Source organism: Arachidicoccus rhizosphaerae (assembly GCF_900107765.1).
Lineage (GTDB): Bacteria > Bacteroidota > Bacteroidia > Chitinophagales > Chitinophagaceae > Arachidicoccus > Arachidicoccus rhizosphaerae.
This window is the reverse complement of record NZ_FNQY01000031.1, coordinates 1-44,842: the sequence shown is the minus strand read 5'-3', so window position 1 is coordinate 44,842 and position 44,842 is coordinate 1. Positions and strand designations below refer to the sequence as shown.

General features: G+C 43.6%; 52 protein-coding genes and 1 tRNA gene. 25 read left to right on the top strand and 28 right to left on the bottom strand.

The window, feature by feature from the left end:
• From BLU80_RS19600 to BLU80_RS17535, 16 genes are all read left to right on the top strand, one after another.
• The coding region (locus BLU80_RS19600; protein WP_170831281.1) for a hypothetical protein at positions 1–561 on the top strand (561 nt) is incomplete at its 5' end.
• A 33-nt stretch (positions 562–594) separates the two neighbouring features.
• Positions 595–891, top strand: a complete 297-nt coding sequence (locus tag BLU80_RS17610) for a hypothetical protein (RefSeq protein ID WP_091401073.1) — start codon at positions 595–597, stop codon at positions 889–891.
• 42 nt (positions 892–933) lie between these two features.
• Complete coding sequence (locus tag BLU80_RS17605; protein ID WP_091401070.1) at positions 934–1,518, top strand: hypothetical protein; 585 nt, start codon at positions 934–936, stop codon at positions 1,516–1,518.
• A 120-nt stretch (positions 1,519–1,638) separates the two neighbouring features.
• Positions 1,639–3,297: a DEAD/DEAH box helicase gene (locus BLU80_RS17600; RefSeq protein ID WP_091401068.1), complete on the top strand. Its 1,659-nt coding sequence runs from the start codon at positions 1,639–1,641 to the stop codon at positions 3,295–3,297.
• Positions 3,298–3,354: 57 nt separating this feature from the next.
• Entirely contained in the window at positions 3,355–5,619 is a 2,265-nt protein-coding gene (locus BLU80_RS17595; RefSeq protein ID WP_091401066.1) for a VapE domain-containing protein, read from the top strand.
• Positions 5,603–6,055, top strand: coding sequence for a VRR-NUC domain-containing protein (locus BLU80_RS17590; protein ID WP_091401064.1), 453 nt, complete (start codon positions 5,603–5,605; stop codon positions 6,053–6,055). The genes BLU80_RS17595 and BLU80_RS17590 overlap by 17 nt, the downstream gene beginning before the upstream one ends.
• A 14-nt stretch (positions 6,056–6,069) precedes the next feature.
• The gene (locus tag BLU80_RS17585; protein ID WP_091401062.1) at positions 6,070–6,660 is read left to right on the top strand and encodes a helix-turn-helix domain-containing protein; all 591 of its coding nucleotides are present in this window, start codon (positions 6,070–6,072) and stop codon (positions 6,658–6,660) included.
• Between the two features lie 27 nt (positions 6,661–6,687).
• Entirely contained in the window at positions 6,688–7,023 is a 336-nt protein-coding gene (locus BLU80_RS17580) for a hypothetical protein (protein ID WP_091401061.1), read from the top strand.
• 11 nt (positions 7,024–7,034) lie between these two features.
• A complete protein-coding gene (locus BLU80_RS17575) occupies positions 7,035–7,484 on the top strand; it encodes a PcfK-like family protein (RefSeq protein WP_091401059.1) in 450 nt (149 codons plus the stop codon).
• Positions 7,485–7,501: 17 nt separating this feature from the next.
• Positions 7,502–8,830, top strand: coding sequence for a PcfJ domain-containing protein (locus BLU80_RS17570; RefSeq protein ID WP_091401057.1), 1,329 nt, complete (start codon positions 7,502–7,504; stop codon positions 8,828–8,830).
• 4 nt (positions 8,831–8,834) lie between these two features.
• Positions 8,835–9,500, top strand: coding sequence for a hypothetical protein (locus BLU80_RS17565; protein ID WP_091401055.1), 666 nt, complete (start codon positions 8,835–8,837; stop codon positions 9,498–9,500).
• 29 nt (positions 9,501–9,529) lie between these two features.
• Positions 9,530–9,775 (top strand): hypothetical protein, encoded by a 246-nt coding sequence (locus BLU80_RS17560; RefSeq protein ID WP_091401053.1) that lies wholly within the window; start codon positions 9,530–9,532, stop codon positions 9,773–9,775.
• Positions 9,776–9,831: 56 nt separating this feature from the next.
• Positions 9,832–10,062, top strand: a complete 231-nt coding sequence (locus tag BLU80_RS17555; RefSeq protein ID WP_091401051.1) for an Acb2/Tad1 domain-containing protein — start codon at positions 9,832–9,834, stop codon at positions 10,060–10,062.
• A gap of 327 nt (positions 10,063–10,389) precedes the next feature.
• Positions 10,390–10,701 (top strand): hypothetical protein, encoded by a 312-nt coding sequence (locus tag BLU80_RS17545; protein WP_091401047.1) that lies wholly within the window; start codon positions 10,390–10,392, stop codon positions 10,699–10,701.
• Positions 10,702–10,725: 24 nt separating this feature from the next.
• A complete protein-coding gene (locus tag BLU80_RS17540; RefSeq protein ID WP_091401045.1) occupies positions 10,726–11,118 on the top strand; it encodes a hypothetical protein in 393 nt (130 codons plus the stop codon).
• A gap of 226 nt (positions 11,119–11,344) precedes the next feature.
• Positions 11,345–11,620, top strand: a complete 276-nt coding sequence (locus BLU80_RS17535; RefSeq protein WP_091401043.1) for a hypothetical protein — start codon at positions 11,345–11,347, stop codon at positions 11,618–11,620.
• 56 nt (positions 11,621–11,676) lie between these two features.
• Here BLU80_RS17535 and BLU80_RS17530 read toward each other — a convergent pair whose 3' ends face one another.
• The 26 genes from BLU80_RS17530 to BLU80_RS17405 all read right to left on the bottom strand — a co-directional run bounded on the left by BLU80_RS17530 (position 11,677) and on the right by BLU80_RS17405 (position 34,182).
• Positions 11,677–12,198: a hypothetical protein gene (locus tag BLU80_RS17530; RefSeq protein WP_091401041.1), complete on the bottom strand. Its 522-nt coding sequence runs from the start codon at positions 12,196–12,198 to the stop codon at positions 11,677–11,679.
• Positions 12,199–12,201: 3 nt separating this feature from the next.
• Positions 12,202–12,909 carry a hypothetical protein gene (locus tag BLU80_RS17525; RefSeq protein ID WP_091401039.1) on the bottom strand — a complete coding sequence of 236 codons (708 nt, stop codon included), beginning with the start codon at positions 12,907–12,909 and terminating at the stop codon, positions 12,202–12,204.
• Positions 12,909–13,232 (bottom strand): hypothetical protein, encoded by a 324-nt coding sequence (locus tag BLU80_RS17520; protein WP_091401037.1) that lies wholly within the window; start codon positions 13,230–13,232, stop codon positions 12,909–12,911. The genes BLU80_RS17525 and BLU80_RS17520 overlap by 1 nt, the downstream gene beginning before the upstream one ends.
• A gap of 10 nt (positions 13,233–13,242) precedes the next feature.
• A complete protein-coding gene (locus BLU80_RS17515; RefSeq protein WP_139188195.1) occupies positions 13,243–15,147 on the bottom strand; it encodes a hypothetical protein in 1,905 nt (634 codons plus the stop codon).
• Between the two features lie 47 nt (positions 15,148–15,194).
• A complete protein-coding gene (locus tag BLU80_RS17510; RefSeq protein ID WP_091401034.1) occupies positions 15,195–17,090 on the bottom strand; it encodes a hypothetical protein in 1,896 nt (631 codons plus the stop codon).
• Positions 17,087–22,147: a coiled-coil domain-containing protein gene (locus tag BLU80_RS17505; protein WP_091401033.1), complete on the bottom strand. Its 5,061-nt coding sequence runs from the start codon at positions 22,145–22,147 to the stop codon at positions 17,087–17,089. Before BLU80_RS17505 ends, BLU80_RS17510 begins: the two co-directional genes overlap by 4 nt.
• Before the next feature lie 11 nt (positions 22,148–22,158).
• Positions 22,159–22,452, bottom strand: coding sequence for a hypothetical protein (locus tag BLU80_RS17500; RefSeq protein WP_091401031.1), 294 nt, complete (start codon positions 22,450–22,452; stop codon positions 22,159–22,161).
• 20 nt (positions 22,453–22,472) lie between these two features.
• A complete protein-coding gene (locus tag BLU80_RS17495) occupies positions 22,473–22,865 on the bottom strand; it encodes a hypothetical protein (RefSeq protein ID WP_091401029.1) in 393 nt (130 codons plus the stop codon).
• 109 nt (positions 22,866–22,974) lie between these two features.
• Positions 22,975–23,430, bottom strand: a complete 456-nt coding sequence (locus BLU80_RS17490) for a hypothetical protein (protein WP_091401028.1) — start codon at positions 23,428–23,430, stop codon at positions 22,975–22,977.
• Between the two features lie 42 nt (positions 23,431–23,472).
• Positions 23,473–23,769 carry a hypothetical protein gene (locus tag BLU80_RS17485; RefSeq protein ID WP_091401026.1) on the bottom strand — a complete coding sequence of 99 codons (297 nt, stop codon included), beginning with the start codon at positions 23,767–23,769 and terminating at the stop codon, positions 23,473–23,475.
• Between the two features lie 10 nt (positions 23,770–23,779).
• Positions 23,780–25,456, bottom strand: coding sequence for a phage head spike fiber domain-containing protein (locus tag BLU80_RS17480; protein WP_091401024.1), 1,677 nt, complete (start codon positions 25,454–25,456; stop codon positions 23,780–23,782).
• Between the two features lie 29 nt (positions 25,457–25,485).
• Positions 25,486–25,920 (bottom strand): hypothetical protein, encoded by a 435-nt coding sequence (locus BLU80_RS17475; protein ID WP_091401022.1) that lies wholly within the window; start codon positions 25,918–25,920, stop codon positions 25,486–25,488.
• Positions 25,921–25,935: 15 nt separating this feature from the next.
• Positions 25,936–26,346 carry a hypothetical protein gene (locus tag BLU80_RS17470; RefSeq protein ID WP_139188194.1) on the bottom strand — a complete coding sequence of 137 codons (411 nt, stop codon included), beginning with the start codon at positions 26,344–26,346 and terminating at the stop codon, positions 25,936–25,938.
• Between the two features lie 3 nt (positions 26,347–26,349).
• Positions 26,350–26,682 (bottom strand): phage head completion protein, encoded by a 333-nt coding sequence (locus tag BLU80_RS17465; RefSeq protein WP_091401018.1) that lies wholly within the window; start codon positions 26,680–26,682, stop codon positions 26,350–26,352.
• The gene (locus BLU80_RS17460; protein ID WP_091401017.1) at positions 26,679–27,179 is read right to left on the bottom strand and encodes a phage gp6-like head-tail connector protein; all 501 of its coding nucleotides are present in this window, start codon (positions 27,177–27,179) and stop codon (positions 26,679–26,681) included. The genes BLU80_RS17465 and BLU80_RS17460 overlap by 4 nt, the downstream gene beginning before the upstream one ends.
• A gap of 21 nt (positions 27,180–27,200) precedes the next feature.
• Complete coding sequence (locus BLU80_RS17455) at positions 27,201–27,386, bottom strand: hypothetical protein (RefSeq protein ID WP_091401015.1); 186 nt, start codon at positions 27,384–27,386, stop codon at positions 27,201–27,203.
• Entirely contained in the window at positions 27,370–27,636 is a 267-nt protein-coding gene (locus BLU80_RS17450) for a hypothetical protein (protein WP_091401014.1), read from the bottom strand. The genes BLU80_RS17455 and BLU80_RS17450 overlap by 17 nt, the downstream gene beginning before the upstream one ends.
• A 69-nt stretch (positions 27,637–27,705) precedes the next feature.
• On the bottom strand, positions 27,706–29,004 hold the full coding sequence (locus BLU80_RS17445) for a phage major capsid protein (RefSeq protein WP_091401012.1): 1,299 nt from the start codon (positions 29,002–29,004) through the stop codon (positions 27,706–27,708).
• A gap of 3 nt (positions 29,005–29,007) precedes the next feature.
• On the bottom strand, positions 29,008–29,700 hold the full coding sequence (locus BLU80_RS17440; protein WP_091401011.1) for an HK97 family phage prohead protease: 693 nt from the start codon (positions 29,698–29,700) through the stop codon (positions 29,008–29,010).
• Positions 29,697–31,220, bottom strand: coding sequence for a phage portal protein (locus tag BLU80_RS17435; RefSeq protein WP_091401009.1), 1,524 nt, complete (start codon positions 31,218–31,220; stop codon positions 29,697–29,699). Before BLU80_RS17435 ends, BLU80_RS17440 begins: the two co-directional genes overlap by 4 nt.
• Positions 31,221–31,419: 199 nt before the next feature.
• Positions 31,420–31,668, bottom strand: a complete 249-nt coding sequence (locus tag BLU80_RS17430) for a MerR family transcriptional regulator (RefSeq protein WP_091401008.1) — start codon at positions 31,666–31,668, stop codon at positions 31,420–31,422.
• 2 nt (positions 31,669–31,670) lie between these two features.
• A complete protein-coding gene (locus BLU80_RS17425) occupies positions 31,671–31,862 on the bottom strand; it encodes a hypothetical protein (protein WP_091401006.1) in 192 nt (63 codons plus the stop codon).
• A gap of 8 nt (positions 31,863–31,870) precedes the next feature.
• Entirely contained in the window at positions 31,871–32,137 is a 267-nt protein-coding gene (locus BLU80_RS17420) for a hypothetical protein (RefSeq protein WP_091401004.1), read from the bottom strand.
• A gap of 5 nt (positions 32,138–32,142) precedes the next feature.
• Complete coding sequence (locus BLU80_RS17415; protein WP_091401003.1) at positions 32,143–32,382, bottom strand: hypothetical protein; 240 nt, start codon at positions 32,380–32,382, stop codon at positions 32,143–32,145.
• 100 nt (positions 32,383–32,482) lie between these two features.
• Positions 32,483–33,754 carry a PBSX family phage terminase large subunit gene (locus BLU80_RS17410; protein ID WP_091401001.1) on the bottom strand — a complete coding sequence of 424 codons (1,272 nt, stop codon included), beginning with the start codon at positions 33,752–33,754 and terminating at the stop codon, positions 32,483–32,485.
• A complete protein-coding gene (locus BLU80_RS17405) occupies positions 33,754–34,182 on the bottom strand; it encodes a terminase small subunit (protein WP_091400999.1) in 429 nt (142 codons plus the stop codon). The genes BLU80_RS17410 and BLU80_RS17405 overlap by 1 nt, the downstream gene beginning before the upstream one ends.
• A 564-nt stretch (positions 34,183–34,746) precedes the next feature.
• Here BLU80_RS17405 and BLU80_RS17400 point away from each other — a divergent pair.
• From BLU80_RS17400 to BLU80_RS17385, 4 genes are all read left to right on the top strand, one after another.
• Complete coding sequence (locus BLU80_RS17400) at positions 34,747–35,091, top strand: hypothetical protein (protein ID WP_091400997.1); 345 nt, start codon at positions 34,747–34,749, stop codon at positions 35,089–35,091.
• Positions 35,091–35,540: a hypothetical protein gene (locus BLU80_RS17395; RefSeq protein WP_091400996.1), complete on the top strand. Its 450-nt coding sequence runs from the start codon at positions 35,091–35,093 to the stop codon at positions 35,538–35,540. Before BLU80_RS17400 ends, BLU80_RS17395 begins: the two co-directional genes overlap by 1 nt.
• Positions 35,541–35,725: 185 nt before the next feature.
• On the top strand, positions 35,726–35,920 hold the full coding sequence (locus BLU80_RS17390; protein ID WP_091400994.1) for a hypothetical protein: 195 nt from the start codon (positions 35,726–35,728) through the stop codon (positions 35,918–35,920).
• Positions 35,921–35,949: 29 nt separating this feature from the next.
• Positions 35,950–36,159: a helix-turn-helix transcriptional regulator gene (locus tag BLU80_RS17385; RefSeq protein WP_091400992.1), complete on the top strand. Its 210-nt coding sequence runs from the start codon at positions 35,950–35,952 to the stop codon at positions 36,157–36,159.
• A 148-nt stretch (positions 36,160–36,307) separates the two neighbouring features.
• Here the strand turns inward: BLU80_RS17385 and BLU80_RS17380 are convergent, their stop codons facing one another.
• Both BLU80_RS17380 and BLU80_RS17375 read right to left on the bottom strand, forming a co-directional pair.
• Positions 36,308–37,360: a tyrosine-type recombinase/integrase gene (locus BLU80_RS17380; protein ID WP_091400991.1), complete on the bottom strand. Its 1,053-nt coding sequence runs from the start codon at positions 37,358–37,360 to the stop codon at positions 36,308–36,310.
• 116 nt (positions 37,361–37,476) lie between these two features.
• Positions 37,477–37,551 (bottom strand) — tRNA-Arg (locus BLU80_RS17375).
• Positions 37,552–37,673: 122 nt separating this feature from the next.
• On the opposite strand from BLU80_RS17375, the gene BLU80_RS17370 reads away from it, so the two are divergent.
• The 5 genes from BLU80_RS17370 (at position 37,674) to BLU80_RS17350 (ending at position 44,653) form a co-directional block, all read left to right on the top strand.
• On the top strand, positions 37,674–38,330 hold the full coding sequence (locus tag BLU80_RS17370; protein ID WP_091400989.1) for a tetratricopeptide repeat protein: 657 nt from the start codon (positions 37,674–37,676) through the stop codon (positions 38,328–38,330).
• Between the two features lie 325 nt (positions 38,331–38,655).
• Positions 38,656–40,545 carry a CocE/NonD family hydrolase gene (locus BLU80_RS17365; protein WP_091400988.1) on the top strand — a complete coding sequence of 630 codons (1,890 nt, stop codon included), beginning with the start codon at positions 38,656–38,658 and terminating at the stop codon, positions 40,543–40,545.
• Between the two features lie 139 nt (positions 40,546–40,684).
• Entirely contained in the window at positions 40,685–42,181 is a 1,497-nt protein-coding gene (locus tag BLU80_RS17360) for an Ig-like domain-containing domain (protein ID WP_091400986.1), read from the top strand.
• Positions 42,182–42,232: 51 nt separating this feature from the next.
• Positions 42,233–42,847 carry a recombination mediator RecR gene (gene recR / locus BLU80_RS17355; protein ID WP_091400984.1) on the top strand — a complete coding sequence of 205 codons (615 nt, stop codon included), beginning with the start codon at positions 42,233–42,235 and terminating at the stop codon, positions 42,845–42,847.
• 597 nt (positions 42,848–43,444) lie between these two features.
• The gene (locus BLU80_RS17350; protein ID WP_091394804.1) at positions 43,445–44,653 is read left to right on the top strand and encodes a hypothetical protein; all 1,209 of its coding nucleotides are present in this window, start codon (positions 43,445–43,447) and stop codon (positions 44,651–44,653) included.
• The last annotated feature ends 189 nt before the right edge of the window (positions 44,654–44,842 follow it).

Genomic DNA, 44,842 nt, shown 5'->3' with positions numbered 1-44,842 from the left:
TCTCTTACCAGCATCCCTGAGGGCTTCAATCCAACAGTGGGCGGTTCCCTCGACCTGAGGCCAAATTGTATAAAGCCCGAAGGTTGGAAAAAGTCTGAGCATGAAAATATGCCAGTGAATATCCCTGAACCATTCATTAAATGGGGCAAAGGCAAAGGTGATTACATCTATTGTGACGGCAGGTTCTCAGAGGTTATCAGTAAAAAGGGCAATATCTGGGAGTTAAAAGACCTGGGCAAAAACAACAGGTACTATTTAGTATCTGATGGCAAAGGAAAGTACGCTCACGGGGAGACTATCAAAGAAGCAAGAGAGGATCTGGTATTTAAAATCTCTAACCGTGACAAGTCGGAGTACAAGGGGTTGGATGTGGATAAAAAATTCCCTTACGAAAAGTGCATAGAAATGTATCGGGTGATCACCGGGGCCTGTTCTGCTGGTACTAAGAATTTCATTGTCTCTAGAAAGATCCAGCCGCAAGCGTTTACGATCCGGTGCATGGTAAAGCTTACCAAGGGGGAGTATGGCGCAAACGCATTTAAAGCATTTTTTAATTTATAAACCGGCCTGAGCTAAGGCGCAAATTGTCAAACAATGGAAATAGTAATCAAAGGAAAACAGGGAGAGGGTAAAAGTCTAATGCTGCAACGAATGAGCTTAGATCTTAAGGGAGAAGGTTGCACACACGTTATAAGCAGCCCACCGCCTGGCACTAAGCTAAATAAGTTTATAATGGCAAGTACCGGCCGTTTGCCTTATACAACAAAAAAAGTAGGGTGCTTAGTAATTGACGGGATACCGAAAGGAAATCTGAGATTATGCAGAAAAGCAGTTAAGGCAGCGCATAAGGCAGGCCGTCAATTTTCAACAATCTACGTAATTCAAAAATAAAACTTTATCAACCGCACCCGGCAACGGTATCCGGGCTTTAAAATGTCACAATTCTTATATGGTAGCATCTGCCTTGAAGATGTATTCGGAAACTTAATTCAACGTGGTCAGGACGGCAGCGCATGGATAAACCTGTCTGCGCTCCCTCACCCGTTCGTAACCGGCCAGAAAAACGGCAAGCACTACGTGCCCGTTAACCTCTGGATTAATGACCAGGTAGACCAGTACGGCAACTCTGCCAGTATCAGTATCGGCCAATCCAAGGAAGAAAGAGAGCAGCAGATTAAGCGGACCTACATCGGCAATATGAAACAGAATACACCGACACAGCAGTACGCTCCCCAGTCTGCCCCAGTTGCAACAACTCCCTTTGGTCAGCCGCCAGTACAGGCAGCCCCACAAGGTTATGCAGCCCCCCAGAATCCACAGGCCGCACAGCAGTATTACCCACAGCAGCCAGCGCAGGCAGCACCGGCGCCAGGAGGGTTTAGCCCGGCAACTCAGGCAGCCCCCGCGGCTCAGTACGCCCCGCAAGGTTATGCGCCTCAGGGAAGCCTGGCCACGGGACCGGCGGCCCCAGGTTACGGGCCAGCGGCGCCAGCAGTAAATGATGATCTCCCGTTCTAGCCTAAACGAGTTGGTAACCCAGTTAGCCGCTCTGGTTAAAAGCGGCACTTTTTGAAAACACCACACGACACAGCGCACAACAAACGCATAGCACAGAGAATAAAGAAAAGGAGTTTAGAAATGATTACACTTTACGATTATCAAGAGAAACTGAATAACGAGGCCGCTACAAAGTTTGCGTCCGGCATCAAAAAACTGTTAGCTCAGGCCCCAACCGGCTCAGGCAAGACCGTTATGTTTTCCTCTGTCTGCAATCGGTGGCTAACCAAGAACACATCCAGCATTTTAATATTAGTACATCGTATCGAGTTGCTGAGACAGACACGCAGGACTTTATACGACCTGTATAAAATTAAGGCTCAGCCGATCATCTCAGGTATGAAGCACATACCGCCCGCACAGGTTTATGTAGGCATGATCGAGAGCACATACAAAAAAGTAGATAAGATTCCCACTAGCCTGGGATTGGTTATAATAGACGAGGCGCACCTTGCAAATTTTTTTAAAGTTCATAAGCCACTGGAAGCGCTGCCCAATCCTCCGTATATTTTAGGCTTTACTGCAACTCCGTATAGTGCCAACAAGAAAAAGCCTTTAAAGGATTATTATCAGGATATCATCACAACTGTCCAGATTGAGGAGTTGATCCGCAGAGGCAAGCTCTGCCAGAACATCACCAGGGCACCGGAAGAAACCGTAAACAGGGCGGAGCTGGCCACGAAAGGCGGTGATTTTGACGAGGGCTTAATGGGTATCAAGTTCAGCGCTCCAAAGTACGTTAACAATACCGTTAAGGCTTACGAAAAGTACGCACCGGGTACGAAAGCGATCGTATTTAATTGTACCGTAGATCATTCCATACAGGTTAACAACGCTTTCAGGCTGGCAGGTTATGAAGCCAAACATGTTGACGGCGATATGAGCACCACCGAGCGCACCAATATCCTGAAATGGTTTGAGAGTACACCCGGAGCGATCCTGAACAATGTTGGTATTGCCACCACCGGGACGGATATTCCAAGCATTCAGACGGTAATAATGAACCGTTCCACGAAAAGTAATATCACCTGGTTACAGTGCACAGGCAGGGGCGGTCGGTTACACGCCAGCAAAGCAATCTTTACCATTATTGACATGGGCGGCAATGCAGCCGTTTTAGGTGACTGGTCAGATGATAGGGATTGGGAGAATATCTTTCATAATCCGCCTAAGAAAAAGGACAAACAGGGCGCTGCCCCTTGCAAGTCATGCCCCAGCTGTGACGCAATCCTAGCAGCCACTGCCAGGAGCTGCAAATACTGTGGCTTCGAATTTCCAAGCAGAGAACAGGAGATTGAAGAGGAGCTAGGGGATTTTGTAGTGGTCACAAAAGGACTGGATATTGAAACCCTCATGCAGGAAAACAGCGAGCGTAAGGAATATTACACCTTCTTTGACATTGGCCGCCAGCTGGCCGCTGCTGCTAAGCAGACCGTACCTAAAATGACCGAGGAAATTGCAGCGTATATCCTCAGCCAGTACGAAGAGAAAGGCAAGGTTTGGTGCGAACAGGTAGGCAAGAACTGGAACCGCTGGCATCAGGACCGGGCAAAAGAAACGCTGTGGAAGGAATTGCAAGACCGTTTTAAAAAGTGGAAGCCGGAAGGGCAGGAGGTGCAAGCATTTACAGCTCCTTTGCCAGCTCCGCCACCACCGCCGCCCGTTATCCTGCCTGAGCCTGCCAAGCCGCAGCCATGGCAGCCAAGTATCCAGCCGTTACAGGCACTGAGAGCACTTTAAACCAAGCACAAGAAAGCGCAGCACCACAACACACAATATTAACACGAGACCCAAATAATGCAGACCCCAAATATATCAATTTACTCACTGGCAAAAGAAGTGGCAGAAAAAGAGACCATTCCTCTGGATATGTTCCTGGATAAGGTGCAGGACGGCTACTGGCAGGATATTGTGTCGCCCATCAGAGTGCTTCCCACGAAAGAGCAGCGGGCAGACCTGAAAAAGAGAACAGCGCCGGCGGTTACTATATCCGGGCAGTTTGAACGCCGGGCTTCAAATGCTCTGGTAAAGCACAGCGGATTTATAGCTATTGACATTGACGGGCTGGAAGGTCCGGGCGAGCTGAACGCCGTCCGTGCCATGGTTGAGAAAGATCCGCACGTTTATGCCTCCTTTGCCTCTATTTCCGGCCGTGGCCTCTGTCTGCTGTTCAAGATAACACCCGGCAAGCACAAGGAGAGTTTTATGGGTATCAGCGATTATATGTACAACACGTACAACGTTATCGTGGATGCCAGTGGCAGCGATGTAAGCCGCCTCCGCTTCGTCTCCTTTGACCCGGCGCTATTCCGCAATGAAACGGCCCTCAAATGGACTAAGTACCCTAAAACCCGGGAACCTAAGAAGCTGGACAAAGTCATCTATGCTCATAACGATTTTGAGGAGATTTTAAAGGAGATCGACCGCAGAGGCATAAGCCTGTGTGACGGATACGAAGAATGGCTCCGGATAGGCTTTGCTTTCGCTGATCAGTTCGGCGAGGGTGGCCGCAACTATTTCCGCCATGTGAGCCAGTATAGTTACAAGTTCAATGAAAGGACCTGTGAAAAGCAGTATGACAACTGTTTAAAAGCGCACGGTGCAGGCAGAAAAGCAACGATCGCCACTTTTTACTACTACTGCAAACAGGCAGGAATTGAGGTCTACAGCCAAAGGACAAAGACAATTGCTTACTCAGCATCCCAGGGTAAGAAAGGCGGATTAAACGCCCAGCAGGTAGCTAAGAACCTGGCACAGTTTGAAGGCATCCAGGGAGACGATGTACAGCAGATTGCACAATCCGTTATGGATAACAATATCCAGCTGAATGAGGACGGGCCTATTGAGCAACTGGAATTGTGGCTGAGGCAGAATTATGACCTGAGGCGCAATGAGATCACCAGGATGGTGGAGGATGGCGGTTTCAAGATTGAGGAAAAGGAGTTGAATAGCATTTGGATTAAAGCAAACAAAGTACTTGGCAAGACCAGTTTTGATACTTTGAAGCGTTTAATAGGGTCTGATTTTGTTGCCGATTACAACCCATTTAAAGAGTTCGTTACTCAGAATATTGAAAGAGGCAAAGACGGCGGCCATATAAAAAAACTACTCAGCAGTATTGAGACACCGGACCCGGAATACCTGCAATACTTCGGTACAAAGTGGATCGTGTCTATCATATCGGCAATATTTGACCAGCCTAGCGACCTGGATTTAATATTAGTGGGTGGCGAGCACGGAACAGGAAAAACATATTGGTTTAACCACTTATTACCTGAAGGGCTTACCAGCTATTTTGCGCAAAGCAATTTGGATGAAGCTAAGGACGGTGAAATCCTAATGACTAAAAAGTTAATTATCCTGGATGATGAAATGGGCGGTAAAAGTAAAAAGGATAGTAAGAGGTTTAAGACATTAACAAGTCAGAGGATATTTAGCATCCGTGAACCATACGGCATGGTGCATAGGGATTTACGACGCTTAGCCGTTTTGTGTGGCTCTTCAAATGAGGACGACGTTATTGATGACCCAACAGGAAACAGGCGTAAGATACCAATTCTATTAACAGGAATTAATCACAATATATTCAATGATGTAGATAAGACAGATGTATTTATGGAAGCGTATCACCTGTGGAAATCCGGTTTTGACTGGAAAGTACTCAGCAAGGAGGATAAAGCATACCTAAATAAACATATCGCCCAATTTGAAGCGGTTTCGAATGAAAGGGAGCTAATACAACTCATGTTTGAGAACGGGCCAGTAGAAATGCCAGCAAGCGAGATTGAATCAAAAATAAGAGGAAGGTTTGGGGTTACTAGGCTCACTGTTAAACGAATCGGTATGGAGTTAAAGCGACTAGGATTTGAACAGCGTGTAGTATGGAAAGCAGGGGCCGCTCAGCGCGTCTGGATGGTACAGGAAATCTCAATACTAAGTTCAACAACATCCACCGAACCGCCCCCTTTCCCTCCCTACGAACCGGCGAAGCCCAAACAGCCCGTACAGCAACAAATATTTTTTAACCCAGATAATAATAGCAGAAATGAATACTATCAATAATCCCTCAACTGCATGGTGGCCAGTTCCAAACTCAAATAAGGGGCCGAAGCCCACAGCCAGCGGACAGTTCTCCCCGGCCAGTAATCTGATTGGCAACGAGCAAACAGAATCCCGTCTCCAAGCCGACATTACACAGTGGTTCTGGAACACCTATCCGGAACATAGAGGAATGCTGTTTCATGTGAATAATAAAGCCCGCAACGCAATTGAGGGTAACAAGTTTAAAGCCATGGGCGTGGTAAAGGGGGTGTCTGACCTGGTGCTAGTGCTGCCACAGGGTCGCATTCTGTTTATCGAACTCAAAACGCCCACTGGCTCGCAGGAGGCAGCGCAAAAAGAGTGGCAGGCCAAAGTGCAGGAGAGGGGACATAATTACATCATTATTCGTTCACTGGAAGAGTTCAAGGCGCTGATTGCACCTGTACTCACTAAATAATCAGGAGGTAAACCATGGAACTAATATACATCATCGGTAAGCGTAAAGGCACGCCAAGGAACGTGTTCTCAGAAGCTGAGATGCAGATCCGGAAAATGGGGTGGGTGGCCATCAACCCGCTGGAAGAAATTCTGAAGTTTAATGAGGTGGATGAGGAAGGTCTTAACAGTGCGGAGGAAGAATCCCGTTTCCTTATCCCCTTTTTCAACAAGTGCAGCGGGGTCTATCTGCTGCCTGGATGGGAGAGCTGCCAGAGCGCTCGTAAAGAGGTTGCCGCCGCCGACGAGGCCAGCAAGAGAATCATGTACCAGCCTCAGCAGGTAAGCATTGATGACATCATTCGTGCAGCTGAGGAAGTGACGGGGATGTCTTTTGACAAGATCCGGGCGAGAACCAGAAAAGGTACGATCGTGGAGATCCGCCGAGCTATCTTTTACCTGGCGTGGAAATACCAGAGCACAACTTTTGTTGCGCTGGCTCAGATGTTCGGGATGGATCATACCTCTGTTATCCACAACAGAAATACCGCCAAGAGACTGCTCAGCGCAGGGGATGAAAGAACTACGGAAGTAATTACTCAAATTAAAGAACGGCTGATAGCGTAAGCTGGAGGCGCAAAAACCCACAATACAATGAAGTCAATAAAACAAATCAAAAAGCTAATGGCGGGGCTGGCTTCTGAAATGGCAGAATGCCCCCCCCGGAAACGTAAAAATCAGATCCGTAAAGAACTGGCTTACCTGAAAGACGTTTTGCTCTTACTTGAAGTAAAGCCTAAAAAATCATATCTGATAGCTGAAGAGCGGCGCATTTCAGGCAAGATCGGGCAGATAGAACGCAATTATTGGACTTGGATAGAGAGCATTAAGTCCGAGTACACCCCACGGGGGAAGCGGGAATACGAGAAAGAAAGAGGCGTTCCGGCGCTTATGCAACACTTGAAGAATTTACGATTTATAATTGATTAAAACACAATACAATGAAAGCAACAGTGGAATTTAAACAGGTTATTTTCAATTACCTGAAGGAAAAAGCAAACAGCGATCCGGCATTCGCAGTAGCCTTCGCTAAGGAGGGTAAGAACATGGATGACTGTGTTAATTACATCCTGAATACAGTCAAAGCCAGCGGATACAACGGTTTTGATGATGCAGAGATCTACGGAATGGCCATACATTATTATGATGAGGATGATATTAAGCCCGGGAAGCCGGTTAGCGGCACTGTAGTCATTAATCATCATTTGGAGGGTAAAACTAAGGACAAGACAGCGCCAAAAGCCCCGGTAAAAGTCAAGCTCACCCAGGCCGAGATCGAATCCGCTAAAGAGAAGGCTATGCAGGACGTCTACCAAAAACAACTGGACAGCCTTAAAAAGAAGCGCAGCAAGTCAGTGGCCGAGCAGCCAATACAGCAATCCCTATTCTAAACCATCAATCGCACACAATGAAAGCAAGAACAAAACTGGAACTAGAGGTGGTAAGGCTTAGCAATATGCTGCCTGAAATCACTGCAAAGCAGGAACAGTGGGCGGAGCAAAACTGCCTCAGGCACGTAGGGTATGCCAACAAAACAAGCTGCTTCTGTTTGGATTGCGGTGAGACATTCGGACTGGAACTGATCAGCCGCCGGCGAGCAACCTGTCCCCATTGCGATCAAAAGCTCAAAGTCTTTTACAATAGAAAAACAACCCTTAAACAGGTTGAATATTACGCTATTGCCTATCTGTTTAGCGGGTTTCAGGTGGTGGCTAATTTTGAGATTATCTCCAGTCATAAAAAAGGACAACCTGCTTATATCTCTCACACTAGAATCCTGGAATATTGGATTGACGATACAGGCAAGACGACCAAGATCGGCAGGTTGCATAATACCTCCTTTTTCTGTGACAGCTGGATAGGTGACTGGGAGATCCGAAAAGACGTGAGTCGTGGCTACGCGTATAATAAGTATCGCATCTATCCCTGCAAGTATCATCCGGACTCCTGCATCAAACCTGAATACAGGAAAATAGGCATTACGCATGAGCTGGGTGGCTTGGATATGGAGGAAGCAATCCGGATTATAGGCAGCGAGCCTAAGGCAGAGACGTTGATCAAAGCTAAACAGTGGTGGCTGCTGTCTCATTGCGAGGAATCGATGGGGCGTATTTACAGATACTGGCCATCAATAAAAATTTGCCTCCGGAATAAATACACGGTGAAAGACGCAAGGACATGGTTTGATTATCTGACCTTACTGGACGGCTTTGGGAAGGACCTGCGAAATCCTAAGTATGTCTGCCCTAAAGACCTGAAAAGGGTGCATGATCAGTTGGTAGCTAAAAGGAGCCGTATTAACGAAGCGGAAAGAGCCAGAATCAATGCAATGAGAGAGGCCGATCGGATAAGAGCGGATCAGGAGGCGGCCAAGGCATTTATGGAAAGAATCCAGCCTTTTATTGGATTCGCTGTGGGTGATGAAGAGATCACGGTCAAAGTGCTGGAGACGATACCCGAATTTGAGCAGGAGGCTAAAGTCCTGCATCACTGCGTATTTACCAACAGCTATTTTACCAAACAGAATTCACTCATCATGAGCGCCCGTATAGAAGGCGAACCGGTAGAGACAATTGAACTCAGCCTGAGGTCATTCGAAATATTGCAGGCCCGTGGCAAGTTCAACCGTGCCACAGAGTATCACGACCGGATCCTGAAGCTCGTTAAAAAAGGCCTGCCTAGGCTTAAGAAAATAATTGATAACTCAGCGGAGAGATCCGCACTCAAAACAGCGTAATAAAATGGCAAAGATCAAAACAGAAAAGTACGTACTCGATGGTCAAGAAATAACCGTTGCATTCAATTGTAACTCACAAGGTGTATTCAGTACTAATCTATCATATCTAATGGCCGAAAAATTAGGATTAGACAGTCGATTAACCGCCAACTCATTACAAGAATTGGAAGATATAATCAGCAAAGCTTTTTCTGATTACCTAAAAGCAAATACGTCAATGAAACTAAAAATAGGGATTTCATTCGGTGTGAGCGGGGAATTTGCAAAACATCCAGAGGGAGAATTTATAAAAGAAACATTACCGTACGGAAACAAGTTTGAAATAGGCGGATTCTATGATCATAAAAGGGCGCATTTTGCATTTGGTTTTAGGGTGTTGATAGAAGAAACTATTGACGGCAGGGTTTACCTGCACGAAGCTTTACCTACTAATGAATATGATTATCCGGATAGGGATTGGCAAAAGGAATGTGACGGCTATATCACACATAAAAGCACGTCAGAAAACAGTGGGGAACAAATAATTGAGTTCAGCCAGGAAGCATTAAATACACTTACTCAGATAAAGGAACAAATTCAAAAAGCCTCTGTTTTTATGATCAACCTTTTAAGTCAGGAAGATATTTCAGGCGCATTGACAATGGGTGCAACTAAATTATTAGCAAATTAATCACCCGGCGAAAGCTACAAAGCAATAAAATGGCAAATCAGAAAAAAATACTCCCTGATGGATCCGTAGAAGGCGAAACTTTTTCAGGGAAAGGATATACGCATGGTTATCCGCCGAAAAAATCAGGAGACACTTATCGTGATTGGTACAACAGATGTCAGGAATATAAAGAAAATGGATTCCATCTAGGCGACTTATCATGGGATGATTGGGACTCATACTGTTTAGGATTTTATGGTAATGAAGAGTATAGACAGCACGAATTAATGAATTAATCACCGGCAAAAGCCACAAATAAAATTAACCGTTGCCTAACGTACAATAGGCATTTATGAATATGGAACAATCATTTGGACAAAAACAAGTTGGTTTGAGTTTTAACCCTTCCAATGACAATGCAGTTGATTTGATCAAGCAAACTTTTGCTGATGCAATAGATCAGATCAACAACGTACGTAATGCCAGCGACAGCCCGGACGTAAAAAGAATGTGTTCAGTAGCTATTACGGAAGCCCAGACCGCTCAAATGTGGGCTGTAAAGGCAATTACCTGGAAAGATTAATCACCCGGGGGCTTCGGCCCCCACAAAACCAAATAAATGAAAAAACTACTCATAATTGCAATGATCGTATTGATTGCATCATGCAGTAAAAAACGAACGTACCGTATTGAGGTAACGTACATTAACGACACGAAGGACACTATTGCAGTTCCGTCCTCATCATTCCCAAAATTAAATAATAGTAATCACGGTTGGAATGGGGATAAGGTAATACCAGAGCTGTATATCAATAATGACTACAATGATGTAATTGCAGCCAACGTCTATAAATACAAGATAATAAGCAGTAATTAATAAACCGCACTGGCAACGATAACCAGCAATAGAATGAGTACAACACGTAAAGAATTCAATGACCAGATAGCCGACAACAACAAGCGAATTGCGGATCTGCAGGCAGAAAATCTGGAACTTCTCAAAGCCGCTTTAATGACCTCTGATGAAACACAGTGGTATACTGAAATGGAGGAGCATTACAAGGAATATCCCAATAATGACCGGAGGAGGACGGCAATTAACAAAAAGCGCATGGTAGGCAGGGTCAACTGGGTGGAAAATTTCAGAGATGAGGACACCGGCAAACTGATACCAGTAGACAGGAGCCGTATTGTAAAGATTAACGGCGAATGGGATTTATAGTAAATAACCAATAAAAAGCAGCAAATGAATCAAATGACAGCACAACAAATACTCAAAAAACACTTAGGGAGCCCACAACTAGGCCCCGTAACCTTCACTAAGGTAGAAGCCGCCATGTTTGAATATGCCGACCTAGAGCATTTAGCAGGCATTACAGCTGGCCAAGCAGATGCGGAAACATGGAAACGCCTAGCCGATGCCAAAGAAGCTAAAATCAGGGAGCTAGAACAGCGACTGGAAGATATAAAGGAGGGCGGTAAGATGAATAAGCTAATTATATTCCTATCGACAATAGTTATCATGGCCAAACTGTTCTTTGGCCATGCTAGCGAAATAAACAAAATTGGGTGCTGCATTTGTCTTTTGATACTATGCTGCACGTCAATGATTATTAATGAAATAAAGAATAACAGATGATATTTTCAACAATAGGCGTTCTTTGTACTGCATCCTTTTTAGTTATTGTAGTGTGGTGTATTATTACGGGCAGGAAAAGAGATTAAGCCAGACATGGGGATTTCTATAACGGAAAAACCCTTCGTAATTGAGGGGCTTTTTAATATAAATCAGGCTGTTACCAATTGGCAAAAAAAATATTTGTCTATTCTCATAAAACTGGCTTTATTTGCTAAAATAATTGGTAATGGCTGAATTTATGACAGAAGATGATGTTAATTGGATTTTTGAGCAGGCGTTCTCTACTAGAAAATTGGTAACGTTAGGAAACAAGCATTTTACAGCAGCAGAATTTAAGATGCATTATTTAAACGGGAATAGGAATATTAAGCAAAGCGATATTAAGTTTACAGATCCTTTTGAGCTAGTGAGACTCGGAAAAGAGAAGTTGTACGATTTAATGTCCCGGCAATTACTATTTGAACAAAAAATTGATGGCTACATGAAAGGGCATATCAGGTAATCTAGAGGGTGTCGGTAATCACGACATCCCCTCTAATTAAGGCGAATTCGCCACAATTAAAATACCCTTTCCCCCGCCTTATAAATCGACAAAATATTCCGCAGTTCGCTGTCAGGGATTTTTGCCGTTTTAGAACCGTATACCCACGATTTTTCATAAGCGACCGCCCAATCCTGCGCATCGTTGATATCCATGTCCGCAATTACATTGCAGTGGCCGCCCACGTATAAACCCCTGCTGAGAATCCGGTCAATAAGAAAGGCAAAGGAGCCGGACACGTCTTTAAAGGCTAGAAAACGCCTTTCTTTGCCGGTCATATTCTCTTTCTTTACGGCGGTTCCTATGATATACTGATTGAGAGAATCAGGCCAGCGGTTATTGTCCGCCTGGGCTCCGATATAATTATTATTAACGCCATATTTTCCGTTACCGCTCTCAATCCGGAAAATACAATAAGCTGCTATTTTAACCTGTCTGGATACGTCAAATGCCTTTAATGCTGCAATGGCGACTCCCATTTCAATGCTCGTCTTATGGTAGTCCACTACTGGGAGTTCCGGGTAATAATTCTTTGTCATTTACTACTTTTTAAAAATGTTTATAATACTCGGCCACTTCCATAAAACCAGCCCGACCGCTGCAAGAGTTAACGGAATCCACCAAAAAGCCGCCAATAGGCCCCAAAATGACGGCTTACTGTCTTTCTGCGTAATTGCATGGCTTTGCTCCTTACGGGTCGAATCAACGGACAAACGCCCGGAATCAACAGAGTTTTTTAATATCTTGGTTATGACCTGCTGCCCGGCTGAATCAATCTTGCCCGTGGTCGTCTTTTTCCACTTCTTAGAGCTCATGGTTATAGAGGAGAAGTTTGGAAAAGACTTTTTGCCCTGTGGGGTCTCAATCTCTGCCACCGCCTTGCCCTCCTTGCCTGTGTAAATGGTCATGCCGTATTTAGGATTTTTAGGGTTTGAGTATTTCAGAGTGTCTAGCGTAGAAGTTGAATCTAAATTCAAATCTACTGGCACGTTGAAATTATTTACCGCTGGCGCTTTGATTGTAATAGTCGTCTCTGAATATTCCTCTACTACCTTGCTTTGCTGCTTGACTTCGCTTTTTGTGGCCGTAGAATCCTTTACAACGGAATCCTGTTTGTTATAAACGGAATCCACCTTTACTGCTATGTCAGCTGATTTCGTTACTTCCGCCATCTTATGCGTTTTGCAGCCATCCACCAATAAGGCGAAAGAAAAGACCATTACCAAGGCTGCTACTTTAATTGTTTTCATTACTGTTCAATTTTAATTTTGCCATTTACTTTTTTCACGTTAAGCAGGTCTAGTACCGACCTGTATTTATCATCCTTTAATGCCAGGATTGTGCTGTCTTTGTTTTTTATCACACCCTCGTAATAGGAAGCCATGCTGCGCTTATCCTGTGCGCAAGAACTATCCTTTGCTGTGATAGTGGCATCCCTTTGCTTCACCGTTCTTTCAAGTGAAGCGGTGTAGTTAGCGTTACTCTTCAGCAGCGCACCAAAAACGGTAGAGATGCCCGTAATGAGTATGCCCCATATCCAACGCTCTTTGTTTATATTTCTGGTCTCTGCCATTGGTTTGGTTTTAAATTGAGTTTTCTACAGCAGTACACTGAATGTTTGTATTAGGCGTTTTCCAGGTTGTATTAATAGCCCCAAATTGCACCTGCGAAATGCTGGCACTGTTTACCGTGGAGCCATCAGGTATGGCCATATAATAAGTACCTCCATATCCTTTATGATCGGACGCAATACCTATGTTGTAGCTACCATTGAGGTGAGCCGTTCCGCCGGATGGCGTGGTGAAATTGAATGTTATTGTAAGGGTCAGGGTTGGCATCGTAACCAAGCCGTTAAACAGTGAATCAATTTCAGTATCGTTATAAGTCAATGGGGCGCTTATTTCAACTGCCGCCTGATTACTGGCGGAATTTGAAGCTGACACTACTATTGGGTAGCATTTTGCTGTAAGCGGCACATACTTACAAGTCTGCGACCCATTGACATAATTTTGTCCGTTAACATCTGCATCTTTAGCCACCGCCCATGCCAGAAACGCCGTTTTATTATTAAGGTCCGTCTGAGCATCATCGATGGCATACTGAGTGCCTGTATTATCCGGAGTTAACCCAAAGGTTAAGCCGGTCCGGTCAATGCTGGTAATAAACGCAGGAAACTCAATTGTTGCCATATCATCCCCGATAGTCTTGATAGTGGACTGCGTAAGGTTATAAGCACCCTCCGGAACGTTATAAGTTCCTGATGTACCTAAAGAATTTGCCCCTGTACAATTGTTCTTAGCAAAGGTGAAATCCCAATCTTGGCTTTTGAGCAATGACCCTGAGGCTGTAAAGGCTAAGGATGCGCTTTGGCCGTAAATGCCATTAGCGCATTTAGGCCGGATCACTACCGTATAGCTCTCCAGCTGCACCAGACCTGTTAAGGTAAAGTCGTGATCGGTAGTGCTCACCCATGAACCCCCGTTTACCTGGTATTCAAAGCTTGCTGCTGTTCCTGAACTGACAAAATGAATATCAGCGGTATCAACACCCTGCGTATAGGTGGTGGAGGTGATGGCAGAGTTGCAGGTATCAACCAGTGTAAAAGACTTGCTCATAGAAACGCCAAATACGTTATTAGAGCACAGCGGAGTGATTTTTACTGTAACTGCCCCACTGAGGTTAGGGATAACGATAGAGGTAGCCGCTACGGTTCCGCTCTGGTCACCCGCTTCCCATTTAAACATGGTGGCTGAACTGGTGGCCACCCAGCTGGCAAGCAGGGTTGATCCGTCTAATTGCTGAACAGTCAGGCTCGTAACCGCTGAATAACAGATGCCCGCCATAACGAAATCGTAAGAGGTCCCGTTGCCGTTATCTGGAGTGATAAGGATATTATTGCGGATAGAGTTAATCCCGGTTAATGATATGGTGGTACTCGTGGTGGTTTGCAAAGCGCCGCCGTTGACCCTATAAGCCCACTGTGTTGCATCTCCCACCGGCTCAAAGGTGATAGTCCCTGTACTGTCTCCTGTCTGGGTAAACTGCACATTGCGGACAAAATTGGTATTCTGGACCGTTCCGGACTTATAGAGATCTCCTGACCCCTGGCAGTTCATGGTGAACTGCTGCATATCGTTGTAAGTAGTACTTTTAGATATGCTCTCAATAAGCAGGTCGCCGGAATAGATAACGCCCGGGTTGCCGCTGTCCTCGCATTTGAAGCTCAGCACCTGTCTTTGTAGCTTCAGATCCTCTAATTCAGACTGCGTGAACTGTGTAGGATCGATAGAGACCAGACCATCAACGGTTATTTTATAGCTGTTCCACCCGTAGAAGTAGGTGCGCATAGTGCTCCCTTCCGGTTTGGAGGCTTCGTTGATATCCCCGTCTAACTCAATATTTACGTTCCTGGCAACACAGATAGGAGCGTACACCCCATTTCTGAGTACGCTCATCATGAATCCTTTGCCTTTAAGTGTCTTTGCCATTTCTTTAGCGCTCTTTCCGGAGCTGGTTAACCCACTGACGTGGCTTGTTAGTATGTAGGGTATGTTTCGTAAGTGTCGTAACTGGATGTCGCCTCCAGCTCTAACTGATCCGGTAAAAAGTCCTTATTCAGTTCAATTGCCGTTATCTTCTGTTGGCAGTTCCGGAGGTCGTACTCGTTATTTAACTGAATGTATCGCCCCTGGTCATTGATGGCCAGGATGTCAGAAAATTGAATCTGATTATCCAAGACAGTAAACTCAATCTTTCTTGCCGCCTTTCTGCTCGTGGCCATGTACGCCCTCAGTAGCTGATGCAGTGCCGTTCGAGGGGTGGAATCGCCTGATTTGAAGAGGTAGGGGAATAGCATTTCCGCTCCGTAAATAGTGCCGTCATAAGTAATTGCATATTTTGTATAAATCCCCCCGCTAATCCCATCATCTGGCGCATTCCCAATGGTAGTATTATCCACGCTCAGAAGTTGGGTATAATCCCTTACTTGGGTTAAATAATCTTTGATGCCTGTTTGCTCTTTTCCGGATCTATCCACTGAAAATATCGCCCCGTAATATTCCGCAGTGATTGTCTTCGGGTAGGTGATGGCATACATGATATAATTACTGTATATCTTTTGCTGCCAGGATACCGTAATAGTGCCGTCCGCGGGAACCTCTTTTATTTTCAGTGAAACTACCTGCTCGCCGTCTTTTGATTCCAAAGAGAGTGGGATGAATTTGCCGTCAAGGTCGGAGGAGAAATCCTTATCAAACTTCAAATCTCTTGCGGCGCCATTGGTGTCTACCATGGTGACATTCATGCGTAAATAAGCTATGTCGGCGTTTGAGATCTTATCAGCCTTATAGTCAAAGTATTTTAAGGTGATATCCAGCGAATAAGCAACGCCGGCACTTACAACTGCTGTTTGAGTAATGGTAGTCCAGAATACCCCGTTTTTAGGGCTTGTATAAGTCTTATTGATCACCTTCATCCCGTACTTGGATTCCGGCCTTCCGGTACCAACCCTGCTGATGGTATCCGGCCTGTCGATAGCCCAGTTTGTAGGCACCCCGCCGACCCACTCCCCGAAATTAAAATTGCGCAGCAGACCGTTATTGCTTCCAAATTCATATTTACAGCTTACCTCCTTAGTTCCTCTGACGGCTCCAAGGCTTTCCAGATTGCCGACAAGGAACCCGGACTGCATTCCCCTGGTCATAGTGGCCACGTTCCTATAAGTGGTAGTCTCTTTGCTCACCGGCGTTATAAAGTTCAATTTGCCCTCTGCGAAATACATAAAGGAAAACAGGCTTTTTGCAAACCGCTCCATGGTGTCGTAGCTGTCATTAGACCGTCCGTCATCACCTTTAAAGCTGGAGGCGTCAAACATCATCTCATCCAATAACTGAAGCCCGCTGCTATTGTTCAGATGGTAGTCATTAATGAAATTAATACTGTACCCGAAGCCTTCATTTGCTCCCAGCGCCAGACATCTTTCCATAAACCACCTTAATGTTTGTTTCCCGTACGGCATCCGGCCATTGGCATCTACCAGAATCTTGCCTTTCATGATAGAGAAGATGTCCACCGCCTGAAGGCTAAGGCTGGAACCTGTCAAATCCAGAGGGCGGACAATATCATCCGGAGTGATGAAACCGTCAAATCTCCGATTTGGTGCTGTGATGGTAACCAATACGGCGGTATCGTCAATATCTGTAAGATCATCTATAAGCTCCTGTGGGGGCTCATAGATGTTGATCTTAGCCCTGCATTTTCGGATAGGGTCATATATATTATCCTCATCACCGCTAAAGGTTAAAGTGCAGGGTTTTGAGGTGCCGTAAATAGCCGTCACGGCACCTAAATAGCTCTTAAGGGAGATTGTAATCATGCAATCCCCGCCTAGTAAATCTTTAAATCCTAACTGATATTTTGGTGTGTAACTCATTTATTATTGTTTTTATCTGCTCTAACCATTGCAAGCCTAATGACATCATTTTCAATAACACCATTAACGCTTACGTTTACATCGGAGGCCCCTTTGTCTAATTGCAGGATGTTTTTTAATTTATTCAAAGGGGCGACTACTTCAGGGTTATTCCTGGCTCCCTGGTATTCACCTATGATTGCGTTTGTGCGGCCATAGACAACGCCGCCGTCAGCAAAAGCCATTTGTGACTGTTTATTCTGGAATGCTGCTTTCAAAGCCGCCCCAAGGGCTACAACGGCTACGCCCGCAGCTACGCCAAGGATAGGGTTGGCTTTAAGGGCCTTTTCAAATGCCTCCTTAAGAATAGCAAACTTTGCAGCTGTGGTAATCATCCATTTCCCTAGGTTTTCTAACTGGCCACCCACATTCTGCATGAGTGTGCCGAATAAGTCTCCGATATCACCGCCGCTAAAGACGCCTCCCAGCATTTCACCGATGCCGGCCAGGCCCTCGGTAGCGATATCCTGTATTTTCTGCTGAAACTGAGCTGCCAGTTCCGCTGCATTAACATCTCCAATCATATTGGTTAAAGTGTCTTGCAGCAGATGTGCAACCGCTCCGCCCTCTATTGTAGTTGTATCAACCTTACTTAGAGCTTTCAATAACTGGTTTATTTCCTTCTTTTTTAGGGATACCTGTTCTTTTAAGCCATCCAAAGGGGCGACTAATTTCAAATCAACTGATAAGTCCACCGCTGCATTAGCCTGGCTAAAAGTGCTTTCTGCGTTTTTGACAATATCCGCAACTTCAGCCACCGCCGAATCCTGCTTAGCATTGGCCCACTGGACCTTCATAGGTATGATAACAGACGCATCGGCTCCGGCCTTTTGAAGTGCTTTAATTTCTGTTTCCAGGCTCTTAACACGCTCCTTTGCCGCTTCAAGTGGAGTGATCCAACCGTTTTTAAGATCTTCCTCAATACTTAAGCTCTGCTCGCCGGCCGTTTTGATAACGAGGTCGATTTTCTGCTGTTTGGTGAGTGTCTCCAAATCTGCTTTAAGCCTGGATACTTCATTACGGGCCTCAACAACTCTGCTGTCATCCAGAGGAAGGGCGTTTTTGCCGGTAACCAGATCCTGATAAGCTTTCTTTGCTGCGCTCAGATCACTTTTAACCTTTTCCAGTGAATCGGTAATGCCCGCCGTATTTAGCTGCGCATTTATATTCAGAGCGTCTTTGAACTGCTTTAAAACACCGGAGGCTGTCAGGTCTTTAATTTTTGCCTGTAACTGGTCGATCTGGCTTAAATCAGCCTCAACTTTCACCTTGCTGCCCTTATTCTGGAATAAGACGGTAAGATCTTTCTGATAGGCTGCCAGTTTCTGCTGAGCTGCATCCAGGGCGCTGATTTGTCCGGCCTGTAACTGTGCATCCACCTGCTTAATGGTGTCCGCTAGGGCGTTTTGAGACTTGGCGAGGGCATCGGTTTGCTCTTTGGTCTTTTTTAAAGGACCTGCTGCCTGATCGGCCCCGTCAATCTTTAGATTGCCGGTTTGTTCGACAGCAGTCTGCAAGCTTTTAATAAATTCCTTTATCCTGTCATTATTCTGGCCGATATGTTTTGTAATGGCATCCTGTGCATCGATTGCCACTTCAGCAGCATTTCGGGCGCTCTGTGCTTGTTTGGCAAATGGATCAGAAATGCTCCCACCGCTTAAGTTACCCGTTAGCCCTCCTTGGAAATTTATTTTCTTAGCATCCTTGGCCGCTTTACTGTATTTATCCATCGCAACAGCGCTGGCCACAACTGCTTTAGCCTGCTGCTCCTCTAAATCGATGTTTTCAGAGGTTAGCTTATTAATCTTATCCTGATATGCCCTCGCCTGCGCTGCTGCAATGATTGCGGGCACCAATTTGTTATTAATCGTCTCTGCCAAAGCTCCATTTAAAGCGTCATCTTCTTTGATATTCTTTAAATAGGATGGATAAAGTTTTTGCAGCTCATCATAAGCAGATTTGCGTTTGCTCATAGGCGCTTCAGAATCGGTTAAAACAGCATTCAATGCCGTTAGTTTACCTATCTGATCACCGGCTGACTTAATAGCGCTTTGTTCAATTTGCTGTAAAGCCTCCTGCTCTTTTTTAAATGCCTCTGCTGCTGCCTTGGCCTTATCCGCTCCGGTCGCCCAATCAACAAGCTCCCCTCCATATTTAGAAAGGAGACCAACACCGATAAATAAGCCTGTCTGCCAGCTCAGCAGCGAACTGGTAATGGCTTTAAATGCGCTTGTTGTCGGTTCTCCGGAGGCTGCTAATTTGATATTTTCCGCCCTCAGATTCTCTAAAGCCACCATAATAGGCTGAATATTATTGCTAATACTCATAAACCCTATTTTCATGGACTGGAAAAAGTTGGGGATCTCACCGGATAACTGCGCTACGGTCTGGTTCAGGTAATTGGTCGCACTGGAGTAATTACCTACGTTCCGGACGTAAATGCCCATGGTGGCATCAATCTCTTTCAGCTTGCCGCTCAGTTCACCGATATTCTTAATCATACCGGCACCGATGGAACTATCCCGATCCGCCTGTGTTAGTCTACGGTATGCCTGATTAGCCAGGGTCAACTGCTGCTGCAAATCATTGTATGACCCCTCAGCGGCAATGGTGGCCTTCGCCTGGGCGTTGATTGTACTGGTGGCCTGGCTAACCTGCTGTTTTAAAGTTGCATATTCAGACCCTAACTGTGCAATTGTACGTGAATTGGCGGCGGCTTCTGCCTCACTCAGCCCTTCCATTTTCGCCAGATTTCCTATTTCCGTTGACACTTCAGCCATCCTCGCCCGGTACTGGTTAAGTATCTGGACATTTTGGATAATGGAGTTATTCAGGTCTGCATTAGCAGAGGTAAAAGTATTTACCCGGGCACTGGCAGCATTAAATCCTTCTCCGATATTTTCAGCTGCCTGGCTTGCCTGCTGTGCAGCGCCTGCCAGCCCTATTGTTGCACTTGCCGCGGACTGGGCTGCATTGGTCGTATTCTGAATAGCCTGCGTTAACTGTGCTGTGCTCTGTGCTGACTGGGCACTGATACCAGCAACGGTGCTCATGTAATTTGCAAGAGAGGCGTTTTGAGCCGCTAAAAACTGCAAAGTAGTGTTAGCGGTAGCCTGCAATGATTTAAGGGCTGATTCAGCAGCGGAGGCGTATGTAGCAGCATTCTGCAATGAATCATTAAGCCCCTGTAACCCTTTTCCGCTTGCGCTGACCTGCAAAGATGTCTTACCACTGCCCAGCGCCTGTACCTGCTTTAAAGTAGCAAGCAACTGGCTCATGTCGGTGGTCTTAATATCCAATGCGATGCCTCCGGTGGTAGCCTGTTCAAGTGCTTTTACAGCAAGGTTGAGCTGTGTGATTTTATTTAACCCGGTTATGCTTGTAACTACCTTTACATTTTTGTCTTTCAGCTCCCCGATTGCAGTTTGCGCCTGTAAGACCTTGTCAATTCCGGTGACCTCAGTAAAAATCTTAACAGACTTTCCCTGAAGGTCTTTAATAGCATCAGATGCCTGAACGATCTTTTCGAGACCGTCAGAAGATATATTTAACTCTAAATTTTTACCCTGAATAGCTTTTAAGGTGTCATTGATTTTTTCAACCTGATTTAAGCCCTCTGCATCTACTTTTAATGAAATAGTCTTTCCCTGCAAATCCTTAATGGATTCACTTAGCCTTGTAACCTGGTCAATACCGGCCGCATCAATATGTAGGGAGATGGTTTTTCCCTGGATTTCTTTAATAGCCCCCGAAACGGCAGCCAGCTGACCCAGGCCGTCAGTTTCAATGGGTATGGTTACCATTTTACCCTGCAAGTCCTTTATTGCTGCCTCTGTTTGGGTTATTTTATCCAATCCCTCACTGGATACGGTGAGGGTAATTGCTTTGCCTTGCAAATCTTTGATGGAATCGCTAAGTTTTGCAACCTGGCTAGCGCCTTCGCTGGATATGTTGATTGAAATGTCCTTTCCTTGGATATTATTTAACGCCTCATTTAACTTGGTGATCTGGTTAGCCCCTTCAGTATTGACCTGTAAAGTAACTGCCTTGTTCTGCAAGTCTTTGATAGCGCCCTGTAGCTTGGTGATCTGTTCAACCCCATCGGCTTTAACGGAAATCTCAATAGTTTTACCCTGTAACGCTTTGACGGATTCCCCAATTTTTATCACCTGGTCTGCACCTTCAGAATTTACACGCAACTCTATGTTTTTAGAGTTCAACGCCTCTACGGCTTTCTGGATGTCATTAATCCGGTCGACCCCCTGAGCAGAAATATTTAAGGTTAACTCCTTGCCGTTTAAATTAGCAATAGACTGCCCTAGCTTAGAGATCTCTGATAGCCCCTCAATATGAACATTCAATCCTTTGGAAGCAATTTCAAACAGACTGTTTAAATCTATTTTAGCCTGCTGTAATTTATCGCTACCGGTAACCTGGACGTTCAGATCCACAGGCTTGGCTATCTGCTCAACCGCAATAATGCCAGAAATGAGTTTTGTAATATCGGCAGTTCCAATTACACGTACATCTACGGTTACTCCCTGGGAAGCGGTTTTAATTAAATCAGAAATCTCATTAGTGGTTCTAATTATGCCATCTTCACCGACTGTCTGAACCCGAACAGTTGCCCCTTGCTCTGCTGTATTAACCAGTGAAACTATTGATCTTTGAAGGATAATGGCATCATTCTCTCCGGATGTTTTAACCTCGATCAATATCCCTTTTTCACTGGCATTTAAAGCAGCTAATATTAGCCCTTCCAGTTTCTGGATAGACTCAACACCCCTAGTGTTAACAGACAGGGATATGCTTTGACTTGCGGCTTTTCGCAAGTCGCTGACAGCATTTGAAAACCGGTTGAGTTGCTCCAGTCCGCCAATTTCAGGGGCGATCTTCAGCTGAGCAAGGGCTAATGTCCTGCGCTTAAAATCATCCATGAGCTGACTGGCGGCTGCGAAGCCTTTCGCCATCGGCTCATAATCAGCCCCTAATACAACCTCCATTCCTGCTACATCCATGACCTGCTATTTTATTCCCCCGGATTGCCGCCCCTGGGTATGTTATTATATCTGTTAACAATCTCGTAGACCTCTTCCTGAGTTATTTCCTTAGGCGCTTTGGGTTTTGGCTCCCATGGGAATCGCCAGAGATCTCTGATACTTTGCTTTGAACCGTTGACCCAGATAAGCCATTGCGCCTGCTCTCTGACTTTTGACCAACCTTCCCGGTAGTCTCTGTTTTCCCTTTCGATAAAGTGCTCCATCTTGATCAGGAACTCGGCCCAGCTGTAATCAAAATAAAACTCAGCAGGCCGCATACCCATCTCGCCGATGGCAAACTCCTTTATTTCTTCAAAGCTGGTTTTCTTGCGGCTTTTACGACCTTTTTTGGCTTTGCCGCCTCTGCGTTTGGGAGTAAGGCTTTAATCAGATAACCGTACATTTCAGAGAACTGGCCATCGATCAGAGAGATACTGTCCAATATCTCATAGCCTTTTTCGGTGGTGGCGGATACGGTCTTGTTATAAGCATCAATGCCCGCTGCAATTACGTTGGCCCGAACGCCCATGGACTGGATAAGGCCGCCTTTAACGCTATCCTTTGAAATGTTATTACCAATCAGGTAGTTAAACACTTCTGACAGGTCAAGGCCGGATAATTGGCAAACCCGCTCAATAAAAAATGCATTGAAAGCCAGGTTGTAAGTTTCTTTTGTTGTCTTTAGTTGAAAGTTCATTGAAAACTGTTTGCGCCCATAACAGGCAGGTTGTGAAATGTCTTTAGCGGGGCGGCCGTGGCCACCCCATAACTAAAGACGAGAGAGGTTAAGAACCGGTAGCTCCGGATTAAGAACCGGTCGTAAAGGTTACGCCATCGTCACCTGTGATGGTGAAAGTGGTTGTGGCCTTTGCATTGTTGTTGTACTGGTCCTGAATGCTGCTGATGAAGCCTGTAAAGTCATAGATAGGCAGATTCGTTTGAGAAACGCCATCTTTTGGCGCGATGCGCCATTTGATCTTTGACTTATTAGTGACCAGGTTATGCAGGTCAGCAATACCGAAAATGTCGCTCAATCCTGCTTTCAGGATCTGTCCTTCAAACTGGCAGGAGGTGTCCTCATCAATCTGAGCGATATCCTTACCGCATTTTGAGCTGTCATCCTGAGTGTTTACCTGCCTCTGTAAACTCAAATTGAGGTTACACAGCACCATTTTAAAGGCAGGGGTGCTGGTAGCGGAGGTATCGGCCAGTAAGACCATATCGCCCCCGTTAACTTTGTCAGTGTTTACTACTGTTGCCATGATTGTTTATTTTTAAACGTTTAAAAACTAATTGAATGAAGTCTACTGGAATATCGCATATGGTGTATCAGGAGTTATTTCCTCTACATCCGCCTCCCCGAAATCAGGATATCCCGTAATTGGCCGGATGTTGAAGTGCTCAGCTCCGTCCGCTTCATACTCAATGGGAGCTTCCGGGTCTGAGTTTGATATCGGGATCTTACCCACCCAATACAGGATAAAATCAGGTGTCTGGAAGTAATTGCCACCGCAACCGGTTATTACGCCCTCTGCGTCCAGACCCAGTAGGGTAGTGATATTCTCTTTTAACTCGGTGGTTTTGAAATATTTGTCTTGCATTGTAAAAGGTTTATTTAGTGAGCGTTTGGACTTCGGTGTCGGTGAACTTGCGGGAAAAAATAGCAAGGCATTTAACCTGCATAGATATCCCGCCCGGTCCATCAGTACCAATTCTTAACTGTCCAGAACCTGGAAGGCTACCGTCATTTGCAATCGGAGATCCAATAGCGCCTCCGTTGCCCACATTCACAGTAGAGGCATTCCAGAATGACATTCTTTTATTGTTTGTATTGGCAACAATAGCATATGTAGTTCCAGGATAGATTGCCCTGGTATCATTTGTGACAGTATACATAAGCGTATTGGCTGACGCTGCTTTTGACAGATACCGATATGATGAACCTGAAATATTTTTAACTATTGCATCCATATATACTGTAGCAGCTGAATATGGAACAACATCATTAGCGCTTTTTACGATGTCGGCTGCTCTGGTTGCTACTGCTCCAGATGTAACAATAGTGCTAGTACTTACTGTTCCTAGTTCAAGCTGAACATCAGTTATCGAAAAAGATCCAGAAGTTGATGAGGCTTCTTTATAGACATATAGCCTCAAAAGGGTAGTGCCTGTAGGTATGGTAACAGTCTGTTCTATTTTCACAAACTTGCCTATTTTCACCTGAGAAGAATAATCACCTGATGAAATGGCCACTAAAGTAGCTGCGTCTCTGAATTCCCAACTGTACCCTGATAATTTACTGATAGCTTTCACCCAGAAACTTAAAACATAGGTGGAGCCTTCAGTAACCGGAATGCCTGTATTATTATATATCCAGCACCCTTGACTGCTGACACATGAAAAGCGTGGAGCGTTCATTGTCTTTCCGTCTCGACCAATTTCTGCATTGTATGCAATTTCGCCGCTTGGCATGGAGATGGACAGATAAGTTGACGAGTTTAAATTAGAATAAGGGAACAGATTCGTTGCCGCTGTTTCAATTAAATGACGTGCGACACCAGTACTATAATCAAACCTGGGCACATCTGTTGCAGCAGTCTTAAGATATCCATCGCTGCCGATATAAGTTGCTGTGCCGGCTCTGGTGGTATTGATTTCAACGAGTTTGCCCAATTTGTTGATTCCTGCAACATATCCGGTTTTGCTAATTCCCGGTGCAAATAGCAATTCGGCTTCCTGTTGATTGATCTGCGGGATGTCTTCATTCAATGTATTGAAAAACACTGCCCAGTCAAAAGTATATCCGGTGGCTTTAGCATCACTATCCCACATGATAAGACCTGTTGGCAGGATAACGCCTGTCTCTACCGTACCCGTGGTGGTGATGGTAATGGAAGCTTTCCCCTTCTCATTGTTATTCATGTCCAGATTCTTGGCAGTGATAATACCTGAGAAGCGGTAAGTAGTAAGCCCCGCCTGATCAGTAGGATTAACAACGCCGATCATGTAATCTGCCTCATCCTTGGTTTTATACAAGTCCTCTAAATCCTTGGTGGTCATGACATCGGTTACATTGGCCTTAATCATGAAGCCGGTCATGGTAACAGTGCCGTCCTCTTCATCTATGGCTATGTCCTTACCACATTTAGAGCTTGCATCAATGGTGTTCAGCTGCCTGCCTAAAGATAGTTCGGTCTGACACAGGATAGGCAGCCAGTTGGAATCCCCAACACGCTTGCCTAAAAGCACCAAAACACTACCATCGACTTTGTTATTTTTGCTTGCCATTTTAAACTGTTTTGCTCAGCTGTCATTATTTAGGACAACTGATGTTTAAATATTATAATTCTTTCTAATATCTGTACTGTTGTTGTAGTATCCATGTCACTGGTGACATTATCAGATACTAACTTTTGGTTGATATTCTGGTAATCGTCTACCGGGAGCCTGAAACTTCTGTCCGGATAAACCAGGTCGTAAACCTGTGCGGCCATGAGCCGGAGGTTTGCCGTACTTATCTTTGCGCCCCGGCAATAGATGATAATCTGAATTGAGGCATCCTGATCATTATCGCATTTGCTCTCTGCACCTACGCTGGAAGGGTTCTGGATTAATATGTAATAAGTGTCTGACTTCTGAATGTCAACGAAGCTCCTGTACACGGGAACCGCAACGCCGTTAAGCAATATTTTGCCGTTCAGGGCTTTGTAATAAGCTCCTTCCAGTGCGTCTATGTAAGTGGTTGTTGCCATTGCGTGCTTTGTGTGTTACGTTCCTTCAATTGCCTCTGCCAGTGTGTCCATTACGTGCGCTGTTACTTCCTCGTAGGCCGGATACAGGTAGGGAAAGCTCGGTGTACGACCCTTACCGTTTATGTAGAAATTCCACGCCATCTGCTGCCAGCTACCCGGCAGACCCGGTACATACCTCTTAGCAAATAATCCTGTTCCAAACTCTACGTAAGCGCTCTCAGGTGTCTGGGTGGAAACAATCCATTTGCCATCGATGTACTGAAGCGTCAACTCTCTGCGAACCTCCGGAAACTGACATTTGCCTTTTGCCCTGGTTAAGATCTCCTGGCTGGACTCTTTCATGACCTGGTCCGTAACGGCTTTAATGCGATTTTGCTTTTCCTGTAAAGCCCTCATTACGGTGTCGAATCCTTTTAGTTGTGCCATCTGCTATGCCGCTTGTAATGCCATGCTGTTAGTAAACCACCGTTTCAGCTTGATCTCCGTTTCCTTGCTGAATGATCTGGCTAAATACTCCTGTCCGTTCCATTTGATGATGTCATTCTTTTTGATCATCCTTTCTGCTAGATAGCGGTACCAGATCTTGTAAACAACGGTGTCGGTATTGATACCCTGCTGAAACTTCTCATACTCACTCATGAGTTTAACCTTTGCGTAAGTCTGAAATTGCAGGGTTTCCGCGGTCTCCGTTTCGCCATCCTCATTGGTTATCGTTTCACGCCTGTAAACTTCAATCACCTGTGATAGTTCTGCTATTGTCATATTGGGATATAGGCTTTAAAGGGTTCAATAAGTGCCATCATTTCCGGGCTGTACTGCTTAGTCTCGTCATCCCCGTAGTGCTCCAGTCTCCAGGCTACATCTAAAATAATTGCCTGTCTGGCCCAATCCGGGAGCGTCTCATAACCTGCATCATATTTCAGGGTAACCAGCTGTTCAGTCGTCTGTAAGTACCATTGCTCGCCAGCGCCAATGAGTGTACCGTCTGTGCCTTCCAGTGTATCCGGCTTGATATCATTAGCATATCCTAATGAGACCTGGTCTCCACAACCGTATTGCTTGTAAATGGTGGTCACCTCGCTAGGAACCAACACCAGACAAGTAAGGTTCTGAATCCGCTGAATACTGGACCGGATATAATTTTCAATCTGGGTGTCCGTTAACGGGTAATCCACCCGCAAATCGGTCTTGACCTCCGCAGCTGTGACCGGGAGATCCGTACTCTTTGGTTTGATGGATTTACTGATTAAATTGGACACTTGATACTGCTTAATTGTTGATTATTCGGGGTTTACTATCTCTGCCTGACCGTTGGCCACCATATCCTTTACACACTGCTTGCAGCTTTTCTCAAAGATTTCTCCCTTTTTGATCAGGGTTGATCCGCCATTGATCCAGACATCCCGAAGGGCGCGGAGCTTGACTGTGGAGCTGGAGGGTTGCTGTTGGTTATTTTCCTTTTCCATTACCCTTTCCTCCTTTGTCTTTTTCGGGTTCAGCTGCCGGATTTTCAGGTTCGGCTGGTTCCTTTCCCGGCTCTCCCGAAGGTGGATCTACAGGCGGTATAACGCCGCCGTTTTCCTTAGTCTTTTCAACCGGGTCGAAGCTGGCTTTACCCTGTTTTACCAGGATGTCTGCGGTCGGTTTATCCGCTTCCATCATCTTGCCTTTTTCGATCACATTGCCGGTGCCCCAGATTTTTACTAATTCGCTCATGATTTTAAATTAATGGGGGCAAGGCAATACAGCGTTGCCCCCTGGTTAATTAATTGGATTGCTTTGGCCTTATGCTTCTGCCTCTGCCTTCTGGATAAGAGGTGTAGCTGTAGCGAAGGTTCCTTTTACAAAAGCCCATTGGTCATGGTATTTGATACGGAAAGACGCTACCAGCTCAGCCAGTACGGTTAACTGGTTTTTGATCATCTGATCGTTAACCCAGCCAACTTGCAAGCTCAGCCCCTCTACGAAGTTTAATAAACCCTTAGAGAAGTCTCCGACAATGAACTGATCATCTGCTACGAAGTCGTTCTCAATAACCCTGATACCTTTGATCTTAGACCCGTCAGCAGTTGTGAAAGGAGGTAAGATATAGGTGTCGTTAGCGTTCTTGTAAGTATCCAGCAGCGCGTTAACTGTAGGGCTTACTAAGATTGCGTTAGGGATGTAACCTGTACGACGGCCGTAACCAGTAGCGGCCTTGTTGCCGACACGGGCCTGTAAAATAGCTGCACGTAGTACGTCCATTTGATTAGCTGCCTGTACCTTTCCGGCAAGGCCTGCACCTGTGAAGGCTTGACAGTACTGGACAATACCTTTCAGGTTATTGCCAATACCCGCGGCATTGGCTGCACCGTCACCTAAAAGGACCTGGTAATCCATCTCGTCGTAGAGATTAGGGATCAGTTCCTCTGCAACAGTTTCTCCCAGCACCTGCATATTGCGGGCTTGCTGACGGGTAATAGCTGCATAAACCGCTAAGGTTTCAGCAGTGGTCTTACCTTCGTTGTAAGTCCAGTCCATGTTAGGCTTGGTGTTGCTTTCGGATACGCTTGCAGGTCCGCCTTCCTTTGGTTTCTTTTCAACCCACGTTAATGGGTCGGAGCCTACACCGCCGTTTTGGGTACGGATAAGGTCAGTGATGAAACGCTGACGGAAAGGAGCGGCATTGATGCCGGATTCTCTCATGCCCAGGATTACACCAGTACCTACGTTGCCGGTGGTAATAATGGAAGCGGCTTTTTTCAATTCCACACGTCCGGATTTGGCGTTAGCAATTGATTTAATTTCCTCTTCACCGGTGGTTAATGCCTTCATGATCTGACCGCGAAGGGTCAGCCCTTTTTCTTTCTCGGCGGATTTCTCTCTGGCTTCCAGCTGTAAGGCTCTGATTTCCTCTTTAGCTTCTTTCAGCTCTTCACCAACGGACTCCAGTACCTTGATGCGCTCATCATAGGCCTTCAGTTCCTCTTTGGTGGCGCCGTTTTCTACGGCTTTTGTACGTTCTGTGATCTGCTTAGAGAGGTCCGTTCTCAGGTCTTTTAGCGCCTCTGTAACCTCCGCAGTGCTCATAGTTTCTTCTGCCATTTTTTACAGTTTTAAATTTGTGTTACGTATTAAGGACGCCAGACTTTTAACGGATTTCTCCCTTTCCAGCGCTTTTTCTATGTTTTTTTGGGCTTCCATCGCCTTGATGATGGTTTCATCGCTCGCAATTGTGTCTCTGATGAATTGCTTTAACCGGGCGTTTAGCTCCGTTCCCTCTTCGATGTCCATGCCTTTCAGGCTTACTTCCTGTGTCCTGGCAAGGAAATTGGCCGGGTCCATCACGTTTGATACGTGCGTGATGTAGATCTTTAGGATTTCATTAGCTCCGTTCCTTTCTGCATTTTCAAGCTCGTAATAACCCAGGGAATGATGCGTGATGAGGCCGGATTTATACAGCTCGTAGACGTCACGGCCCACAACAGTGTTCGGCCAGATCGTTAACACGCCCCTCAATCCTTTCTCATCCTCAATTAATTCGGTCGGCTTGGTGACCGGCCTGTCATAATTATGGTTGTCGGTGTGCCAGATTACATCCTCACCTTTGGGGCCGCGGGCTTTGAGATCTTCAGTAGCGGCGCCCAGAGTCATGATGTCCTTTACCCGGTCAACATTGCCGAAATGAGCGTAGTAAACAACGACACGGTTGCCTTTGTCGTCCATGTCCACCGGAGCGGACTTGATACTTTTGCGTTTTTCCTCCAGCTTATTAAGCTGAGTCTGTATTAACTGGCTCATTTGCTATTTTGCCCCTCCTTTTTGCCTTTTTTGCCCGTTTGTGGGTCATTGCCCTGATGATCGCTTTCCTCGTCGTTTTGCCCCGGTTGCGGCTGAATCTGGCCGAGTTTTTCAATTGGTAGGTAGCTGTTCTTTTTGTAAACCTTATCCATCAGGTTTTTGCCTTCCGGATCATAATCCAGGGCGTCCTGGCCCAGGATAATCCGCTTTTCGTTCTCTGTAAAGCAGCCGGCTATATCCATCCAGGCGGCTAACTCTTTTTTATCCTCGTCCAGTTCTTTGTAGACTGATATGTCAAAGTCTATAACAACATTCTCATCTTTATAACCCCAATCGGTTTTTAGTTTCCTGTTCAGATCATCTCTAAGTCCAAATAATTCAGGAGCAACAACGTTGGATATAAAATCCTTTTTGTATTCCTTCAGGTTGTTGAACTTAGAATCATCAGGGTTGTTAAAGAGCTTTTCGGATACGCCGTACAGGTTGCAGAGGTCGGACTGGGTAAACTTGGACGTGTCCAGTATTCCCATGTCGGTATTTGTGAGGCCTGTCTGCATCCAGGTAGCTTTACCGAAAATGATTGCCAGCTGGTCTTTATATTCTTTGCTCAGCTGTCTCCATTCCTCTTTAATCCTGCCAGCGGCTTCCTTGGTCACTGCTTTGAGATCTGTATTCCCGGCAACCGGTGGCAGTTCCCAGCTAACGAAGCCTCGGGGGCCTCTGTTCTGGAGCAATTCAATGCCGGCTAACCTTGCATCATTGTCAGATTGAACACTCAGCCAACCTGCGTGTAAAGGAGAGAGGCCGTACAGCTGGCTGCCTAATACGTCCCATTTGGGATTCCAGTATTTAGATTGCAGTATCTCATCCGGATTGAACCTGTAGACATTCCCACCGTATGAGAACTCATATCTAAGCGGTCCTGGAATCATTTTGCCCTCTTCAGGTATGATGGTCATCATGTGAGAAGGCAGTACAATCAGTTCGCCCACCCGCTTTTTGCGGCCAATGGTGATCCCGTAAATAAAGGCATCGCCGGTGATCAGTTTCATGCCTAATGCATTTCTGATGAACTCAGTTTGCCCTTGCTGCCTGTTAGGGTTCTGTAGTAGCTTGCTCAGCTCATGGCTTTCAGGTAGCAACTCAAATGCTTTTGAGCGCTCCAGTAAAGCTGAAAACATGACATCTTTGGTCATCTCCATACCGGCATGAGTCAGAGACTTATACTTTTGGTACGCCTTTTCATTTACAACCTTGTAAGGCTGCAAAGGTGCCTGCGAACCGGTCTTGGCGATCTTATTGACCACTGAATACACCATCGCATTTTTGAGATACCCACTATTGACAAAGAGCTCTTTATCCATATTTGGAATTGACAGGGCGGTATTCCAGTATGTTGTAGCACCGTCCGGGCCTTTCCATTTCTCATGAGGTAAGAATGATTTAACCTTATCCAACACCGTTGGATAAAACTTTCCATACTTCTGGAAATTGGTTTTTAATCGTTCTACTTGGTTCATTCATCTCAAAAGTATGAAGATGTGTAATGCCCGGCAATAGGGCGGTGTGGCGTTATGGTCGTCTAGAGGACACTAGAGGACAGGAGCGGACATTTTTAATAAAATTGGGGATAACTATTGAATAACTATTAGGCTATAGGATGCAAAAAGCCCCTCATTTCTGAGAGGCTTCACACAATGAAAGAACAGTTTTTTTTATTTATGGGTGAGGTGTAGCATCTGCCGGATCGCTTACCACCTCAATATAACTTGTTAGTCCGTTTTCTTTGGCTGGATATCTGATTAGCCGGCCAAATTTTTGCGTAGTCAAGAAATTGCGCCAACGCCTTACCGTTCGTTCGGTTGTACCCAATATCAATGCTACCTGCCAACTTTCTAGTGCTGGACTGAGTACTTTTATACAGGTGATGGGGGCCTGTGAGCGGTGCTGTGTGGTGGGTTTGGGCATAATTATCTATTATTTATTTTTTCAATTGCTGCTCTTGCTTCTGCATCAGCGCAATATAAATTGTATAATCTCCTGTAATCCGGCTGATGATAATCAATAAATGTATTGTCTACTCCATGATCTTTGGGTCTGCATAAAACATACCCCGCAGCTATCAAAACCAGCGCTATTATTGTTAGGATTAAAATATTCATGATGTGCTTCATTTGATCTCTTCAGGAAAATTAATTGCATTATCAGCCAGGTACTTTGCTATTTTAGCGTGTTCTTTATCCTGGCTCTTATCATCAAACCCGCGATAACCGACCCTGGCAGGGGCTGAACTTACTATCTTACCATTTTCCTCTGTTACCGTAATAGCCAAACCGAATGCGTGCAGGATGTTATTTACAAAGAACAGCATTCCGGATTCCCGGAATTGCTCCCATGTAATTGGCTCGTACTGCTTATTGCCTAATGGTAGGTTCATTGTTCTTAATTTAATTCAGCGTCATAATTCTTTGCCCGGCTCCAGTCTGGCTTATTGGTCCCAGGAATGCAGGGTACTTCCTGTACAATCCTGCCTCCCGTAACTTTGAGATAGCCGTAACCGTTCGTGTCACACCACTGTTGGGCTAATCCAGGAGTAAACGCCCTTACATGAGGCCCTGCGAACGTGCATAGTTTGCCGGTATGTGGATTAACTGCAATTATTTCTGTCTCCCAGATCGTCATGATACAACAAAATTACCTTTAAGTGGACATTAGAGGACATTTTGCATTTAATAGTTATTCATTTAGTTATTCACAGTTGGTAAAAACGGCCTTTTCTCCGTTAAAAGGCGTACAGATCGGAGAGATCCCACGGCTCAGGCTGGCTTAAGGTCATCATTTCGTGATAACGTAGGCCGTCTATGATGTGGTTAAACGCGTCGATTGGCTTATTCAGTGACTTGCCGGTCTTATCTGTATCCCAGCAATAATTTCTAAGTTCTTTAATTGCGTTGACGCTTCGCCTTGTAACAAGGTATTTTTGTTGTTGCATTAACTGAATGCCGTAATTAATTGAATCTTTGCCCTTTACCGTTGGAAAGATAGGAATGCCAAATAATGCAATTTCATCAATACTTTTTGGCTCTGCACTGTCTGCATAAACGGGGCCCTTACCCTTGATCTTTTCAGCTATCTGATGATTCATTAGGCCGGTCTGATAAACAGCCTCATCGATTATTCTGTAATCATTCCACTTGTACACATCTGGCGCCGCTGTAGGATCGTTGGTATAGCCGAAATCCAAACCGGTGCCTAAGTACTTTGCCTCTGCTGGGAGTTCGTCGATGATCTCCCAATTACTAAATATAACGCCTTCCAGGCTGCCTAATTCGCCCCGTAGATAAACCTTAACCCAGTTCAGCCAGTACGAGGATTTAATATTGTCAGGCTTAATGCCGGCCTCCCAATCTCGTTTTGCTAATTCCGGATCTTTAAAGGCCCTGTTATACCCTTTTTCTAGCTCCTTAACGATTGCATCCGGTAACGCTTCATTGTCTTGGTAGGTGAGTGTAAGCCAATCTGCATCGGGATCATTTAAAAGCTCTGTGTAGGCCCAAAACTCATTGGACGGGTTCCAGTCAAGCCAGATCTCATCGGATGTTCTAATTGCCAGCTGGTGGTAAGTATCAAAAGAAATATTGTTAGCCTCATTGACGTACAAAATTTTGCGCCTGGGGCCTCTTACATTCTGTTCGTTTTCAACGCTGAAAAATTCAATATACGACCCATTCCCGAAAGTGTATTTTAGTAAGGTCCGGTTCCAATTAGCATCAATAAACCTACCGGTAGCCTGCATGATCTTTATAAAATCCTTTAAGGCGCCACGTCTAAGGTGTGGAATTGATTCAGAAACTACGCTAATTTCAAGTTTGGGCGTTCTGGCTGCTTTGTCGATTAATATTGGTAGGATGCCGAATGTCTTACCGGCTGAAGATCCACCAGGAACGCATTTAATACGCCGTTTAAGCCTCCTTAGCTTCCTTATAGCAGTTGTATAAGTAAATCCATTAACCTTGGTTAATTTGGGCGGTATGGTCCTAGCAATTACGGTCATTACTCTTCATCTCCAAATAATGGCTGTTCTATATTAACTTTTGTCTCTGTTTTATCTGCAAGTCCGTTAAGGCGCTGGGTGATTGAAGGATTATAAAACCCTAAAAGCCCTCCAATTATCTGATTTTCGCGGATTTCTTCACGTATTTGCGCGCAGATACCTACAAAGTCATCGTAATAATTACTATGATTCTCAAAATACCCGGAAACATCTCCGTACCGCTCCCTACAATATCTCTTAAATCCTTCAAGTGTATAAGGTACTTTTTGAGGGTCTTCCATTCGATTACCTTCCTTACCGACATACTGAATCCTTAACCATTCGTTAGCCTGGTCGTGGAGATCTTCCTTGTATTCCTCCCATGCTTTTTGCAAGGATTTTACGCTTCTAAATATCCTTTTTGGGTGTATGTTTCCGTTTTTTGCCATGATCTTGTAAACTTATTGCGGCCCTATAGTCGGTTTGCCATATCACAAAATTAGGAAGTTGTAGGGATGGGAGGAAATGGGGAGAGTGGCAGGCCCTTACAGATAAAAAACTGTAATGAATCTGTAATGAAATCTGTAAGGCCATTAACTTACTAATAATTAATATATTATAATATTCCTTACAGATATTACAGATTATTTATAATAAAAAGATTATAGAAATAACAACACATAACACTGTTGCAATGTAGTACTACAACTCTACTACTTGCATAGTTATATATTTTATATTATTTTAAAAACAAATCTGCAAGTATAATGTTCCCCACGAAATGCCTATAAACATTGACATTTATACCGGACACATCTTTGCCTTCTGTAAGCACAATATATTTTTCTCGTATTTATTTTATGATTTTATAAATCTGTATAAAATGAAATAAAAATATTTTTTAAATTTACTGTGAATAACTAAATGAATAACTTTTTTCGCTTTTTACTTTAAGCGGCTGTAATGTCTGTAATTTTGTTGTATCGATTAATTAACGCTTAAACAATATAATAATGAGAAATGAAATTTATCAACGAGTGCAACACTCATTCCCTGAATTAAACATATTACAGGTGGGAGACGTTGCCGATAAAATTGTAAATCTGCTAATAGATGGCACCACTATTGAAGCCACGAAAGTAATGGAAGTTATTTCTAGTAGACTAGAGAAGTGGGAGCAAATGAGAATTGTACCGGTGTCTGAGATCTCAGAGATTGCTGACCAGTTTAATGTAAGTAGGAATCTGGTAAGTAAGTACATATTTGGAGGGCTAAACCAGACTCACATGGTGAGGCCGCCGAAAAGCGTTAGACTGGGAGATAAGGTTGTAAGATGTTTTGTAATTTATAAAAAATAATGATGATGAATATAACGCATATAGAAATAAACACTGGAAGGGTTAAAGATCTGGATAAATGGAGGCGCTATAACTACATGAACTGTAAACCTATATTGAGAAAATACCTACCGATGTTTATTAATAAGTGGCAAAAAGGTGATTATATAACTATCAAAGAATTGAATAAGGTAGACAGAGAGTTAAATGATTTTTTATACACAAATAAAATAAAAGTATCTGTCTCACGGGAAAATATAATCAAGTTTATTAAAGAGGAATACGGGGCTTGTAATATTAAATTAGGAGGAAAGACGGGAGAGAGAAGAGGTTTTTATTTTGGAAATAATCCCGAAGAGAGCGGAGCAACTAAGACCTATACATTAAAAATAAAGGGCCTAACTGCGACGCAGATACTGGAAGTCAAGGAGTTAATAAATAATTTTAAGGTAGCTAATTTGGCCTCTTAGATTGTTGTGGTAAGTATTACGAGATTGTAACTTTTAAGTATTGAATGTTTTGGTAGTTTTTTTTAAGATAATTGAAAAAATATTTGGTGAAATTAAATTTCACCCTTATCTTTGTGTAACAAAAGGGGGGTAAGAATTGAGACGCCTACCCCCTGAAATTTTAAAACTATCAAAATTCTAAAATCATGACAAAGTTACAAAACGAATTACAGAACGCAGGAATTAAATTCAACATTGAAGGCTGTTATTTAATCGTTGGGTCTACCTGGGTAATGTATGACGAATACGATCACGTTTATAGAGCTTATGGTGATGGGGGTATTCTAGCAGGTGAATTTAAGTCAGAGGCCACAGTATATTCCTTTCTCAAAAAGAACTAACCTCCGCCCTTCGGGGCGGCTTTTTACTTATGAAACCATTTAATGAACAAATAAGGGAGGGGCGAGGGAAAGCAGGACTAACCCAACAGGAGCTTTCCGATGCCGTCGGTGTCTCTGTCAGGCAAATTAAATTTATTGAAGCCGGTAAAAGCTTCCCAAACTACAAAACCCTTTTACTGATCTGCCAGGCCCTTAATATTTCGATTACGATCGAGGCAGGGCATCCGGAACTGAATTAGGCCAGCCCAGTGCGAAAGGAAGGCGTAACCCCCTCTGCGGAAAGAATCAGCAGAACCCCAACCGGAAAGAATCAGGCGATGGGTGTCGCAGAAAGAATCTGATCCGGGGTAACGCGGAAAGAATCACGTACCGGTAACGCGGAAAGAATCAGCCCAGTTTCTCAATAACTTTTCGGTTAAGTTCGTCATTCCAGAGGCGGGCATACGTTTTGGCGGCTCTAATATCGTCACCCAGGAACTCAGCCACCTCTTCAATTGTGAAGCCTTTTCGGGTTAAAAGCATAGCAAAGGAGTGCCTGCCTGTATGGAATTTAATATGCTTTTTGATTCCGCCAGCCTTAGCGATATCCTTAATAAGCTTGTTGATTGCCTGGTCCGTTAGATTACATTCAGGATTTTTAAGCAGCCAGTCCACCACCGGGCGCAAATTGTTATGAATGGCAATAGAGACTACTTTTTTATTTTTGGCCGCCCTGATGGTTAGAGCATCACCGTTTATGAAGTCCGGATTAAACCTTTTTGCATCTGAGATCCGATAGCCGGCGTAACAGGCCAGCAGGAACCGATAACCGGCCTGCTGCAAGCTGGGGTCAGCAATCCCACTCAATGCTTTTGCGAACGCTTCAATCTCGGGTTCTAACAGGAAAATAGGCACATCAGAATAATATGCCGGCCACCGATAGCCGCTTATTTGTCGATCCTGCAAGATATGATCCCTAATAGCCAAATTGAGCACTGCTTTTAACCTGGACATATAACTCCAAATTGTGGATTCAGATAGCGGTTTTTCGCGCTCTCTGAGCTTCTTTTCAATAGATTCTAGTTCCCGGGTATTTATTGCCGCCAGTTTACAATCTCCAATTGCCTCCAGAGCCACTTCAATAGCCCTAATCCTGTTATCGCTCCTGGCAATATCTTTTTTCCTGTCCTCCCAAAAGCCTATTAATGTATCAATATTCGCAGACGGAAGCGAGGGTTTGCCCGTCAGTTGAATGGATAGCAGTATTTTCTGCTCTACTTCATTACGTTTCTTTTTGATGACGTTTAAAGCTTTTGGATCTGCCTTTTTAAGGTCACCGGATATTTTAACACCAGTGTCTATGCGCGGTAATTTTTTGCCGTCAATAATGACAAGAATCACCACTTTGCGTTCAAATTGTTTGTTTTCCTTGCCAAGCTCTATTAATATTGAATAGGACATAAGAATTAATTAAGATAAATCGTTTGCGGATTTGCGGACTATTTGCGGATAAAATTACTAATTTTGGCTTATTGTAGCTAATTTAAGCTACTGAAATTCAGCAATCGAAGGCTATATGGTGGTCTCGACAGGGATCGAACCTGTATCTAAAGTTTAGGAAACTTCTATTCTATCCATTGAACTACGAGACCTAAAAAAGTGGAGCAAATGTAAGGGTTCTAAATCAAAAATTATTTAATTTGACCTAAAAAATATGGAATTATTCCGCTAACAATTGTAAAGAGCTTATCTTTGCAGCTCAATAAAACACTTTATGAAATTTTATAACTTAATAATAAAATATCGTTTTTGGTTAAGTATTGCTCTGATTGTTCTGGCAATTATATTTAATGCCACAGGGCAAGTCGGGTTTTGGGCTATGTTTCCATTGTACTTCATTGGTTTTATTGGTCTGCTCAGTCATTTTCTTATCGGTCCATTGCGTCTGGTACAAAAACCTATGGAAGAGGGTAATTTAGAAGAAGTTCAAAAGATTATTGATTCAGTATGGTTTCCCGGTCTTTTAATTAAACCGGTCCGTTCAACTTTTTACACCTTAAAAGGGAACCTTGCGATGATGAATAAGGATTATGATGAAGCCGAAAAGCATCTTAAAAAATCATCATCTATCGGATCTGCTATGCCTGAAGCAGAGGGCGCCAATAAATTACAATTAGGTATGATGGCCATGCAAAGAGGGGATATGCGCTCAGGAGAAAACTATCTGAGAGCTGCGCTGAAGATGGGAATTCCTGACAATGAAAGTAAGGCTGTTGCAAATCTGGGCATGTGCCAGATAATGATGAATAAAAGAGAATTCCGTGCGGCTAAAGATTTTTTCCGTAAGGCGAAGGCTTGTAATCCTACAACCCCGGAAGTAGTGTCACAGATTAAAGAAATTCAGAAATATATTTCAAGAGTACCAGGTTAGAGAAATATACTGCATTTATCGTCTGCAGTATACGTTCTATGGTATGCTTTTTTAAGCGTCCTAATTTATTTAAAAAGATGTCAGAGGAACAACTGACATCTTTTTGCTTTTATGGAGTGTTATCATTAGAACACACGGCTCAAATTTATAAATTTGATATATACATCTGCTGAAAGGGAAACGAAAAGCCGGAAAGTCACTGACGTAGATTTCGAATAAACCAGGCCAGGATTTTCCTGTAATCTGCAGAAAAATGAAGTTTTGCCTTTTTAGATTAAAACATTCGATAATTTATTACCTTTCCTTTATTATTAAATTTTTTCTTATGCCAAACCTTAAAAAAATTGCCTTCTGTCTTCTGATATTACTGGCTTTTAATAGCATTTGGACGGTAAATGGTCAGTCGGAAGTTAATAAAGCCTATATTGAAGCGCATTATAGCAAGGCAGAATTTATGATTCCCATGCGCGACGGCATAAAATTATATACTGCAGTATATATACCTAAAGATACGACCCAGGCTTATCCGATTATGATGAACAGAACCTGTTATTCAGCGGGGCCTTATGGTAAGGATAAGTTTCCTGAAAGACTGGGACCCTCCCCGGAATTTGTCAAATCTGGGTTTATTTTTGTTTATCAGGACGTTAGGGGAAAATATCAAAGCGAAGGCAATTGGACTGAAATTACGCCTTTTATAGACAATAAGAAAGGATTACAGCATGATGAAGCGTCTGATACTTATGACGCAGTGGACTGGCTCATTCATAACATACCTCATAACAATGGCAAAGTAGGGGTATGGGGTATCTCATATCCTGGATTTTTTGCCACTAATGCCGCACTTGCAGGGCATCCGGCGATAAAAGCGGTCTCCCCTCAGGCACCTGTAACCAATTGGTTTTTAGGAGATGATACTCATCATAATGGCGCATTTTTCTTGATGGATGAAGTTGGATTTGACTATTGGTTTGCCAATTCCACCAATGGCCCCAACAAAGAAAAACTACCAAAACTGGAGTTGCCTATGAAAAATGCATATGATTTTTATTTACAGCTTGGTCCGGTAAGTCAGGTAAATGAGCTTTATTATCATCATCTTGCTCCATTTTGGGATACAGTACTAATGCATCCCAATTATGATGAATGGTGGCAGGCAAGAGATATCAGACAACATATGGGTAATGTTAAACCTGCAACATTACTGGTAGGCGGATGGTATGATGCCGAAGATCTTTGGGGTACACTTGAGACTTATAAAAATATTGAAAACAAAAATCCTGGCAACAGCAATTCCTTGATTATGGGACCATGGAATCATGGAGGCTGGGCTGGACCACAAATGGATCATTTAGGGGACATATCCTTTAATAGTAATACCAGTCGCTGGTTCCAGAAAAATATCGAATTTCCCTTTTTTGTACATTATTTAAAGCAAGGGCCATCTGCAGACCTTCCGGAGGCTGTTTTATATGATGTGGGCTTAAACAGATGGAATCAATTTGATAAATGGCCTACACCAGTTGCTAAAGATATTAAATTTTATTTTAATACAAATGGCCGTCTAAGCCAAAATCAACCGACAGGCAGTAATAAATTTAGCGTTTATCATTCAGATCCAGCCAACCCTGTTCCTTACCAAGGAGGTGTCAGAAAAAATAGAGGGATTACTTATATGATTGATGACCAAAGGTTTGCAACTGAAAGAAAGGATGTTTTAAGTTTTACTACACCGGTGTTAACTGAAAATACAACTTTGGCCGGACCGGTGAAAGCAAATCTGAATGTTTCTATAACCACAACGGATGCTGATTTTATCGTTAAAATTATTGATGTTTATCCTGACAGCGCTAAAGGGAAATTAAGCGGATATCAATCTTTAGTCAGAGCTGAAGTTATGAGGGGGAAGTACAGGGAAAGCTTTACGTCACCTACTGCCTTTACACCCGGAAAAATAACAGCTGTCAAATTTAGCATCCCGGATATGTTGTATACCTTTAAAAAAGGTCATAAGATTATGATTCAGGTACAGAGTTCCTGGTTCCCTTTAGTGGACAGAAATCCCCAGGTATTTGAGGATATCTACCAGGCAAAGGCCTCGGATTTTGTTGCATCCGACGTAAAGGTTTTTTATGATAAACAACACCCTTCTTATGTTGAATTGGGGTTGATTGATCAGCAGGCATATCAGAGACATGCATTTAGTAAGGAATAAAGGAAATTATGACGCTGTAATTGACCGTAGGTCAATGCCATAATCGGTTCAGGCTAAAACACAAATTTGCATTAAATCCTTTTTAGAATAAGGGCAATGAGGTACTTTTGTCACAAGGCAAAAGTACCTTAACACTCAGATGAATAAATTAGTATCCTTCGTATTATCTATTTTGATCCTTTCAGGGATTCTGGTGCAATTAAATAGTTGCGCAGTTATTGTACCGCCTGGAGGTGGTCCCAGGGACACAATTGCTCCTGTATTAGTGGGGGCCAATCCAAATGATTCAACGCTGAACTTTAAAGGCAAGAAAATAACCCTGACATTCAATGAGTACGTACAGATTCAGGATATATTTAATAACCTGATTGTTTCCCCGGTCGCCAAAAATGTTCCGAATGTAAAGGCTAAATTAACCGAGGTCACCATTGATATCAAAGATACCCTAGATCCAAACACGACCTATTCTTTTAATTTTGGCAAGGCGATTCAGGATGTGAATGAAAATAATCCAGTTCAGAATTTTACCTATGTATTTAGTACAGGGGATCACCTGGATACAGATTCTATTACCGGCAAGGTTATAATGGCTGAAGACGGTGCTATTGACTCTACTTTGATTGTAGCGCTTTATAGGGATTTATCAGATACGGCGGTTCTTAAAAACACGCCCAGGTATTATACAAGACTTGATAGTTTAGGAAGATTTGCCTTCCATTTTTTACCCAAGGAGGATTATCATTTATTTGTAGTGGAGAATACCTATATGAAAAACTACAATGACTCTACGGCTGTCTTTGCCTTTTTGGACTCTACGGTATCCACCAAAAGAGATTCCGTTAATAATGGTATTCAGTTATATGCATTCAGAGCATATCCTAAGGAACAGGAGGGCGCTAAAAAGCCAGCCCAGCTTTCAGAAAAGCAAATTGAAAAAAGAAAAGAACAGGATGCCAAAAAGCCACTTACTGTAGCCCTTAATTTAGAAGAAGGAAAACAGAGTTTACTAAAGCCCATGACCCTTACCTTTAGTAAACCCTTGGAATCATTTAAACCGGAAATGATTAAGCTCACGGATACAAGCTTCAATCCAATTACGGACTTTACAGTTCTGGCTGATTCTACTGATACGACCTATAGTCGTTTTATCATTCAACATAATTGGGATACAGCTCAGGGTAAGGATTTCGTGCTCACGATGCCGGTAGAGGCTGCAACAGACAGCTTTAAAGTACAGCTGGCAAAAGCAGATACCATTAAATTCTCTGTTAAAACCGAGCATGATTATGCCACACTGGATCTTAACTTTCCGGATGTAGACACGACTAAACATCCGGTACTGCTTATTTTATCCGATAAAAAAATTGTAGATTCTTCTGTCATTCCGGATAATCGTAAGGTCAGAATAGAAAGGTTTGAACCTGGAGAATATAGTTTCAGGGTGCTGTATGATACAAATGGGGATATGCGTTGGACTCCCGGTAATTATGAATTACATCTGCAACCTGAATTAGGAGTCGCCATTAAGCGTAAATTTAAATTTATAGCAGATACTGAAAACCAATGGGATATATATCTTAAAAAAGATCCTAACCAGCCAGACCCCAATAATCCCTATCAATTACAGCACTATTGATTCAAAGATTAAAAGTCTCCGATTTATTATCTTTGCACCACCGTTATAATTATGCAATTACCATCTTCTTTATTAGAAAACGCCGTTAATGCTTTTGCAGGTCTTCCGGGTATTGGCAAAAAAACTGCACTCAGGCTAGTGCTGCACCTATTAAAGCAAGACCAACAGCAAGTAGCTCAATTTTCAGATACAATTTCCAGAATGCGAAGCGAAATTAGGTTTTGTAAGAGGTGTCACAATCTCAGTGATCATGAACTGTGCGGTATTTGTGAGAATCAATTGCGTAATCAGCGACTTATTTGCGTGGTGGAATCCATTAAAGATGTAATTGCCATAGAAAATACGCAGCAGTTTAGCGGACTTTATCACGTCCTGGGAGGAGTTATTTCACCACTGGATGGGGTTGGTCCTGATAGTTTGACTATCGATTCTTTAGTAGAGCGGGTAAAACAAGATCAGGTGGAAGAGCTTGTCTTTGCCCTAAATCCCAATATCCAGGGAGATACCACGATCTTTTATATTCAAAAGCAACTTCAGCAGCTGCCTTGCAAAATTACGACTATCTCCCGGGGAGTTGCCTTTGGCGGAGAGCTTGAATATGCCGATGAAATGACGCTCGGTCGAAGTATGATGAACCGTCTTCCTGTAGAAAATTATGTAAAATAAGTTGCTTTCCGCCTGGGAAGCGTACAATTATTTGATAACCAATTATTTACAATTCAAAGTATGATTGACAGTAATTCAGAGTAGAATTTCTTTTTACTGTTGACGGAGCTTCCAGAGAATGACAAAAAATATTTTTCGCACTAATTTAATTATAGTTTCTTTGTAGGGTAGGATTTGTGTTGGCAGCGCAGCAAGCTAAAATCCTGTATTAAAATAAAATACTATATAATGAGCACAGTATCGCCCAGGCGATACCTCAATATTCTCCATAACTTTTTACTTTTATCAACTTCGAGTTGACAGCCCGTTCCTGAGACGGGCTTTTTTTTGCGTTAAGAACTAATACAAATATACAATATATATTAATTATAAACAACTAATATTTAATAAAATAAAAAATATTTTCCGCGATTTAGCCCTTTTTTTGCTTAGGAGAATTTTCAGGATTTCTGTTCTACGGATCTGGTATACCAGCTCGACAAAATACACTCCCATTTTGTTGGTTCACCCAAGCAATTGTTTGGTGATGTAAAAGATAGTCGCATAGAAGGGTGCTGTACTTATAGCCTCCCAAATTTATTGATGCAGTGCGTCTACATGTTTCAGATACACGGTGGTAGTCGTAATAAAATGAATGGTCTGGCATGCTATGGTAAGTATTTTAAAGAGAATTTTGAGCTTCAGTTCCCTGGTTTGACCTGGGCTCATTTTGACACCGTAAACAACGCCATTGGTTCTGTTAGCACCGATGACCTTTCCAATGCTCGCAAGCTCCTTATTAAGCAATTGATCAGGAAGAAAGTGTGTAGGGCCAAGGATGGGTATCACCACATTATCTTTGATGGAACTGGTGTGTGCAGTTATAAGAATGCACCCGTGGACAACGCTTATTATAGAACAAAAAACGACACCACTACTTATTATGCTTATGTGTTGGAGGCCAAACTCCTTACAAACGACAATATGGTATTATCTGTAGCCAGTGAAATGCTCAACAACGATAACAATGAAGAATTTGACAAACAGGACTGTGAGGGCAAAGCCTTTAAGCGGCTGGCGGCCCGCATACATGAGGATTTTCCGCGTCTTCCAATTTGCATTCATTTAGACGGGCTGTATGCCAATGGCCCTGTAATGGACATCTGCGAGCAATATGGCTGGAAGTATATAATTACACGGAAGGATGGTAATTTAAAAAAACTTGATGAGCAGATAATAGACAAGAGTTCTAAGGAAAAGAAGGTTTTTAGCTACCCGGTAGTCGTCAACCCGAAAGGTAAAAATGTTATCTATGGCGACGCTAGTTTTTGCTGGGTAGATGGGCTCACCCATCAGGATCATCAATTTAATTATATGGAAGGCTTAATACCTGTTTATGATCCAAAGCAGGAAGCCACGGAGTTCACTAAGTTTGCCTATATAACAAACCTTGAAATCAAGGACTCTGCTGTAGATAATGATAAGCTGGAAAAAGCTGTCATTGCGAGGGTAGAATGCGGAAGAGTACGCTGGAAAATAGAGAACGAGGGGTTTAATATCCAGAAGAATAATGGCTTTAACATGGAGCATAAGTTTGTCCGAAATAGCATCATTAACCTGCATAAATACTATATCCTGCTTCAGATAGCTCACATTATTACACAGCTGGCTATAAAATCAAAAGTGGTATCTGCATTTTTAGCAAAAGACGGAAGAGCAACGGTTCAGCTGTTGTGGACAATGCTAATGTCCGTAATAACTGTGACGCTTCTGGATGCCGAAAAACTATATGCGGGACGTGCTAAGTGTCAAATCCGGCTGGAATGAGTTTGGGGCAGGAGGATAAGCCGTTAAACCTTACTGAAAAACAATTTATTAACCCCTAACACAAAAACAAAACCAAGCCAATCTGCACCAAAAATTAAGACTCAGCCTACTGAGGTGGCCAAACTATGCCTGATATCGAAAATCCTGTCTTAAACCGGAAAAAGTAAATAATTCACTCTGAATTACTGA

Bases quoted from the DNA above. Each gene is read 5' to 3' on its own strand.
- BLU80_RS17540 (WP_091401045.1), top strand. From the start codon at position 10,726: ATGAATCAAATGACAGCACAACAAATACTCAAAAAACACTTAGGGAGC.
- BLU80_RS17490 (WP_091401028.1), bottom strand. From the start codon at position 23,430: ATGGCAACAGTAGTAAACACTGACAAAGTTAACGGGGGCGATATGGTC.
- BLU80_RS17415 (WP_091401003.1), bottom strand. From the start codon at position 32,382: ATGACGATCTGGGAGACAGAAATAATTGCAGTTAATCCACATACCGGC.
- BLU80_RS17430 (WP_091401008.1), bottom strand. From the start codon at position 31,668: ATGCCCAAACCCACCACACAGCACCGCTCACAGGCCCCCATCACCTGT.
- BLU80_RS17580 (WP_091401061.1), top strand. From the start codon at position 6,688: ATGAAGTCAATAAAACAAATCAAAAAGCTAATGGCGGGGCTGGCTTCT.
- BLU80_RS17520 (WP_091401037.1), bottom strand. From the start codon at position 13,232: ATGGCAGAGACCAGAAATATAAACAAAGAGCGTTGGATATGGGGCATA.
- BLU80_RS17525 (WP_091401039.1), bottom strand. From the start codon at position 12,909: ATGAAAACAATTAAAGTAGCAGCCTTGGTAATGGTCTTTTCTTTCGCC.
- BLU80_RS17575 (WP_091401059.1), top strand. From the start codon at position 7,035: ATGAAAGCAACAGTGGAATTTAAACAGGTTATTTTCAATTACCTGAAG.
- BLU80_RS17530 (WP_091401041.1), bottom strand. From the start codon at position 12,198: ATGACAAAGAATTATTACCCGGAACTCCCAGTAGTGGACTACCATAAG.
- BLU80_RS17510 (WP_091401034.1), bottom strand. From the start codon at position 17,090: ATGAGTTACACACCAAAATATCAGTTAGGATTTAAAGATTTACTAGGC.
- BLU80_RS17560 (WP_091401053.1), top strand. From the start codon at position 9,530: ATGGCAAATCAGAAAAAAATACTCCCTGATGGATCCGTAGAAGGCGAA.
- BLU80_RS17590 (WP_091401064.1), top strand. From the start codon at position 5,603: ATGAATACTATCAATAATCCCTCAACTGCATGGTGGCCAGTTCCAAAC.
- BLU80_RS17555 (WP_091401051.1), top strand. From the start codon at position 9,832: ATGAATATGGAACAATCATTTGGACAAAAACAAGTTGGTTTGAGTTTT.
- BLU80_RS17425 (WP_091401006.1), bottom strand. From the start codon at position 31,862: ATGAATATTTTAATCCTAACAATAATAGCGCTGGTTTTGATAGCTGCG.
- BLU80_RS17585 (WP_091401062.1), top strand. From the start codon at position 6,070: ATGGAACTAATATACATCATCGGTAAGCGTAAAGGCACGCCAAGGAAC.
- BLU80_RS17440 (WP_091401011.1), bottom strand. From the start codon at position 29,700: ATGAGCCAGTTAATACAGACTCAGCTTAATAAGCTGGAGGAAAAACGC.
- BLU80_RS17455 (WP_091401015.1), bottom strand. From the start codon at position 27,386: ATGGAAAAGGAAAATAACCAACAGCAACCCTCCAGCTCCACAGTCAAG.
- BLU80_RS17395 (WP_091400996.1), top strand. From the start codon at position 35,091: ATGATGATGAATATAACGCATATAGAAATAAACACTGGAAGGGTTAAA.
- BLU80_RS17470 (WP_139188194.1), bottom strand. From the start codon at position 26,346: ATGGCACAACTAAAAGGATTCGACACCGTAATGAGGGCTTTACAGGAA.
- BLU80_RS17565 (WP_091401055.1), top strand. From the start codon at position 8,835: ATGGCAAAGATCAAAACAGAAAAGTACGTACTCGATGGTCAAGAAATA.
- BLU80_RS17390 (WP_091400994.1), top strand. From the start codon at position 35,726: ATGACAAAGTTACAAAACGAATTACAGAACGCAGGAATTAAATTCAAC.
- BLU80_RS17405 (WP_091400999.1), bottom strand. From the start codon at position 34,182: ATGGCAAAAAACGGAAACATACACCCAAAAAGGATATTTAGAAGCGTA.
- BLU80_RS17570 (WP_091401057.1), top strand. From the start codon at position 7,502: ATGAAAGCAAGAACAAAACTGGAACTAGAGGTGGTAAGGCTTAGCAAT.
- recR (WP_091400984.1), top strand. From the start codon at position 42,233: ATGCAATTACCATCTTCTTTATTAGAAAACGCCGTTAATGCTTTTGCA.
- BLU80_RS17535 (WP_091401043.1), top strand. From the start codon at position 11,345: ATGGCTGAATTTATGACAGAAGATGATGTTAATTGGATTTTTGAGCAG.
- BLU80_RS17400 (WP_091400997.1), top strand. From the start codon at position 34,747: ATGAGAAATGAAATTTATCAACGAGTGCAACACTCATTCCCTGAATTA.
- BLU80_RS17500 (WP_091401031.1), bottom strand. From the start codon at position 22,452: ATGGGTATGCGGCCTGCTGAGTTTTATTTTGATTACAGCTGGGCCGAG.
- BLU80_RS17420 (WP_091401004.1), bottom strand. From the start codon at position 32,137: ATGAACCTACCATTAGGCAATAAGCAGTACGAGCCAATTACATGGGAG.
- BLU80_RS17480 (WP_091401024.1), bottom strand. From the start codon at position 25,456: ATGGCAAGCAAAAATAACAAAGTCGATGGTAGTGTTTTGGTGCTTTTA.
- BLU80_RS17595 (WP_091401066.1), top strand. From the start codon at position 3,355: ATGCAGACCCCAAATATATCAATTTACTCACTGGCAAAAGAAGTGGCA.
- BLU80_RS17605 (WP_091401070.1), top strand. From the start codon at position 934: ATGTCACAATTCTTATATGGTAGCATCTGCCTTGAAGATGTATTCGGA.
- BLU80_RS17515 (WP_139188195.1), bottom strand. From the start codon at position 15,147: ATGGCAAAGACACTTAAAGGCAAAGGATTCATGATGAGCGTACTCAGA.
- BLU80_RS17385 (WP_091400992.1), top strand. From the start codon at position 35,950: ATGAAACCATTTAATGAACAAATAAGGGAGGGGCGAGGGAAAGCAGGA.
- BLU80_RS17370 (WP_091400989.1), top strand. From the start codon at position 37,674: ATGAAATTTTATAACTTAATAATAAAATATCGTTTTTGGTTAAGTATT.
- BLU80_RS17450 (WP_091401014.1), bottom strand. From the start codon at position 27,636: ATGAGCGAATTAGTAAAAATCTGGGGCACCGGCAATGTGATCGAAAAA.
- BLU80_RS17445 (WP_091401012.1), bottom strand. From the start codon at position 29,004: ATGGCAGAAGAAACTATGAGCACTGCGGAGGTTACAGAGGCGCTAAAA.
- BLU80_RS17350 (WP_091394804.1), top strand. From the start codon at position 43,445: ATGTTTCAGATACACGGTGGTAGTCGTAATAAAATGAATGGTCTGGCA.
- BLU80_RS17475 (WP_091401022.1), bottom strand. From the start codon at position 25,920: ATGGCAACAACCACTTACATAGACGCACTGGAAGGAGCTTATTACAAA.
- BLU80_RS17365 (WP_091400988.1), top strand. From the start codon at position 38,656: ATGCCAAACCTTAAAAAAATTGCCTTCTGTCTTCTGATATTACTGGCT.
- BLU80_RS17410 (WP_091401001.1), bottom strand. From the start codon at position 33,754: ATGACCGTAATTGCTAGGACCATACCGCCCAAATTAACCAAGGTTAAT.
- BLU80_RS17360 (WP_091400986.1), top strand. From the start codon at position 40,685: ATGAATAAATTAGTATCCTTCGTATTATCTATTTTGATCCTTTCAGGG.
- BLU80_RS17495 (WP_091401029.1), bottom strand. From the start codon at position 22,865: ATGAACTTTCAACTAAAGACAACAAAAGAAACTTACAACCTGGCTTTC.
- BLU80_RS17610 (WP_091401073.1), top strand. From the start codon at position 595: ATGGAAATAGTAATCAAAGGAAAACAGGGAGAGGGTAAAAGTCTAATG.
- BLU80_RS17545 (WP_091401047.1), top strand. From the start codon at position 10,390: ATGAGTACAACACGTAAAGAATTCAATGACCAGATAGCCGACAACAAC.
- BLU80_RS17465 (WP_091401018.1), bottom strand. From the start codon at position 26,682: ATGACAATAGCAGAACTATCACAGGTGATTGAAGTTTACAGGCGTGAA.
- BLU80_RS17600 (WP_091401068.1), top strand. From the start codon at position 1,639: ATGATTACACTTTACGATTATCAAGAGAAACTGAATAACGAGGCCGCT.
- BLU80_RS17380 (WP_091400991.1), bottom strand. From the start codon at position 37,360: ATGTCCTATTCAATATTAATAGAGCTTGGCAAGGAAAACAAACAATTT.
- BLU80_RS17505 (WP_091401033.1), bottom strand. From the start codon at position 22,147: ATGGATGTAGCAGGAATGGAGGTTGTATTAGGGGCTGATTATGAGCCG.
- BLU80_RS17435 (WP_091401009.1), bottom strand. From the start codon at position 31,220: ATGAACCAAGTAGAACGATTAAAAACCAATTTCCAGAAGTATGGAAAG.
- BLU80_RS17485 (WP_091401026.1), bottom strand. From the start codon at position 23,769: ATGCAAGACAAATATTTCAAAACCACCGAGTTAAAAGAGAATATCACT.